Below are 56,871 nucleotides of genomic sequence, written 5' to 3'. Positions count from 1 at the left end.
CAAGGAAGAGCTCCGGCAATTGGCCCAGCGGGTCACCGCGCGCTATCACCTGCTGGCGTTCTCCGAGGACGACACGCGAGCTTATATCGTTCATCGAATCCAGATCGCCGGCCAGAAGAAAAAGATCTTCACCGATGCGGCGATGCGCTCAGTGCACGGGGCGGCGCGCGGCATCCCGCGGCTGATCAACGCCATCTGCGACCGCGCGCTGCTCGGGGCATACACGCAAGACCAACGTCGTGTCATGGCCGCCACGGTGCGCCGCGCGGCGAGCGAGGTGCTCGGTGAGACGCTCACGCCGCGGTCCGCGCGTCGATGGCAGTGGGTGGGCGCAGCGGTGCTCGTCGTAGTGCTCGTCACCGGCACTTGGGTGCTCGTCACTCAGGGGCAGGCTCGGTTGATCCGGCGTGCCGTGATCCCGAGTGCGATGAATCCGACCCCGACGTCCGCTATACTATCGGCGCTCCTCTCGGATCCCTCACTACGCGCAGACAGGCAGTCGGCCTTCGCCAGCCTCTATGCGAGCTGGCGCCTTGACGTCGACGGCTCCATGGACAACCTCGACTGCGAGCGCGGTCGCTCCGAAGGACTTCAGTGTCTCTTCAAGACGGGCTCGTGGGGCAAGCTCCGGCGATTTAACCTGCCGGCCATCATCGAGCTGTCGACGCCGGCGGGAGATCGTCGGTATGCCACGGTGGTGGCCCTAGACGAGCAGAACGCGACCCTCGACGTCGGGGGGCGGCGGCACGTGTTCCCGCTGAGCGAGATCGACCTCTACTGGGATGGTCCGTTCATTCTCCTCTGGAAGGCGCCCGTGTTGAGCTCGGTTCCCATCAGGCCGGGCACGCGCGGCAAGGACGTGGAGTGGGTGCGAGAGCAGTTCGCCGAGTTCGACGGCGTCCCCGGAGGAGGACGGAATCGCCAGGTCTTCGACAACGACCTCCGTGCCCGGGTGATCGCCTTCCAGCGTAGTCGGTCGCTCATGGCCGACGGGATCGTCGGAAAGGAGACGCTGACCCATTTGAGCGCCGCCCAGCGCGATCCAAAGATACCTCGCCTCCGGCGAGCAGGCTCATAGGCCGCACATGTCCTACATCCTCGACGCATTGAAGAAGGCCGACCGGGATCGACACCCGGTGGCCGTTCCCACACCGGCAACCGTCCACCGGACGCCGGCGCCTCCTTCACGGCACCGGCTCCTCTGGCCGTGGATCGCCGGTGTGGTGATCGTCGTGAACGTGGGCGTCTTGCTGTGGCTGCTGCGCCCGGCGCCCTCCGTCCCCGACGGAGCTCTGGTGAGCGTGACTCGGGCGCCCGCGACATCCCCGGCACCGGCGGCGCCGGAGCAAGTCCCACCCTCTGCAACGAGGAGCGCGCCCTCCGTGCCCCTGTCGCGGCTGGAGCAAAATCCTGACGCGGCCTCGCGGGCCGCGACGAAGCCGGCGCACGTGACATCCGCCGGAGCGGCTGCCCCGAGGTCCGCCGCGCCTCCGACGCCTGAGACCGCGCCGGAGAAGTCCCCGGCTCCTGCAGTGGCCTCGGCTCCCGTGAAGCCTCTGGAGCGAGACCCGGCAACACCGCCGGCGTCTCAAGAATTGCCGGTACCTCAGGAGGTCTTCGCGAATCTGCGCCTCCAGGTTCACGTCTATTCCGAGGTCCCCGCGGAGCGCCGGGTCTTCATCAACAACCAAAAGTACGTCGAAGGCCAGCGGATCGACGCCAACCTCGTGATCGAGAGCATCACGTCCGACGGAGTCTACGTGAGCTACCAGGGCAAGCGGGTATTGCTCCGGACCGATCAGTCCGCCTCTCGCTGACGAGCGCGAAGAGGTTTCGTCTCGACTAAGTTTTCGGAGACACGGCGCCGAGCTCTGCGTCCCACTCTCATTCCAAGAAAATAGGGACAGACGCTAGCGTACTGTCCCTGTGAAGTCTTTACAGTCCGTTCGTGGTGAGCAGTTCGACAGGCTCACCACAGGCTTGTCGAACCATGAACGGAACCTATTGAAATACTTGACCCTTCGACGAGCTCAGGGCAAACGGGATATGTAAAGAAGCGTTGGGGACACTACACTACTATCGTGACAATTCGTGGTGTTCGCTGCAATGATCATGCATGCCACGGATTACCCGAGCTGTTGTACCCGGCCACCCGTATCATGTGAGGCAACGAGGGAATGATCGCCAGGCGGTCTTTCGGGACGACAGCGATACGAATGCGCACGATGACAGAGCAGCCACTGCAAAGGTTCTTCCGGCATTAGCGTGGGTACGAGGGATCTCAATATCCCTTCCGGGGAAGAGGGTAGCTGTGTTCCTCCCCCTCGAGGGGGGAGGGGATGCTGGAAGGCCAGGGTACCCACGGAACACCCGAAAGAACCACTGCGAAGAGACGGGTTCATCTGGGAGGTACGCAGGAAGCTGGATGAGTAATACACGTGTAGCAGATGGGAAGACCAAGAAAGGATTTCAATAAATAGTGTCTGTCCCTATATCCCGAATTGCTCCAGAACACGGCCGATCCGACAGATTTTACGTTTGTGGAAGAGAAAAGGTGAGTCTCGCGGAGGTCCTACCACCTGCCTACGTACCTATTTGTCCAAAACGGCTGATGTGGCGCCTTCAGGGTTACCCTTGGGCGGATGCCGGATCGAAGGCGGGGACTCGGCAGGTCTTTGCGGCTTTGGCCAAAAGGGCGTCCTGTGTGGCGATTGGTAGTCCCAGCCTCATGGCGAGATCGAGATAGGATGCGTCATAGGTTGAAAGATGATGTGTCCGCGCCAGTGAGACGATTTCCGTTAGCATTCGATCAGGGGTCTCCTGTTCGACTGTAATTGGCAGATTACGAAGCAGGGCAAGAAAGCGAACCAGTGACGCCTCACTGAGACGTTTCTTGCGCTCCGCTACAAGCAGGACATTACCGACTTCAAGGGGCCAGATGGCATGAACGAGGGCCTCGCCGGTTTCGAGGCTCTCAAGGACAGCATCAGCGTAGCGGTTTCCGGCATCGCGAAAACACCACGCCATGACGACTGAGGTATCGACGACGAATCGCGTGGGCATCAACGTCTGCCTTCCTCGATCATGTCGCGAACCGATAGTCCGCCGAGGTGGTGGCCGCTGCGAAATCGCTTCATCTGGTCGATGATCTCCCGCACGGGGGTCTTCTTCGCGGCATCCGCAGGCTGCAATGTAGCGACCGGGACGCCGTATTTGGTGATCGTGATCTTCTCTCCTTTGGCGACACGCGCTAACAGCTCAGGCAGATGCGTTTTCGCCTCATACGCTCCGATACTTTTCATGAATGCCTCCAGTCATACTGGTCTTAGACTAGTCTATATTGAAAAGCATACAGATGGATTGTTGAGAAGACAAGGGAAAAACGGCGCGGATGGTAGGTCTGTTGGCAATATGTACTCACTCTTAAAATGGGGTAGGTGCGATGTCTATTGCCTCGCCGATCGACCGGAGGCGCGGTCCCGGTGAACCTTGACAAGTCATTGAAAAGGCGAGAGAATCGCCGCAGTTGCTGGAGGTTTCTAGGGCAGGATATGCTGATCTGCATCATCAATAAGATGGCGCGGCCGCTTCGTGCCGGCCATCACGCGGCTGCAGCGGACAGTCTTCCACGCGAGCACGCTCGCGCGTCCGCCTGCCCCTGACCAACAGCCCCGTTAGGCCGAAGACATGCGAAAATACTAATACGCGCGGAATATCCTATAAGAAGAGGGTGCGGCGTAAAAGTTTTGGGAAGGGGTGATACGATGACTAAGCTTCTTGAGCGTGCAGTAGAAAAGGTAAGAAAGTTACCTGACCTCGAGCAGGACGCTATTGCTGCCCTTATACTTGAAGAGCTTGAGGACGAGGCACGTTGGGAAAAAGCATTTGCTCGCTCTCAGGATGCACTCGCCAAGCTCGCACAAGAGGCAATGGCGGAAGATAGGGCAGGTAAAACCGAAGAACTCGATCCTGACGCCCCATGAGGTCCAAAAACAACAGCTAGCTTCCGCAAGGCATTCACGACATTACCAAAACAGATTCAGAATCAGGCGCGAGAGAGCTACCGGCAATTCAAGTAGGATCACTGGCATCCAAGCTTACGTTTCAAGCAGGTACACCCGAGTATTCCAATCAACTCGGCTCGTGTAAGCAAGGGCTATCGTGTTGTAGGCCAGAGAGCTGGGAACGAAGTCGTATGGTTTTGGATTGGCTCACACGGAGATTATGAAAAGTTGCTGTCCCAACTATACTTGTAGCAACCGGGAACATCAGGGACAGAATAGACCGGCAATGTAGGTGACATTGGTCGTCAGATAGAGCAGGCGTGAGGTCAGTTGAGGAAGGAGTGTTTGCAATGCTGGAACAAGCTGTGCAAGTGGTTGCGCGCATCGTGGCGCGTTCCGGAAAGGAAGACGAGCTTCGGACGTTGCTACGGGGCCTGATCGAGCCCACGCGCAGGGAGCCGGGGTGCGTGACCTACGAATTGCTCCAGAACACGACCGATCCGACAGATTTCACGTTTGTAGAAGAGTGGAGCAGCGGGGCAGATCTTGATGCGCACTTGCAGTCGGCACATCTAAGAAACGCTCGTTCCAGGTTGCCGGAGCTGACCGTTGCCGATCCAGACATCCGCCGGTATACGGTTGTCGGGTAGCGACCCAACGCACTGGTTGCTTGTCGCGCGCCATTTTTGTTAATATCCGACTCGACGATGAGGAGCGATCTGTAGTTCGACTGGTAGTGTAGTGCCCCCAATGCTTCTTTACAGTGATTTCGGGGCCGTCATTGCCCAGAAAGTCCCCCCCATCCTCACCTTCCCCCACCTGGGGGGAAGGGACAGCCTGCGTAGATTCCTCCCCCTTGAAGGGAAGGGACACCTCACGCGACCTCCTCCCCCCTTGAGGGGGAGGATACAGGTGGGGGGTGAGGGGTCCGGGCTTTCATGCGCATTGGCGTGCCGCAGGCGCATGGGGTATTCCCGCGAAGCCCGTCCCGGTACGTTGTAAGCCGGGAGCGGGAATCCAGCATGGAACGACTGGATTCCCCCGTATCAAGCACGGGGCAGGCTTATCAAGTCCGGAATGACAATCAGAGCAAAGAGATTTCTGGGACACTGCGCTGGAGTAAAACTTCCCGTTAAGGGGTGGAATTGATGACAGAACCTGAGATGCCACGCGTGAAGAAAGCCGGATACGATCCGCACGGGATTGAAGAGCACTGGGCTAAAGTCTGGGAGGAGGCTGGCTACAGCAAGGTCGATGAGTCCTTGCCGAAGCCGCCGTTTGCCATTGTAATGCCCCCGCCCAATATCACCGGCTTCTTACATATCGGCCACGCCATGAATAATACCCTCCAGGATATCCTGATACGATGGCGACGGATGCAAGGGTATAACGCCCTCTGGATACCTGGCACCGACCATGCGGGCATCGCGACCCAAAACGTCGTTGAGCGACAGCTCCAGGAAGAGGGGCGTGGGCGAGAGGATCTTGGCCGCACTGGGTTCGTGGACCGTGTTTGGCGGTGGAAGGCGGAATCCGGCGGGACCATCATCCGCCAGCTCAAGCGACTGGGTGTGTCCTGCGACTGGGAACGGGAATGTTTCACCATGGACGAAGATCGCCAGCAGGCGGTCCGTGAGGTGTTCGTGCGGTTGTACGACGAGGGGCTGATCTACCGAGGCGAGCGGCTGATCAACTGGTGTCCCCGCTGCCGGACCGCGCTCTCAGATATCGAGGTGGAGCACGAAGACACAAAAGGCTTTCTCTATCACATTGCCTATCCGCTAGTGGATGATCCTGCGACAACCCTCACCGTAGCAACCACTCGGCCTGAGACGATGCTGGGAGACACCGCCGTCGCCGTTCACCCGGACGACCCGCGGTACAATCGATTGATTGGCTGTCAGGTGAGGCTCCCGCTGACCGGGCGAACCATTCCCGTGGTGGGCGATCCGGTCCTTGTGGATCGGGAGTTTGGTACCGGTGCTGTGAAGATCACCCCGGCACACGACTTTAACGACTTCGAGGCAGGGGAGCGACACCAACTGCCGCGGATCGCGCTCCTCGATGAAACAGGAAGAATATCGGGCTGCGCGGATGAGGCACAGATAGATCCTGCCCTCTATCACGAAATCAAGGGCGTCGAGGTGGGGCGGGCTCGCGAGATCGTGGTGCGCTGGCTGCAGGAGCGGGGCTTGCTCGTGAAGGTCGAAGACCACCTGCATGCGGTTGGAAAGTGCTACCGGTGCAGGACGGTGGTGGAGCCATTCCTCTCGACGCAATGGTTCGTGAGCGTGAAACCGCTGGCAGAGCCGGCCATCCTGGCGGTGGAGGAGGGAAGGACCAGGTTTGTCCCGGAGCATTGGGAGAACACCTACTTTGCCTGGATGCGGAATCTCAAGGACTGGTGCATCTCGCGCCAACTGTGGTGGGGACACCAGATCCCGGTCTGGTACTGTCGGCGGTGCGACGGGGACAATATCCTGTTCGCAGGAAGAGCGGCTGGGACGGGCACGACCACCGAGGGGGAGGAGGTGCTCAGGATCCACCGCGACGCCCAACCGATTGTGGCCTCGCCGGAGCCGACGGCCTGCCCTCGATGCGGCGCGCACGCGCTGGTTAGAGATCCCGATGTGCTCGATACCTGGTTCTCGTCGGCCCTCTGGCCCTTCTCTACGATGGGATGGCCAAAGCAGAGCAATCTGCTCACACGCTTCTATCCCACCGCGACCCTGGTTACCAGCTTTGACATCATCTTCTTCTGGGTCGCCAGGATGATGATGATGGGACTCAAGTTCAGGGGGGATGTCCCGTTCAGGGAGGTCTATATTCATGCCCTGGTGCGCGATGCTGAAGGGCAGAAGATGTCAAAGTCGAAGGGGAATGTGATCGACCCCCTCGATATCATCGACAAATATGGCGCCGATGCGTTCCGATTCACCCTGGCCGCGCTTGCCGCACAAGGTCGTGACATCCGGCTCTCGGAGGAGCGGATCGAGGGGTATCGCCATTTTTGCAATAAGCTGTGGAACGCCAATCAGTTTCTCGCCCGGCACCTGCCGCTCCTGGAAGGTTCCCTTCCTCCCGTAAGCTCCCTCTCCCTCGATCTGGCCGACCGGTGGCTGCTGAGCCGCTTGCACGAACTCATCGGGTCGGTCACAAAAGCGTTGGAAGAGTACCGATTCAATGAGGCCGCTTCGGCGCTCTACCAGTTCGTCTGGCACGAGTACTGCGACTGGTATGTAGAGATCGTCAAGGCCCGCCTTTCCTCGAATGCAAGCCTGGAGCAGCAGCAGGCCTGTGGTGAGCCTTGTCGAACCACCGGGGTTGCCCTGCTGTGCCTGGGACTGGATACCGTATTACGCCTGCTGCATCCGTTTATGCCGTTTATTACCGAAGAGATTTGGCATCATCTGCCGCACCATGGGACCAGCTTGATGGTTGCCGAGTGGCCCACAGCGGACTCTGGATGGCAGGATGCGAATGCGGAAAGATCGATGGGTCTCTTGATGGATTTGACGCGGGCGACGCGCGACCTTCGCTCGGACCTGGAGATCCCTTCTCACAAGTCGATCCGGCTTGTGCTCCGAACCTCTTCTGACAATGACGACAGGGCGATAGACGCGGTAATGCCGTACCTCGCCGCGCTTACGCGTGCGGAGCACGTCACCTCCGGCCAGCACCTGGATCGACCTTCACCGGCTGCGGTGGCCTTGGTAGGCGGTATTGAGGTGCATCTGCCGGCGGACGATCTGTCGGTCTTTGCAGCCCGGCAGCAAAAGCTGCAGCGGGAGCTGGAAAAGGTGGAGCAGGAGCGTGCAAAGGTGGACAAGAAATTGAACAACCCCGACTTTCTATTGAAGGCGCCGGAGGAGGTGGTGACCAAGGAGCGGGAAGCGCATGCCCGGCTCATGGATACCAGGACCAAACTACTTCAGCACCTGGAACGAATCGAGCATCTTTTGCGACCTGCCTGACGGTAGGCAGATATTGAATCTGCTGGGGGGTATTCCCCGCAGCTTGCCGCGAGTTCGTCATACCGGCGGAAGCCGGTATCCAGAGGGCCCGACTGGATTCCCCCGTATCCAGTACGGGGCAGGCGTGTCAAGCACGGAATGACGGGTCAGAACAGAAGACGATGCCCCGCAGCTTGCTGCGGGGTAGTTCATTGAGGCTTGAGGTGGCTATGAGAAGCTCTTTGGAGGTTTTGGAGCCATTACAGCAGTCGGCGATTCGGGCCGGCCTGAGTACGCGGCGGATCGGGACCACCATCCACTTGTTCCAGGAGGTCGATTCGACGAACGACGAAGCAGCGGCGCTGGCCGGCAGTGGTGAGACGGATGGGGCGATCGTCATTGCGGAGGCGCAGCGGCTGGGGCGCGGTCGGATAGGCCGCCGGTGGCAGTCGCCTAAGGGGCTGGGTCTCTATCTCTCTGTCATCCTAAGGCCGACGATCCCGCCGCACGATGCCCCCGTGCTTACCCTCATGGGTGCGGTGGCGGGGACCGAGGCCATTGAGCGGACGACAGGGCTTGTCACAGCGATCAAGTGGCCGAACGATCTAATCGTGAATGGGCGAAAGGTGGGGGGAATGCTTGGCGAGATGGCTGTCGAGGGCTCCCGCCTCCTTCATGTCATCCTGGGGATCGGCATCAACGTGAATCAGACCGAGGCGGACTTCGATGGGGAGCTACGCCAGACTGCCAGTTCGCTCCGAGCTGAGGCCGGCCATCCCGTAGATCGAACAGCGATAGTGCGGGCATTTTGTGAGAGCCTCGACGGGTGGTACGAGCGGTTCTTGTGCGATGGACCCCTGCCTATTCTTGAGCATGCCCGGCGCCGTTGTCTGACCCTGGGTCGGCAGGTCACGGCCCGCTTCGGCGATCAGGAAATTTCCGGTCTCGCGGTAGAGCTTGACGACGATGGGCGACTGGTGATCCGCGACGCAATGGGCGCGTCACATCGCCTGCTTGCCGGTGATGTGACGCTTACGGGGTAGAGACTAATGTTGCTCGCGTTGGACGTGGGAAATACTAATACGGTGGTTGGGGTGTTCGAGGGCAAGGAGCTCCGGATGCACTGGCGTCTCAGCACTCGGCGTGATGGGACCGGAGACGAGTACGGGATGTTGATTAGAAATCTGTTACACCTCGCCGAGTTGGAGGTGGACCAGATCTCAGCCATCATTATCGCCTCGGTGGTCCCGCCGCTTCAGTCATCCTTGGAAGAGATGGCCCATCGCTATTTCCGGATCGTTCCCCTGATTGTCGGTCTGGGGATCAAGACCGGCATGCCGATCCTATACGACAGCCCGCGAGAGGTGGGTGCCGACCGGATTGTCAATGCGGTGGCTGCGTTCGAGGCCTACGGCGGCCCGGCGATTGTGGTAGATTTTGGCACTGCCACCACCTTTGATGCGGTCTCGGCTAAGGGGGAGTATCTTGGAGGCGTCATCGCCCCAGGTATCGGGATCGCCGCCGAGGCCCTCTTTGAGCGGACGGCCAAGTTGCCACGGATCGATATCGCCAAGCCGAACACTGTGGTGGGAAAAACGACAGTGGCCAGTATGCAATCCGGCCTGTTCTTCGGTTATCTAGGGCTGGTTGAAGGGATCGTGACGCGGATGCGCGAAGAGATGGGGGGTGATCCCATTGTGATCGGTACAGGAGGTCTTGCCCACCTGATCCTTGCCGAGTCGTCAATCGTTAAGCACGTGGACCCACTGCTAACGCTGACCGGCCTACGGATCATCTATGAGCGAAATCTCTAGACCCCCGATTTTCCCTCCTGTTTCATCCCGCAGTGAGGGCAGGTGATCCAGTCTTTCTGGAGCGGTTGGCGACATTGGCTGCAGACGATCTCATCGGGGGGCGCAGTCGGCTCCTCTTTGTGTGGTGCCTCGATCGACTTCTTAAACTCGCGAATCGCCCCGCCGAGGGATTTGCCGATCTGGGGCAATTTTGCAGCGCCAAAGACAACAAGCGCGATCAAGAAGATGATCAACAACTCCGGCATTCCCAGACCGAACATTATTCTCTCCCGTCACCACATATTAGAACTTGAATCCACTGGGGGGTTCATTCCCTGCGGCTTGCCGCGAGTTCGTCATACCGGCGGAAGCCGGTATCCAGAGGGCCCGACTGGATTCCCCCGTATCAAGTACGGGGCAGGCTCGTCAAGCACGGAATGACGGGCCAGAACAGAAGACGATACCCAACAGCTTGCTGCGGGGTGGAATTCAGAATAGCGTATTCGGTGATGGAATTCCATAAATAATGGTATCGTTGCCGACTGCCTGGCTCTTTTTTACTTGACATATTTTACTCTCGTCATTACTGTATAACGAATTTGAGATCGCAATCGTGAGAGGAGCGCTTGGCACATGACGAAGACCATTCATCAGCACGTAGAAGATATTGATAGGCGGTGGCTTCTAATCGACGCGGAGGGACTAGTGCTTGGGAGGCTGGCTACTGAGGTGGCTGTGCTCCTGCGAGGGAAGCACAAGCCGATCTTCAGTCCGCACATGGACACCGGTGACTTCGTGGTGATTGTGAATGCTGAGCGAGTAGTGTTAACGGGACATAAGCTGAAGGATAAGCTCTACTACCGCCATTCGGGCTTTCCTGGCGGGCTGAAGACGACCTCGGCTGCACAGATGATGAGAACTCACCCAACAAGGATCCTCGAGGCCGCTGTCCGCGGGATGTTGCCCAAAACGAAGTTGGGCGCTGCGCTCTTTCGCAAACTCAAGGTGTACGCCGGCCCCACTCATCCGCATGCGTCGCAGCAGCCGACACCATTTGTCAGCAAGACTATACAGGAGGTATAAATTTCAGCCATGCCAGAGGAAGCTGCGTTGTTATATGGGACTGGCCGGAGAAAGGCGTCTGTAGCGAGGGTATGGCTTTCGCCCGGTGAAGGGAAGATGATGGTCAACCGGCGACCCCTGCAGGAGTACTTTTGCCGTGCGACCAATCAAACCTTGGCCGTTCAGCCTCTGAAAACGGTAGGCGTGGAAGGGAAGTTCGACCTGCGTGTCAACGTATCCGGCGGGGGGTTGACTGGTCAGGCTGGTGCCATTCGGCTTGGCATCGCCCGCGCCCTCTTGGTAGTAGACGCCTCCTTGCGGCCGACGCTTCGGAAGGCCGGGCTCCTGACGAGGGATCCTCGATCGAAGGAGCGGAGGAAATATGGTCAGAAGGGAGCTCGCGCACGGTTCCAATTCTCAAAGCGCTAATCGTTAGAAGCGATCAGCGGCCAGCTTTCAGCAGGTAGCTTTTGCTGATGGCTGGCCGCTTATGTTTTGAGTGGGTAGTGTAGTGGCAGCTTGCCCTGCCCAATAGGGGCGCAGCAAGCAGCGCCCCTACATCGCTGATGGCTGTGTTTATGAACCCGCAGATGGATGATACAGGGCAGAAGATCCGGGTCGCAGTGGTCGGAGCCAGCGGTTATACTGGCATGGAGCTTCTCCGTCTCCTCATCAACCATCCGGCTGTAGAGATCACCGCGCTTACCTCGGAGAGTTATGCGGATTCGCCGATCGAAGAGGTGCTCCCCAGCCTCTTTGGCATGCTCAAGCTGACATGCAAAAAGTTCGATCCGCGTGAGGTGGCGAAGCATGCTGACGTGGTCTTCCTGGCCGTGCCACACAAGACCGCGATGGCCGCAGCAGTCGAGTTGCTGCCCTTAGGTGTAAAGGTCATTGATCTGAGCGCTGATTTTCGTCTACGCGATCCCGCCGTCTATCGCCAGTGGTATGGTGCAGATCATGCGGCGCCAGAGCTGCTGAAAGAAGCGGTCTATGCCCTTCCAGAGTTCTATCGCCAGCAGCTTACCACCGCGCGACTGGCGGCGGCGCCAGGCTGCTACCCCACGGCTGTCCTGCTTGGGCTGTTCCCCCTGTTGAAACGGGAGGTCGTCGACCCGTGCTCCCTGGTCATTGACGCGATCTCCGGCGCCTCAGGCGCAGGGCGGAAGCTAGACCTTCCGCTGCACTTCGCCGAGTTAGAGGGGAACGTGAAGGCGTACAAGGTCGCGTGCCACCGGCATATGCCGGAGATTGAGCAGGAACTGAGCCGCTGTATCGGCCGGGATGTGATGGTCACGTTTACGCCGCACCTGGTGGGAACGGTCCGAGGGATCCTGGCCACCATCACCGCCACCCTTGTGACCTCTAAAGATGTGAAGGAACTACGCACGCTCTACCAGAGCTGGTATCAGGACGAGCCATTCGTGAGGATCCTCCCTGATGGCCGGTTTCCTGAGACCAAGCAGGTGCGCGGTTCCAACTTCTGCGATATCGGCCTCGCCGTCGATGCCAGGACACGGCGCGTCATCGTCGTGGTAGCCATCGACAATCTTGTCAAGGGCGCTTCTGGACAGGCGATTCAGGCAATGAACGTGATGATGGGTCTCGACGAACGAACGGGGTTGCGACTCCCCCCGCTCTTCCCCTAACCTCTGCCTTTGGAGAGTTATCAGCGTTCAGCATTCAGCAATCGGCTTTTGCTGACGGCTGATAGCTGACCGCTGAAAGCTGCACTTCATTGAAACAGCCAACGATACGGGACATTGCAGGTGGGATCACGGCGGTCAAGGGTATCAGGGCCGCTGGAATCTGCTGCGGCATCAAAAAATCCGCGCTCGACCTCGCCCTCATCGTGTCGGATCGGCCCGCTACCGTGGCCGGGGTGACGACGACCAATCAGACCAAGGCTGCACCGGTGCTCCTCTGCGAGCGGCAACTGAAGGGCGGCAAATTCTCAGCGATCGTGGCCAATAGCGGTAATGCAAACGCCTGCACCGGCCGTCAGGGCGCACTGGACGCAGCGCAGACGCGCGATCGACTAGCACAGCTCCTGGGTCGTCCGACAGGTGAAGTCTTTGTTGCCTCCACCGGGGTGATCGGCAAACGGCTTCCAATCTCCAAGGTTCTCTCGGGAATTCGCGAGGCCCTCGGGCGTCTCTCGGTCACAGGTGGCGAGGCAGCAGCCAGGGCTATCATGACCACCGACACCCAGCAAAAGGAGGTAGCGGTCCGCTTTGAACTGGACGGCAAACCCATCGTCATCGGTGGAATGGCAAAGGGATCCGGAATGATCGCGCCCAATCTGGCCACGATGCTCTGTTTCGTCGGCACCGACGCCCGGGTCTCTGCCCCTCTTTTGCGCCGGGTTCTACGGCGAGCAGTCGGGGATACGTTCAATGCCATCACGGTGGACGGCTGCATGAGTACGAACGATATCGTCTTACTGTTTGCTAATGGAATGAGCGATGCGCCGCCTATAAAGGCCGGCACTCCGCAGTTAGACGTATTTGAAGAGGCGCTCTTTCAGATTCTCTCTCGCCTGGCCTACATGATTGTAAAAGATGGGGAAGGGGCGACTAAACTCATTCGGGTAGAGGTGAGGGGATCGCGAACGGCGCACGATGCCAGGGTTGCGGCGATGGCGGTCGCTAACTCCGCGCTTGTCAAGACGGCCTTCTTCGGGGAGGATTGTAATTGGGGGCGGATCATGGCCGCCCTCGGTGCCTCTGGGATCCGATTCGACCCCAACTGCGTGGAGATCGCGCTGGATAGAATTCCTGTGGTCCGGAAGGGTGTCGGTCTAGGGGCGGCGGCAGAGCGACGGGCAGCCGTACGAATGCGCCGCCCCGAGTTTGACCTGACCATTGATTTACACAAAGGCACAGGACAAGCGGCCGTCCTGACTACCGATCTGAGCGAAGCGTATGCCAGAATCAACGCCGGCTACCGGAGCTGACACCTCACGCCGCCCGTGAGGTGTCATTGCGAGTTCTGCGTAACCATTCAGTGAGAGGGGGGAGATCATTAAAATAAAATGTGGTATGTTTTTATAAAATCCCCCTTAATCCCCCTTTTTCAAAGGGGGAAACGGGTAGTCCCCCTCTTTGGAAAAGAGGGGCTAGGGGAGATTTTCCACCCACAACTGAATGGTTACAGTTCTGCCTTGTTTTCTCTTGTTCCTATCTGCTCTGACGTGGTATAAGTATTGGCTGTTAACGGACAAAGAGCTTGCACTAAATTCACACGTCCTCTGATTCCTGGAAGGGTGCCCCCACCAGTTGCGTAGGGGCCTTGTAGGGAGATGACGAGGGCGGAGGGTACAAAAACCTAGAGGGCTGCGCGAAAAGCCCAGCCGAACGGAGGAGCGACGTGGCGACGGTCACTATTAAGGAGCTGTTGGAAGCGGGGGTCCACTTCGGGCATCAGACCAAGCGTTGGAATCCGAAGATGAAGAAGTATATCTTTGGAGAACAGAACAGTATCTACATCATCGATCTGCAAAAAACCCTGAAGAAATTTCACGAAGCTGTTGAGTTTTTAAGCGGTGTGGCGGCCGACGGCCTGCCAATCGTATTTGTCGGAACAAAAAAACAGGCCGCCGATGTGATCGAGCAGGAGGCCACTCGCTGTGAGCAATTCTTTGTGAACCATCGCTGGTTGGGCGGGACCCTCACTAACTTCCAAACCGTCAGGAAGAGCGTGAAACGGCTGCGTCACATTGAAGAGATGGAGGCCAATGGCGAGTTCGAGCGCCTCACGAAGAAAGAGGTTGCAAAGCTACAGCGGGAGCTCGGGAAGCTCGAATATGCCTTGGGTGGGATTAAGGGGATGGAGCGACTGCCCGGTGCGATCTTTGTGATCGACACCAATAAGGAGCGGATCGCTGTGTGCGAGGCCAGGCGCCTCGGGATTCCGATCGTCGCTGTCGTAGACACTAACTGCGACCCCGATGAGGTGGACTACCCGATCCCTGGCAATGACGACGCGATTCGAGCCATTCGACTGATGGCGGCCCGCATGGCTGACGCTATCCAGGAGATCCGAGCCATACGGCTGAAGGCTACCGAGGACGTAGCTGTTGAGGAAGCCCAGCTAGCCCCTTCGTCAGAAGCAACGAGTTCGAGTGATGTACCACTGGAGGTCCTTCAACAGCTCTAAGATCGAGCGGAGCGATTAACTTTCAGCGATCAGGTGTCAGCTCCCCTGAGAAAGCGTTGCGTATCTGACCGAAGCTGAAAGCTAATTGCTGATGGCTGTTTTCCAAGAAAGAGGGTGAGGATGTCAGCGACAATTCCGGCGACGTTGGTGAGAGAGTTACGTGAAAGAACTGGTGTGGGGTTCATGGAGTGTAAGACCGCGTTGGCCGAGTCAGGCGGGGATCTAGGGAGAGCCACGACACTACTCCGCGAAAAGGGATTGGCCTCGGCCTCGAAGAAGATGGGGCGAACCGCCTCTGATGGCCTGGTGATGTCATATATTCACGGCGGCGGGAAGATCGGTGTGCTGTTGGAGCTGAATTGTGAAACTGACTTTGTAGCCAGGACTGACGAGTTCGTGTCGCTCGCCAGAGACGTGGCGATGCAGGTGGCAGCGACAAACCCATTGTATATCCGTCGGGAGGAGGTGCCGGCTGAACTCCTTGAGAAGGAGCGAGGGATCCTCTTGGCGCAGGTGAAATCATCCGGCAAACCCGAAAAGATCCTTGAACAGATCGTCCAAGGGCGACTGGAAAAATTCTTCAGCGAGATCTGCCTTCAGGAGCAGCCTTTCATTAAGGCCCCTGATGTCAAGGTCGAGGATCGGATTAAGGAAGTTATCGCAAAGGTCGGAGAGAATGTTGTCATCCGACGTTTCAGTAGGTATCAATTAGGCGAGAAGGTAGAGTGCGAAGCGTAACCGGATCGCACCTGGCATCAGTAGGCTGCCGCGAAGATGACGCCGTGGAGACGTTAAAGTATAAGCGGATCATGTTAAAGGTCAGCGGTGAGGCGCTTGCCGGTGATGAGAAGTTTGGGATTAGTCCCCGGGTGTTGAGCTTCCTGGCCGATGAAATCCAAGGAATCCACGTGCTTGGGGTGCAGGTTGCAGTCGTGGTGGGCGGTGGCAACATCTTTCGGGGGGTTGCCGCCAGTGCCGAGGGGATGGATCGTTCTTCCGGTGACTACATCGGGATGCTGGCAACGGTCATTAACGGCCTCGCGATGCAGGACGTGCTGGAGCGGAAGGGGATTCCTACCCGGGTGCAGACTGCCATCGAGATGCGGGAGCTGGCAGAGCCCTTTATTCGTCGCCGGGCCGTCCGGCATCTGGAAAAGGGGCGGATCGTGATCTTCGTTGGAGGGACCGGTAACCCGTATTTCAGTACTGATACCGCGGCGGCGTTGCGAGCGATGGAGGTGGGGGCCGAGGTGGTTTTCAAGGCCACGCGGGTGGACGGCGTCTACACTGCAGATCCTCTGCTTGACCCCAGCGCCAAGAAGTTCGATGAGCTCTCCTATAGCGAGGTGCTGAACCGCCAGTTAAAAGTGATGGACTCGACGGCGATCTCCTTGTGCATGGATAATCTCTTTCCGATTGTCGTGTTCAACCTTCGCCAGCCTGGGGTCCTCCGCCAGTTGGTCTTTGGTGAAAAGGTAGGGACGATCGTTCGTGGGAGTAAGCAGTGCTGAAGGAGATCCACGCGAAAGCCGAGAAGGAGATGCAGAAGGCGATCGAGTCCACACTGAAGGGCTTTAACGGTGTTCGAACCGGGCGGGCATCGATTGCATTGCTCGATGGTCTTACGGTCGAGGCCTACGGTTCTGCTGCTCCTCTCAATCAGGTCGCTACTATGGCGGTGCCTGAGATGAGGATGATCACCGTGCAACCGTGGGATCCGTCGCTGCTGACCGCTATCGAGCGGGCGATCCTCAAGTCGGACCTGGGGGTTACTCCGAGCAATGATGGCAAGATTATCAGGATCGCGATCCCATCCCTGACCGAGGAACGTCGCAAGGATCTGGTCAAGGTAGTCCGAAAAATAGCCGAGGAGGGTCGAGTATCGGTTCGCAGCGTTCGTCGTGAAGCTAACGAATCGTTGAAACGACAAGAGCGGGAGAAGGAGACCTCAGAGGATGAGATCAAACACGGTGTGGACATGATCCAGGAGCTGACCAATCGGGTGATCCATGAGGTTGACGGCTTACTGGCCAAGAAGGAAAAGGAGATAATGGAGTTCTAAGTGCTTGTCAGCTATCAGTTGATAGCTGACAACTGAAAGCTGATAGCTGCGTTATATGCATCTGAAAAGGATCCTCAGTGCTGTCGCCCTCCTCCCAGCCTTTCTCCTGCTGGTTCAGTTCGGAACCCCTTTCCATTTCTTCTTACTTGTTACTCTCGCGATCATGGTTGGACTGTACGAGTTCTACGGGATGGCAAGGGCCGGTGGCTGGCATCCGTTGACGCTCCTGGGGATGGGGAGCGGCCTGGCGCTGAGTTGCATGGAGTTTCTCGGAGCGCCGGCACCCTGGCTGATATCGGCCATGGCGGGGGTGGTCGTCCTCCTGCTTCTCAGTCTCCTGGTGGGGGGGACGGAGCCGAAAGAGGCTGCCTCGCGGGGGGCAATCACCCTGCTCGGCCTCATCTATGTCGTGGGACTGCTGAGCTTTCCATCGCTCCTGCGGGCCATGGTGTTGGGGCGCATCTATATCTTTTACCTTGTCTTCGTCACCTGGGCAGGAGACACCGGGGCGTTCTATGTCGGTTCGGCGATGGGGAAGAGGTCGCTCTGTCCCTCCATCAGTCCTGGCAAGACCGTGGAAGGGAGCGTGGGCGGACTTATCTGTTCTGTGTTAGCCTCCGGCCTGGCCAAGTTCTGGTTCTGGGAGGATCTCGGGACCGTCGAATGCCTCGCGCTTGGACTCGGGCTGGGCGTGCTGGGTCAGGCTGGGGATCTATGCGAATCTATGCTGAAACGAAGTTTCGGGGTGAAGGACTCCGGCAGGCTGATCCCGGGCCACGGCGGTGTGCTGGATCGAGTGGATAGCCTCCTCTTCACTGGGCCGGTCCTCTATGTGGCTGCGCTGGCGGGGTGGGTATGACGTCGATCTTGCTGGCTGCGCTTTCAGCAGGGCTCCTCATCCTCGCGTTTCCGTCACCAGACCTGGGATGGCTGGCGTTCGTGGCCCTTATCCCATTACTGTTGGCCATTCGCGGCATGGCTCCGGTTCGAGCCTTCTATCTCGGGACTCTTGCGGGATGGCTCTTTTACCTCATCAGCGTCTCATGGGTGACGCATTCGATGTCGGTATACGGCGGCGTGCCTGTCGCTCTTAGCGCGCTTGCGCTTGTCCTCCTGGCAGCATACCTCTCGCTCTACATTGGATTATTCGCTATGGGTACCTCGTGGATGGCGAGTGCGCCGTGGCCTCTCAACCTTCTTGTCCCATCGGCCTTGTGGGTCGGTTTGGAGTATCTACGAACCTATGCACTGACGGGATTTCCCTGGATCCTCCTGGGGTACACGCAATACCGGCATATCTCGCTTTTACCAATTGCGTCCGTCGCTGGGGTGTACGGTCTTTCGTTTCTGGTGGTGCTCATCAACATCGCACTGGCGCAGTGGGTTGGAGGCGCGCCCGCCCGTTTTCGGAGCATCGTCTTCGCCGGGGCTCTTACCCTGGCCCTCCTCGCCGCTCCGAGACTGCTGTCGCCGCCGGCTACGTCTGCTGGATCGGAACAGGCGATTCGGGTCGCTCTAGTGCAAGGCAACATCGACCAGGGGTCGAAGTGGGATACGGCGATGCAGGCAGCCACCATCGAGCGATATCGCAGTCTCAGCCTGGAGGCGGCAAAGTACGCCCCGGCCCTCATCGTGTGGCCTGAAACCGCCGTTCCTTTCTTCCTTCGGCATGAACCTGCGTTGCAAGGTCGCGTCTTGGACATCGCTGCTGAAACCGGTAGCTATCTGCTGGTGGGCAGTCCGGATGCCGAGCCACCCGCAGCCGCCAATGGCGGTACCCGCTACCATAATAGCGCATTCCTGATCTCTCCCAAGCGGGAACTCCTCAGCAGGTACGACAAAATTCACATGGTTCCCTTTGGAGAGTACGTTCCCCTCGGTTCGATCCTATCTTTCGTCCATAAGCTGGCGTACGGAATAGGCGACTTCGAAGGGGGCCGGACCTACACCATCTTTGATACTCCGGGCGGCCGCTTCGGAGCCACCATCTGTTATGAGGCGATCTTTCCGGATCAGGTTCGACGCCACGTGAAAGAAGGGGCAGAGTTCCTGGTCAATATCACAAACGATGCGTGGTTTGGCCGGTCGGCTGCCCCGGCCCAGCATCTGGCAATGGCTGCCCTTCGGGCCGCCGAGAACCGTCGCTATCTGATCCGAGCGGCCAATACCGGCATTTCCGCTATTGTGGATCCGAGTGGTCGGATTCTCCAGGCCTCCGATATCTTTGTACCCACCGTGATTACAGATCAGATTCGCGTAGAGCGAACGCAAACCTTTTACACTCGTCACGGTGATCTCTTCGCGTGGGTCTGTGTCATCTTCATCGTCGTAGTGTCCATGGCAACGTGGGCCCGGAGTGCCGTTCGAATCGCTTCGGTGTCTGCCGCCGCTTCACACAGGAGAACGCAATGATCATCCCGGAGTTCGCGCGCACACTCGATGAATTAAAGGAGAAGCTCCATACCCTATGGATCTACCTTTGACGTAGAGGCAAAGCAGTTACGTCTAATCGCGATTGAAGAGCTGCTCCATTCACAGGAATTCTGGGCCGACGCCTCCAGTGCTCGGGAAACCATGAAGGAACAACGCGCGCTGAAGGATGTGGTTGACCAACCGGAGGCCATCGGGCGCGAGCTAGAGGATCTGACGATCTTGCTCGGGCTGCTGCGGGAGGAAGAAGACCCACAGGCTCTGAAAGAGTTGGAGGGTTCGCTTAAGAGCCTGGAGAGCCAGATCGCCGCGCTCGAGATAACGACGGTCATGATTGGAGAATACGACCAGGGCAACGCGATCATTACCGTCAATCCAGGCGCCGGCGGTACCGAGTCGCAGGATTGGGCACAGATGCTGCTGCGGATGTACCTGCGTTGGGCGGAAGCCGGTCGCTATAAGACTGAGGTTATCGACCTGCTCCCTGCGGAGGAGGCAGGGATCAAGAGTGCCACGGTGACGGTGACGGGCAAGTATGCCTATGGCCGCCTGAAAGCCGAGATTGGGGTCCACCGTCTCGTTCGCATCTCTCCGTTCGATGCCAACCACCGCCGTCACACCTCCTTTGCTTCGATCTTCGTCTACCCTGAGATCGATGACACCATTGATGTATCTATCGACGAGAAGGATCTGCGCGTTGACACCTACCGCTCCAGCGGGGCAGGCGGGCAGCATGTGAACGTCACTGACTCGGCGGTGCGGCTCACCCATCTGCCGACGGGTATCGTTGTCTCCTGTCAGAATGAACGCTCGCAGCATAAGAATAAGGCCATGGCCATGAAGGTCCTGCGCTCCAGACTGTACGACTACTATCGTCGAGAGCAAGAGAAGGAAATGGCCAAGCTCGAAGGCGAAAAGAAGGACATTGCGTGGGGCAGCCAGATTCGTTCGTACGTGCTCGCGCCCTACCAGCTCGTTAAGGATCACCGGACCGGCCTGGAGACGGGTAATGTCGAGAAAGTTCTCGACGGAGAGATCGAGCCATTCATCGATGCCTTTTTGCTGAAAGGGCGAAGCGCGTCTGAGGCTGCGAAATGAGATGTGCTGCACCTTGATGCACGCCACAAGTATCCCAATATTACTCAGAGCATAAAATAGCTTGCCTCCCCCTTTAGCAAAGGGGGAAGTTACTGGAGATGTTGTGCAAGAGTGCAATCTAGTTAATGCTCCCCATAATAACGAGCGTTGGGAGTAACCATTCAGTTACGGGTGGAAAATCTCCCCTAGCCCCTCTTTTCCAAAGAGGGGGACTACCCGTTTCCCCCTTTGAGAAAGGGGGATTAAGGGGGATTTTATAAAAACCTACCACATTTTATTTAATGATTTCCCCCCTCTCACTGAATGGTTACCGGTGGGAAGCGAAAATACTTGACACCTTCCGGTCGTTCTTGATAGAAAGGACGAACGGCTACCTTTGCGCGCATCGGTAGTTTGCGGTTCGTGAGCGGAACAACACTGAAAAGGATGTGGCTCGATGGCGAAGAAGTTTTTCACGGTCCTTGTCCTTCCCGATGCCAGCTCCCATATCCGAAGATTCCATATCGCTAAACCCCTCCTCAGCGCGCTTGCTGTTACCTCAGGCTTCATTTTTATCGCCTTTCTCTTCCTCATCTATCAGGCGGTGGGCCATACCGGCCACATGCTGGAGCTCCGCCAGCTTCGAACAACATCAAACGAGCAGGCCAACCTGCTGCAGAAATTTGAAGGTCTCGAGAGTCAAATGGTCCAGCTCCGGGAGTTCGACGTTCGTTTGCGGACGGCAGCCGGTCTGGAGGTGAAGGACGCGGAGAGTTCGATCGTTGGCGTGGGAGGGGCGGATACCTTGAGTTCGAGTGCCCTGCTGGTGGCGGCCGTCGCTCACCAGACCTCACCCGCTAACCCTTCAACGGGGATTAGGGCTGATAACCTGGGCGGAGAGTTCGACCGATTAAGCCGCGAGATGAACGATCGCAACAAGAGCTTTCAGGGTCTGATCGGGTCGCTCGAGACGAAGCGGAGCCTTCTGGCCTCTACCCCGACCATCTGGCCAACCAAAGGGTGGCTCACGGCCGGGTTCGGGCAGCGTCGCTCACCCTTTACCGGGCAGCGACAGATGCATGAAGGAGTCGATATCGCGAACACCGTTGGGACGTCGGTCATCGCCCCTGCCGATGGGATCGTCACGTATACGGGTCCGCTCGGCGGTTTCGGCGACGTGGTCTCAATCGATCACGGCCACAAGATCTCCACCTTCTATGCCCACCTGCAACAGCACAAGGTATCGCAGGGTCAGCGGGTGAGAAGGGGGGACATTATTGGCTTGGTGGGGACAACGGGCCGCGTGACCGGGCCCCACCTTCATTACGAGATCCAGGTGAACGAGGTGTCGGTTGATCCAACCAAGTATGTCATCGATCAGGAAACGGTGAAATATCTCGGGAACGGTGACTCGGCCGAGTAGCGATCGGATCGCCTGGTTATAGGTTGTGGGCTAGGACCCCCGGAGGAGCAGGCTCTTCGGGGGTTTTTGTTTGTTGTTGCGTAGGGGCAGGGCTTGCCCTGCCCGTGATGGGCGCGGCAAGCAGCGCCCCTACGCCAGACTTCGTAGGCCTCGCAATACCCCTGGCGTACACGGTGCACCCATTTTTGGAGGCTCCTTTCGGATTGAAGGCTTCCCGCTTCTATGGTAGTATCCGCTCGAAATCGCTAGATATTAGGGAGGAGAGGGCTCAACGATGTTCATGAAGTTGGTGTCCAGGATTGTTGGAACAAAAAATGAGCGGGAGCTCAAGCGAATCCAGCCGATGGTGGCGGCGATCAATGAGCTGGAGCCAAAACTGAAGGCGCTCTCCGATGACGACCTTCGCGGCAAGACGACCGAGTTCAGGGAGCGGATTGTACAGGGGGCAACCGTCAACGATCTCCTCGTTGAGGCCTTTGCGGTCGTGCGGGAGGCAGGGCGCCGCGTACTCAATATGCGCCACTTCGATGTCCAGATGCTTGGTGGCATCGTCCTGCACGAGGGCAAGATCGCCGAGATGGCGACCGGCGAAGGCAAAACCCTGGCGGCCACGCTCCCTGTCTACCTGAATGCCCTGGAGGGAAAGGGTGTCCACGTGGTGACCGTGAACGACTATCTTGCCAAGCGAGATAGCCAGTGGATGGGCGGGATCTACCGGTTCCTGGGACTCTCCGTGGGCCTGATCCAGCACGACCTGGCCGACACGCCTCGAAAACTGTCCTATGACGCCGATGTCACCTACGGGACCAACAACGAATACGGTTTTGATTACCTGCGCGATAATATGAAGTTTTCCGCCGCGGACTTCGTGCAGCGTGATCTGCACTATGCCATAGTGGATGAGGTAGACTCAATCCTGATCGATGAGGCCCGAACCCCGCTCATCATCTCCGGGCCGGCGGAGGAATCGACCGAGAAGTACTACCAGATCGATCAGATCATCCCGCGGCTGAAGCGGGGGGCCACCATTGTGGGCGGCAAGATGTACGAGGCGGAGGCTCAAGTGTCCGGGGATTATATGGTTGACGAAAAGGCGAAGTCGGTCGCCCTGACCGATAGTGGCATGGCCAAGGTGGAGGGCCTCCTGGGGGTGAAGAACCTCTACGATCCAGCCCACATAGAGTTCGTCCATCACGTCCAGCAGGCGCTGAAGGCCCATGTCCTCTTCAAGCTGGACGTAGACTATGTGGTTAAGGATGGTGAGGTGATAATCGTCGATGAGTTCACCGGCCGTCTGATGCCCGGGAGGCGGTGGAGCGATGGGCTCCATCAGGCGGTAGAGGCCAAAGAGCGGGTCAAGATCGAACGGGAGAACCAGACCCTGGCCACTATTACCTTCCAGAACTACTTCCGGATGTACAAAAAGCTTGCGGGGATGACCGGGACGGCCGATACGGAGGCTGCGGAATTCGCCCAGATCTACAATCTGGACGTGATGGTGATGCCGACGAACCAGCCGATGGTCAGGACCAACTACCCGGATGTCATTTATAAGAGCGTACGAGAAAAGTACGACGCTGTCGTGGAAGAGATCGCAGAGCTACACAAGACCGGACGGCCGATCCTGGTCGGGACCACCTCGATCGAAAAGAACGAAAAGCTCTCGGCTCTTCTGAAACGAAAGGGAATACCTCATCAGGTGCTGAACGCCAAGCAGCACGAGCGGGAGGCCGAGATCGTGGCTCAGGCCGGCCGCTTTAAGGCGGTTACCATCGCCACCAATATGGCCGGCCGCGGGACCGATATCCTCCTGGGTGGTAGTCCGAAGTTCCTGGCGGCGGAGCTGCTCGGACGGGGTGAGGCGCCGGAGGATGGGGTCGATCCTCATGAGCTGGCCAATACGATCGAGGAGGTCCGTCAGATGCAGCACTATGGCCTGCTGGATCTGTCGGTGAACGCCGAGGAGTATGCCGCGGCGCTGGCCGTAGTTCGCAAGCAGACCGAGGCCGAACACCGACAGGTGGTCGACCAGGACGGCATGCACATCATCGGGACCGAGCGCCATGAGGCCCGACGCATCGATAATCAGCTTCGGGGGCGCGCCGGTCGTCAGGGCGACCCTGGCTCATCCCGCTTCTACCTCTCGCTGGAAGACGATCTTCTTCGCCTGTTCGGATCCGACCGTATCAGCACCATCATGGAGAAGCTGGGGATTGAGGAGGGGGAGCCGATTGAGCACAGCATGGTCACCCGCGCGATCGAGACGGCTCAAAAGCGAGTAGAGGCCCATAACTTCGAGATTCGCAAGCACCTCATCGAATACGATGACGTGATGAATAAGCAGCGGCAGATCATCTACGCTGAGCGCCGCAAGATCCTTGATGGCGAGAGCCTACAGGACACCCTGGCTGAGATGCGGGGCGAGGTGATCGACGAGATGCTCTCGCTCTACGTCAACGCAGAGAGCTATCCCGAGGAGTGGGATCTGGCGGGCCTCACCGAGGCGGTGAAAAGACAGTTCGATCTGGAGATCTCGTGGCCTGCAGAGGAAGTGGGGTCGCTCACTGTGGCGTTGCTACGCGATAGTATTGAGGATCGAGCGCTCAAGTTCCACGAGGAGCGGGAGGCGAGACTCGGCACGGAGGTGATACGATACCTGGAGCGGATGGTCATGTTGCAGGTAGTGGACTCGCAGTGGAAAGACCACCTCCTGGCCATGGATCACCTGAAAGAAGGGATCGGCCTTCGAGGGTACGGTCAAAAAGATCCGCTCATCGAGTACAAACGCGAAGGCTTCGCGATGTTCGAGGCGATGGTCGAGCGGCTTAAGCAGCAGACGATCGAGTATCTCTACAGGGTCCAAGTGGCGCCCGACGAGGCCCTCGCGTTTGCGGAGGCACGGGACGCGCCACCTGGCGGGGGCGGGGATAGCGACCATGTCCTTCGTCCTCCATCCGCTCCGCAACCGAGGGCTGCGGAGCGCTCCCTCCGGCCGCTATCCGCGACCGCTCCCATCAAAGTGGTTGGAAAGAAGATTGGGCGGAACGACGACTGTCCCTGCGGCAGCGGCCGAAAATATAAGAAGTGCTGCGGCGCTTGAGCTGATAGCTGAACGCTGACGGCTGACGGTAACATGATGCGTGGGGTGTCGGTCATTGGCGTCGGATGTACGCCGTTCGGGAAACAGACCGGCGTCGGCATCACTGACCTGGCGCTGCAAGCATGCCGGGAAGCCCTTCACGATGCACAGGTCCCCACGAGCCTGGTGCAGTCATTCTACCTCGGCAACTTCGCCTCAGAGGCTCTGGTCCATCAAGGGTCGCTGGCCCCGATCGTCGCGTATCGGCTCGGCCTCGGGCCGATTCCCTGTACGAGGGTGGAAGGGGCGTGCGCCTCATCAGGTATCGCCTTCCGTCATGGGGTGCTGCTGATCGCATCGGGGCTGTGCGATATCGTGCTCGCCGCCGGTGTCGAAAAGATGACCTCGGCGGAGACAGGGGCGGTGACGGAGGCGCTGGCCTCAGCCGGCGACGCAGAGAGCGAGATGCGACTGGGTCTCACCTTCCCGGGGACCTTCGGGATCATCATGCGGCGGCATATGCACCAGTACGGGACGACGCGCGAGCAGGTGGGGATGGTCTCGGTCAAGAACCGGCAGAATGGCAGCGCCAATCCAAAAGCCCACTTTCAGAAGCCAGTAGCCTTGGAGGAGGTCATGGGCTCAAGGCTAATTTGCGATCCGCTTCGACTGTATGATTGCACGCCGATCAGCGATGGCGCTGCGGCTGCCGTCCTATGTGCGGCCGATCTGGCGAGCGAGTTCACCCAGCGGCCAATTGATGTCATCGGTTCCGGTCACGCCATTGGTCCCGCGACGCTGTTCGAGATGGCGGACCTGACCACCTTTGAGGCCTCGGTGGCCGCCGCGCAGCAGGCCTACCGAGAGGCCGGTATCGCCCCGCGCGATATCGATGTGGCCGAGGTGCACGATTGCTTCACCATCGCTGAGATTACGGCCATCGAAGACCTGGGATTCGTAGAGAAAGGGAAGGGGGGACCGGCCGTCGCCGATGGGCTCACGGCGCTTGACGGGAAGCTTCCGATCAATCCGAGCGGAGGCCTGCTGAGTAAGGGTCACCCGGTCGGCGCCACAGGTCTCGCCCAGATCTATGAGATCGTCGGGCAGTTGAGGGGTGAAGCGATCAACCAGGTAAAGGGCGCCCAAATCGGCCTGGCTCACAACCTTGGTGGGACCGGTGCGGTCAGTACGGTCCACATCCTGAAGCGGCGATGAGGATGGCCTCATTCGAGGCGTTTGCGTGCGACGCCTGCAAAGGCCTGTTTGCCAGGCCTCAACACTCCTGCCGGCGCTGTGGGGCGATAACCATCCTGCCAGTGAACCTGTCGGGTAGAGGCACGCTCACCTCCTTCACGACTATTCGAGTGCCGCCGACCGTCTTCCTGGGGCAGGAGCCGTACGACATCGCGGTCATCGATCTGGAAGAGGGGCTGCGGGTCACGGCTCGACTCACCGTCCCGGCTGGGAGAGCAGCGGAGATCGGCGATCCGGCGGTTTTTGAAGAGGTCCTCCCGTATGGGCCGGTCTTTCGGCTGATCTAAGAGTGGGAGTAACTACTCAGGTAGATAGGCTGAAGGCTGAAGACCGTTAGGGGTAAAGCAGTAATCACGCAACACTTCGGGCATGTGAGCTGGCTGATGACGTCGCAATTTGTCGGAGCGTTTGGACTTCTTGCCCAATGAGGAGTCCTCTCTGATAGAACTAAAGGTCGTGGAAACCGAGAAGGTCTTGAATCCACTGGGGGTTCATTCCCCGCCGCTTGCCGCGAGTTCGTCATACCGGCGGAAGCCGGTATCCAGCGGGCCCGACTGGATTCCGTGTCAAGCACGGAATGACGGGCCAGAACAGAAGACGATACCCCGTAGCTTGCTGCGGGGTAGTTCATTCGTGCCTTGCGAGATACTGTAGAGCCTTCAGCCTTCAGCCTAAACGCCTAAGTAGTTACGAGTGGGAATGGACAACAGTATGCTGACGATTGCAGGGATCCAGATGGGGTGTGTGGCTGACCCTCGGGCCAATCTGGAGAGAGCGCTGGAGCTCGGCCGGGTTGCGGTTGAACGGGGGGCGAAGGTTATCTGCTTTGCGGAGTGTTTTGCCTGGCCCTGGTTTCCCAGTCAGGTCGATCAGTCGCAGTTTGCCGTCGCCGAGCCGGTTCCTGGGCCGCTCAGTGAGACGATTGCCGCATTTGCACGGGATCACCAAGTCGTTGTGATCGCGCCGATCTTCGAGCGTGGGGACGATGCCGCCTATTACAATACGGCCCTGGTGTTTGACGCTGATGGGATCCTGCTGGGTCGCTACCGAAAAAATCATATCCCGCAGATCCAGAACTATCAGGAACGGTTCTATTTCCAGCCCGGGAATCAGGGATTCCCCGTGTTCCATACCCGATACGCCACGATCGGCATCCAAATCTCGTGGGATATGTTCTTCCCGGAAGGGTCGCGCCTGCTCGCCCTTCAGGGGGCCGACGTGATCTATGCGCCGATGTCCGCTTCGGTGGTCGCATCTTCCGCCAAGTGGGAGCGGGCGATTGTCGGGAGCGCGGTCTACAACGGAGTTTTTGTATTTCGGGTCAATCGCATCGAGGGCGAGGACGGGCTGCCCTTTTACGGCAGGAGCTTTTGTGTTGATCCGAACGGCGACTTCGTGGTGGAACCAAGCGGTGCCAGCGAAGGCGTGATCCTGGCCGAGGTCGACCTGGGATGGGTTAAGACGATCAGGGACATCTGGCCCTTCCTCCAAGACCGTCGCCCCGAGATCTACGCCGGGTTGACCTAGAGTCAATACTGTTCACTTTAGCCGTTCGTGGTGAGCCTGTCGAACCACAATTACCCTTCGACTTCTGTTCTGGCTCGTCATTCCGTGCTTGACACGCCTGCCCCGTACTGGATACGGGGGAATCCAGTCGGGCCCTCTGGATACCGGCTTCCGCCGGTATGACGAACTCGCGGCAAGCTGCGGGGAATGAATCTTCAGTACATTCAGCCGAAAGGGCACTATGGCTATAATCGCACCTTTCAGAGGATTACGGTACAATCCGGACCTCGTAAAAGAGCTGAGCCTGGTCATGGCTCCGCCCTATGACGTTATTTCACCGGAGGGGCAGCGAACCTTCCACGCCCGCCATGAGCAGAATGTGATTCGCCTGATCCTCGGCGAGGCGCTGGAGGGAGACGACGCGGTACGGAATCAATACAGTCGCGCGGGAGATTACTTCCGCCGATGGCAAACCGAACAGGTGCTGGTTCGTGACCCTGCGCCCGCCGTGTACCTCTACCAGCAGACCTTTCAGCTCCCTGGCGCCGGGACGCTCACGCGATACGGTCTGATCGGGCTGGTTCGTCTGGAGGAGTTCGGTAGTCGTACGGTCTTCCCTCATGAGCGAACAATGGGGGCAGCCAAGGCCGACCGACTTCGTCTGATACAGGCCTGTCACGCGAACTTGAGTTCTGTCTTCGGCATCTATCCCGGTCGCTTTCTTGAACTGGATCGGCTGACGGCTGCCGCCGAGGAGTCCAAGCCGACCATTGACCTCATCGATTGGGACGGCATCCACCATCGGGTCTGGACCTGTCAGGATCGTGCAGCGATCAAGAGACTTCAGGCGGAGTGTGCGTCAACGCCGCTCTTCATCGCGGATGGTCATCATCGGTATGAGACTGCGCTGACCTTCCGAGATCTCATGCGGGAGAAAGAGAAGGGTGACCCCGCCCAGACGCAGAGACGGCCTTACAACTACATCATGATGACGCTGGTCAGCGCCGAGGACCCCGGCCTGGTCATCCTTCCGATTCATCGGCTGCTCAGACACCTGCCGGGCGGTAGCCTGGATGGATATCTGGCCCAGCTTGCCCGGCAATTCACCGTCGAGAGGCTGCCTGTCCCCCGCGACCCTGCGGCCGCCGCCTCGGCCCTGCTCAGCCGGCTGCGACAGACCAAAGAGGGGACGCACTGTTTCGGCCTGTACGGTGGAGAGGAGCGTGCATACCTCCTGACGCTCGCCGATGAACAGGCCCTGGAGGCTAAGGCGGATGAGGACAAGCCACCCGTCTACAGGCAACTGGATGTCACCATCGTTCATGCGCTTCTGATCGAGGGGCCGTGGTCCCGGCAAGGGCTGTGCGATCTTCCGGAGGATGCGCTGAGTTATCACCATGATGCCGCAGAGGCCATCCGACTGGTCCAGCAAGGGGGGTGGGCAGCGGCCATTTTGCTCAATCCAACGAAAATCGCCGAGGTCCAGGCGGTGGCCGAGGCCGGCTTACGGATGCCGCCAAAGTCAACCTTCTTCTACCCCAAGCTCCTTACCGGCCTGGCGATCCATCCCCTCATGCCCGACGAGGTGGTCGAGGTATAGGCTGCTGAGAAGCGTCCAGCCGCCGGCACTCAGCCAATTCCCACCGCCCCATCCCTCGCCAAGGTTGAGGACCGCCTGCTTTGGCTCCAAGCGCACTACGAAATGATAGCCACCCCTCAAGCTCCTGGCTCTTGGCAGGACAGTGCGGGGAGATCCCTTTCTATCGGCAGCATTCGGACCGCTTGGCTTGAGAGCGTCGGGTATCGAGTAGTTCGGTTCTGGGATTACCCCCCACCTTCATCCTCCCCCTCAAGGGGGGAGGAAATCCATAAGGGGAGGAGAGGAATCCACAAAAGGTGTCCCTTCCCCCCATGAGGGGGAAGGTGAGGATGGGGGGGTGGAGGACCGAAGCGTAGCCATGCTTTCGTGCCATGAGCCAAATTCCTTGACTTCATTAGATCGAGCGCGTAACTTTATGCTAACCTGACTTCTACTGCGCGAACGTGTGCCATTCAATGCCGATATCAGCACCTGCGAAGCCGGAACATGGAGCCCTATGATCCCAGGATCCCTGGAAAACGATTATCCCATCCTCCTTACCGGTGGGGCCGGATTCCTTGGCTCTGCAGTGGTCAAGGCCTTGAGGGAACACGGCTTCACGAGGCTGTTCATCCCTCGAAAGGCCGAGTATGACTTAACTCGCGAGTCTGAGGTTATTCGGCTCTACCGCGACACGCAACCTCGCGTGGTCATTCACCTGGCCGCCGTGGTCGGAGGTATCGGCGCCAATCAGCAAAATCCCGGCAGGTTCTTCTACGAGAACCTACTCATGGGCACCTTTGTCATGGAGCACGCCCGCCTATCCGGCGTCGACAAGTTCGTAGCGATCGGAACGATCTGCGCCTATCCGAAGTTCGCCCCAATTCCTTTTCAGGAAGAGCACCTCTGGAACGGCTATCCCGAAGAAACCAATGCGCCGTATGGGCTGGCCAAAAAGATGCTGCTAGTACAGTCCCAGGCCTACCGAAATCAGTACGGTTTCAATGCCATCTATCTGCTGCCGGTCAATCTGTACGGTCCACGCGACAACTTCGACCCCGCCTCGTCGCACGTCATCCCGGCCCTCATCAAGAAGTGCTGTGACGCCATCACCGCCGGTCAGCGAGAGATCATCGTCTGGGGGACAGGTAAGGCTACGCGAGAGTTCCTCTATGTCGAGGATGCCGCCGAAGGAATCGTCCTGGCCACCGAGCTGTACGACAAGCCCGATCCGGTAAACCTGGGGGCCGGCTTCGAGGTCTCGATCCACGACCTGGTCCACCTCATCGCGCGACTGACCGGCTTTACCGGGACCATCACCTGGGACGCGACGAAGCCTGACGGGCAGCCGCGTCGGTGCCTGGACACTTCCAGGGCCGAACGAGAGCTCGGGTTCAAGGCCAGGATGCCTCTAGAGGAGGGGCTGCGCAGGACGATCGAATGGTATCAGCAGGCTCATCGCTAGAGCCGAAGCAGCTTTCGTGGACGGGCCATGTCTAATGGCGTAAACCCGCTCCCGCTGGTCTCGATCATCACCCCTTCTCTCAACCAGGGACGGTTCATCCGGGATACCATCGAGAGCGTTCTCTCGCAGGACTATCCCAGATTGGAATACCTCGTCATGGACGGGGGCTCCACGGACGAGACCCTGGACATACTGCGGAGCTATGGGGGGGGACCGGCTCACGTGGAGGTCGGGCCCTGATGGAGGTACTCATACGAACAATACTGGCTTCCCCTATCAGAGTGGTGAATCAACCCCCTTACCGGTCGCTTTGAGGTGACAGCTCGGCACAACGATTGGCTGACCAAGTTCTTCGTCATACGCTCTCCCATCGCATAGCCCACGATTTCACCGTTGGAAAGATCCTTGTGACCCGCAAGAGAGAGCCATCCTTCATCGGTCGGCGTATAGGTCATATCGCTCACCCGCACGCTATTGGGTGGTGCTGACTTAAATTGCTGATCCAGCACATTCTCGGTTACCGGGAGGGTATGCCGTGAATCGGTAGTCACTGTGAATTTCTTCGTCTGTTTACAGCGCATCCCAAGCTTTTTGCGGAGGCGTTTGATTCGGCAAACGTCGGCATGGACGCCCCGTGTTCCGCCAAATCGTGCTGTAAGGGTTCAGGACCGCATGTCTGGCGTGTACGCGTAGGTGCGGCCTTGATCTCAACCTCCAGACGCGCATTCTTCTGCGTCCGATCAGAGGGGGACCGCTCAAGCCAAGCGTAATATCCACTTGCCGATACCTCCAATACCCGGCTCATCAGCGATACAGGATATTGTCGTCGCATCTCTTGCATCACCGCGTACCGGGCAGCGACTCTTTCGCAAAGTACGCGGCGGATTTTTTTAAGATGTCCCGCTCCATCTTTACTTCAACCAGTTCCTGCTTTGTCCTGGCCAACTCCATCTCGATCCCGGTCAGCGGCTTCTGGCTCTTGCCTATCTCAGATAGCTTTCCCGATTTACTCGTTCGCAGCCGGTTCCCCAACGTTGACGGCGGCAATGACACCCTCCGGGTTGCTGCCGGTATCGTCATGTTCCCTTCAGTGCCCAGTTTTACCGCTTCTTCTCGAAACTCCTTCGTGTACCTTCCCTGTGGAATCCCCTTCATCTTGACACCTCCGTCGTTATATTTTACACGACCCTGGTTTCCATTGATTCCATCCTACCTCAAGTGACCGCCTGCGTTTCATCTAGTCATGGAGGCCTTGAACGTGATAGCATTCAGGCTGTTTTGAGGCGTTGTTGTTGGTGGAGTGGTGGCAGTGCGTAGCGTCGTTGCGCTCGGCGTGTAGCGACGGGCGCTAGTAACCAAGCGAGAGCAGGGGACATCAGGATGACGGGAAAGGCGCAAGAAGCTCATTATAGCATGCTGGAGGTTGCGCTCGCCCAGTTGGACGCGGTGGCAGAGCGACTCGCGCTTGATCCGGGCATTCACAAGCGGCTACGGCAGCCCCAGCGTTCCCTCATCGTGTCGGTCCCGACCCTGATGGACGATGGGCGGCTCGAAGTCTTTACTGGCTTCCGGGTGCAGCATGACCTGACCTTGGGCCCGACAAAGGGCGGGATCCGCTACCATCCGGGCGTGAACCTGGGTGAAGTGACGGCCCTGGCGATGCTGATGAGCTGGAAGTGTGCGCTGATCGGCCTTCCGTATGGAGGCGCGAAAGGGGGGATTTGCTGCGATGCCACTCGGATGTCGCAGGGTGAACTTGAACGGATGACGCGCCGCTATACCTCTGAGATTCTTCTCGTTATCGGCCCGGACCAGGATATCCCGGCCCCCGATCTCTATACCAACGAGCAGACCATGGCCTGGATGATGGATACCTACAGTATGCACCGGGGTATCACGACGCCGGGCGTGGTCACTGGCAAGCCGCTGTTGCTGGGGGGGTCGCTGGGCCGCGCCGAGGCCACTGGCCGTGGTGTCTACTATGTTGTGAAGGCGGCGGCCCGGGACCATGACGTGCCAATGAAGGGGGCGAGGGTGGTGGTCCAGGGATTTGGTAACGTCGGTGCTGTGGCTGCCAAGCTGTTCTATGAAGAAGACTGCCGCGTGATTGCGGTGAGCGATAGCAAGGGCGGGATCTATAATGCAAACGGGCTCAATATTGCTCAGGTGTTGGCTGAGGACGCTGAGGGAGGCTCCGTCACCCAGCACCGTGATGGCGATCGGATTTCCAACGAGGAGATCCTTGAGCTCGAGTGCGATATCCTGATTCCTGCTGCGACCGAAGGCCAAATTACGCGCAAGAACGCCGATCGGATACGGGCCAGGATCGTGGCCGAAGGGGCGAACGGGCCGACGACGCCAGAGGCCGATCAGATACTGGCGGCGAAGGGGACGACCGTCATCCCCGATATCCTCGCCAACGCAGGCGGCGTGGCGGTCTCGTACTTTGAATGGGTGCAAGATTTGCAGCAGTATTTCTGGCACGAGCATCAGATCAACGAACGGCTGTCCGAGGTGATGATCTCCGCGTACCAGCGGGTCGTGGCGCTGTCTCGCAAAGAGCAGGTTGATCTTCGGACCGCCGCGCTGATGCTGGCCGTCAAAAGGGTGGCTGACGGCAAGCGACTTAGGGGGTTGTATCCATGACGCAGATCGCGAGGCTCATCGCCAGGGAGATCCTGGATTCCCGTGGCTATCCGACCGTCGAGGTGGACGCTGTGTTGGAGGACGGCTCCATCGGGCGGGCATCCGTTCCGTCCGGTGCTTCAACCGGCCGCCACGAGGCGCTGGAGCTGAGGGACGGGGATCCGTCCCGCTATGCGGGGAAAGGGGTACAAAAGGCGATCCGCCATATCCACGACCTCATTGCCCCAGTCCTCCTAGGCAAACAGGCTGATGAGCAGGCAGCGATCGATCAGATGCTCATCACACTTGACGGGACCGAGAATAAGGCCAGACTGGGCGCCAACGCGGTATTGGGCGTCTCGCTTGCCGTCGCGAAGGCCGCCGCAGTCGCACGGGGTCTTCCGTTTTACCGGTATCTGGGTGGCCCATCGGCTACGACCCTTCCGGTTCCCCTTATGAACATCATCAATGGCGGGGCGCACGCCGACACCAACGTCGATTTTCAGGAGTTCATGATCGTACCTGTTGGGGCACCAACCTTTGCTGAGGCTGTCCGGTTCGGGGCGGAGACCTTTCGCGCGCTGGGTAGTGTTCTGACTGGGAGAGGCTACAGCACCACGGTTGGCGATGAAGGCGGTTTTGCGCCACGCCTACGCTCAAATGTTGAAGCGATCGAGTTGATCCTGGAGGCGATCGCAAAAGCCGGTTATCGGCCAGGCAGCGACATCGCGCTGGCGCTCGACCCGGCGGCGAGTGAGTTCTTCGATGAGGGCAAGTACGTCTTCAAGAAATCTGACGGCTCGGCCCGGGACGCTGAAGGGATGATTCGCTTTTACGGCGACTGGATCCGCCAGTACCCGATTGTCTCGATCGAGGATGGCTTGGCCGAGGATGACTGGAGGGGATGGAAGGAACTTACCGCCGAGATCGGGAAGAAGACGCAACTGGTGGGCGATGACCTCTTCGTCACGAGTAGCCGCCGGCTGGCCCGCGGGATCGATGAGGGCGTTGCCAACGCCATTCTCATTAAGCTTAACCAGGTCGGGACGCTGACTGAAACACTTCAGGCAATGGAGTTGGCGCGCTCTGTCGGGTACCGGACCGTGATCTCGCATCGGTCGGGTGAGACAGAGGACACGACAATAGCCGACTTGGCGGTAGCCACGGGTGCCGGCCAGATCAAGACCGGCTCGCTCAGCAGGGCCGAACGGACCTGCAAGTATAATCAACTGCTCCGAATCGAGGAAGCGTTAGGGCCGGATGCGGTCCTGGCGGCCCCGTTTGCCAAGGCGCAGTAGGGTGTTGGTCACGGTCGACGGTTCTTTGAGTGTCTGCGTCCGCTAGCGGGTTCGGGGTCGCTTGCCTGGAGATCGGACGCGACGCCGAGACCGGCAACCTGCCGCACGCTCTCTTCGAACTCCTTTAGCTTGTCCATTTCCAGCTTGAGTTTGCTCAGTTGCTCGGCCTGCCCTTGCAGGAGCGAGGTCATCGCGAGATTTTCTCGCTCCAAATATTGCATACGGGTCAGGTAGTACTGGCCCCGAACCAGGTTGAGCAGCGTCACGGTTGAACCAACGGTCAGGACCGTCAGCATAATGCAGGAGATGACGACGATCCGCCTTGAAAGGCAAAACTGCCGCATTCGGCCGCCTTCGGTAAAGGCCATGATCGTGATGACCCCCCTGAGGGCGGCGCCGATAAACGACCCCAGCGACAACAGGCCGTGAAATATCTCTCTCAGTGCTCGCATATTCTTCCCTCCTTGCCAAAGCTGACAGCTAATAGCTTATAGCTAACAGCTATTGTTGCCAGAAATGATCGTAACCACCGGCAAGCGCAACCGCTCTGCCATCTTGCCGTTCGAGGCGGCATCCGTGACCTGCTTCCCAGACCTTCCCAATCGCTGTCACAGTTACCGCATCAGGGAACATGGCGACAATATCGGCAGGATCCCACGAAGAGGTAAAGAGCAGCTCGAAGTCTTCTCCACCCTGCAGTGCCAGGGCAAGTGGTTCTTGAGCGAAGCGCTGCGCGACGGCTGATGCCGCCTGATCGATCGGGATCTGATCCTCTCTGATCGTCGCCGAGACCCCGCTTTCGCGGCAGAGATGTGTCAGGTCAGAAGCCAGCCCATCACTCAGATCAATCATTGCTGACGCGACTCCAGCCTGCGCAAGGGCCCTTCCCTCCCGGATCCTTGGGATAGGGCAGAGATGTCGTTCGATGGCCTGTCTGATATCCTCCTGGAGCGAGCCGGAGACTTCATATGGGGTCTCGACATGATCGTCCAGGAGACGGAAACCGGCCTTAAGCGCTATGAGACCTGCCGCCGCCGCACCCAATCGGCCCGTAACCCAAATCCGTTCCCCCGGTTTCGCCCCGGAACGTGTGACAGCTTTACCCACCTCAACTTCTCCTACCAGGGTCACGCCAATCATGAGTGTTGCAGAGGCGGAAAGATCGCCGCCGATGACCTCGACTGCGAATTGCGCACCTTCCTCCCGGAGGCCACGATAGAGTTCATCGACAAACTCGATCTCTTCTTCGGGAGGGATTGCCAGAGTGACAAGCGCGGCGCGCGGCAGACCCCCCATGGCGGCAATGTCACTCAGATTGACTCCCATCGCCTTACGTCCGAGACGAAAAGGCGTGATGGTCTGTCGCGTAAAATCGACCTCATCAACGAGCAGATCAGTCGTGAGTAGAAGATCTCTGCCTGCTGTGGGCCGCAACGCGGCGCAGTCGTCACCGATTCCAAGAAGGGCATCGTGCGGCTTGGGCAGAATCCTTCTGATCCGTTCGATCAGGGCAAACTCCCCGATAGCCGAAATTCTCATCTGTCGTCGTCAGTCCCCTCACCTTGATCCTCTCCCACAGTGGGGGAGAGGGGGGAGTGAGGGGGGGTGGGCAGGAACATTCCCATCGCATGCAGGCGATCGGCTAGCTTGGCGAATTCATCGAGGCTCAGGGTCTCGCCGCGGCGCTTCGGATCGATGTCCGCATCCACCAGGGTCCGCTCTAGGGCTGTGGGCTCCGCCATGATGTCGGCATGGAGTAACGCATTGCGGAGCATCTTCCTGCGCTGTCCGAAAGCAGCTCGCACAATGCGAAACAGCAGATCAGGGGATTGCACTGACACCCTGGGTCCATGGAGTAGATCGAGACGAACGATGGTAGAATCAACGGCAGGCTTCGGATAGAAGGCTGTCCTTGAGACCTGCGCCACCACTGAGACGTCTGCCTCGTAGTGACAACGGAGTGTCAAGGCACTATACCCCTCTTCGTTGGGGGCCGCCAGGAGCCGCTGCGCCACTTCTCGTTGCACCATAACCAGGAGGAAGGAAAAGTGCTGCCGCAACGGGATCAACTGAAGGATCAGAGGAGTGGCCACCGAATAGGGAAGGTTTGAAACCAGCTTGGCCGGTTTATGTCCTGGGAACATTTCATCGAGAACACTCACGAAATCGAAGCTGAGGGCGTCATCGCAGATCAATGAAACCCTGGGATGATCTTTGAGGCGATCCACCAGCAGACGATGGAGCCCAGGATCCCGCTCAATAGCCATCAGCCAGCCCGCCCGTTCAGCGAGACCCTCGGTCAGAACACCCGTACCGGGACCGATCTCTACCACGAGGTCGTGCGGTTCCACCTCTGCCGCGCGAAGGATCAGATCGCGGACCGTAGGGGCGATGAGAAAACTTTGCCCGAGGCCTCGTTTCGGCAGCAGATGATATTGGCGAAGTAGCGCACGGGTCTCGTGCCCAAGAGATGGCGGCCGATTTGAGTGGCTAGTCCCGCTAGTAAGGTAGGGGCGGGGTTTATTTCCGCCTGAAAAACGGGAGGGCATAAAGCTCTCCCCTACGAACGCGTCGTCATTGCTGTGGTAACGCGGGCGCCCAGATCGAACTGTCCAAGATAGCGTCCTTCAATTCTGACATAGCATCGGACATCGCGGCGAGCGCGGTGTTCAGGAAGCTCGTGCGGGGCTTACGGTTACCCGGATCCTGGACGAAGGTCATGCCGATCCGTTTCGCGGCCAGCGGAGTCACGTCAGAACCCGGAAAATCCGCGATGAGGCGCTGAAAAGCAGCCTTGGCCAGCTCCTTCTGCTCGAGTTCCCAGAGCGACTCTCCAAGATAGTAAAGTGCCTGGTCGTTGTACTCGGATCCCGGGTACTCCTTCAGGACAGACTCGAACCGCGAGATGGCGGCGCCATATGCCGCGCGGTGAAAGTAAAACTTGCCGACGAATAGCTCCCTATGGGCCAGTCGCCGCTGGCTCTCTGCCAACATGGCCTGCGCGTCTGGTGCGAACTGGGAGCTACGGAATTCGCTGATCAGGGTCCGAAACTCTCTCACCGCCTTTCTGGTCATCGTCTGATCACGGTCTACCTTCTCTATCTGGCGGAAGTAAGAAAGTGCCGTGTAATACTGGGCTTCATCAAGCTGCTCATGTTGTGGGAACAGTTCAATGAACCGTTGGTACTCGGCGCGTGCCTCATCGTACCTATTCTCATCGAAGTAGGCACGACCAACGCTCAGACGAGCCGTAGGAACCAATTCGCTTTCAGGAAATTGGTTGATCAGGCGTTGTAGGTGTTTGCGCCCATCAGCATACTCCTTCAGGGCGATGGCCGCCTCGGCCTGGCTCATCAACTCCCGATCCGATCCGGCTGGTGTCTCGGCCTGCTTCGGTGAAAAGAGGTCGAGAGCAGCGCACCCCGAGACCGATAGTAGGAGAATAAGGCAACCTGCCACGAGTAGCTGGCGCCGCAAATAGGACCTCATATCGAGCATCTCCGAGCAGTTGGAGAAAAACTCGCTTCTCGCGACATGAAGCGAACAAAAGACTGTCGAGCAGCGATCGAATTGCAGATGTCGGATTACCAAACGGCAAAACAAAGGCAGAAAGAGGCGTCGTCAATCCGCAATGGGTTTGGCGATCAGGCTGATTCGGCCTTTTTCTTATAGAGGATGATGGGCGGTTTCCGCTCGACCACGGTCTCACGGTTGACGATACACTCCGCAATTCCCGACTGTGAGGGGACCTCATACATGATGTCGAGCATGATCTCTTCAAGGATCGCCCGGAGGCCACGGGCACCGGTCTGCCGTCTGGCCGCCTCCTGAGCCACAGCGCTGATCGCCTCGTCGGTAAGGGTCAATTTCACGTGTTCGAAATCGAAGAACCTCTGATACTGTCGCAAGAGGGCGTTCTTTGGCTCTACGAGGATCCGCACCAGCGCCTTCTCGTCAAGCTCGTGTACGACCGCAACTACCGGCAGTCGTCCCACTAACTCGGGAATGAGGCCATACCGAAGCAGGTCTTCCGGTTGGGAATTGGACAGTAACTCACTGATCCGCCTTCCTCGCTTTTCCTGGATCTTGGCGCCGAATCCCATCGACTTCTGACCAGTCCGACGTTCAATAATCTTCTCTAGCCCAACGAATGCCCCGCCGCAGATAAACAGGATGTTAGTGGTGTCAACCTGCAGGTACTCCTGTTGGGGATGCTTGCGCCCGCCTTGCGGAGGGACATTGGCTACGGTTCCCTCAAGGATCTTCAGGAGGGCTTGCTGGACGCCCTCCCCGGAGACGTCCCGCGTGATGGAAGGATTTTCGGACTTGCGCGCGATCTTGTCGATCTCGTCGATGTAGATGATTCCGCGCTCTGCCCGCTCTACATCGTAGTCTGCCACCTGCAAGAGTCGAAGGATAATGTTCTCTACGTCCTCCCCGACATATCCTGCTTCAGTGAGGGTGGTGGCATCGGCGATGGTGAACGGCACGTCCAGGATCTTAGCAAGGGTTTGCGCCAGCAGGGTCTTGCCGCATCCGGTTGGACCAATGAGGAGAATATTTGACTTGGTCAGTTCGACGTCGTCAAAGGTCATCCGAGCGTTGATACGCTTATAGTGGTTGTGGACGGCGACCGCCAGGCTCTTCTTGGCCCGGTCCTGGCCAATGACATACTGGTCCAGGACCGCCTTAATCTCGGCCGGCTTGGGGAGCTCGCTGCAACCCTTGCCCTTTTCCTCTTCCCATTCCTCAGCGATGATGTCGTTGCAGAGCTCGATGCACTCATCGCAGATGTAGACTGTGGGACCGGCGATCAGCTTTCGCACGTCGTCCTGACTTTTTCCGCAAAAGGAGCAGGTGAGCTTTCCCCCGCCTTTCACCGCTTTGGCCATCTACCCCTCCCCATAGCGTAGCGTATCCAACGCTTCTTTACACAATCCGTTCGCCCTGAGCTTGTCGAAGGGTGAAGTACTTCAATGGGTTCCGTTCATGGGTTCGACAAGCCTGTCCTGAGCCCAGTCGAAGGGCTCACCACGAACGGACTGTAAAGGCATTTGTGAGGCGCAACTCTGGACAAGTTGGTTCAACATCTGGATCATCCATGGTGCTGGGGCTGTAGCGTTAATGGAAGGCCCTCGCGCGAGTGGATCACCTCGTCAATCAGGCCGTATTCCTTGGCCTCCTCAGGTGACATGAAAAAGTCACGGTCGCTGTCTTTCTCAATCCGCTCCAGCGGCTGGCCGGTGTGACTGGCGATGATCCGATCCAGTTCCTGTCGCATCCGAAGGATCTCTTTCGCCTGGATCTGGATGTCGGATGCCTGCCCCTGGGCTCCCCCATGGGGCTGGTGGATCATGATCCGCGCGTGGGGGAGGGCATAGCGCTTCCCCTTGGCGCCGGCCGTCAAAAGGAGCGCGGCGCCACTGGCCGCTTGGCCCATGCAGATTGTCTCGATGGCAGGCTTGATATACTGCATGGTGTCATAGATAGCGAGTGAGGCAGTCACCGACCCGCCTGGTGAGTTGATATAGATATGGATGTCTTTGTCAGGGTCTTCGGCTTCCAGAAAGAGGAGCTGGGCGATCACCAGATTTGCATCAGCGTCATCTATCGGGGTACCGATGAACAGGATCCGGTCCTTCAAGAGACGAGAGAAAATATCGTAGGCTCGCTCACCCCGGCTGGTCTGTTCCACTACCATTGGAATCAGTTGCATTGCGTGATACTCCCTTTGCGTGACGCTCAGGCGAGGGTCACAAGATTGACCCCTTCTACCACTTTGGCCCGCTCGTACAGAAGATCAAGCGCCTTGCGCTCCAGCACTTGCATTCGAATGGTCTCAATTCGCCCCTCCCGCTCTAGCAACTTGCGGAAGGCCTCCGGCTTCTGGTTCAAGGCGGCGGCGGTCAATTCGATCTCGCTCTGCAATTCCTCCTCCGACACGGCAAGCGCTTCCTGCTTCGCCACCGCCTCCAGCAAGAGGGAGTTTCGTACCCGTTTTAAGGCAAGATCTTTCGCCCTGGTCCGCGTCGCCTCGTCTTCGCTCCGAATAGGGGTTGCCCTATGCCCGCCGCCGTCACGTCTCAGATCAGCGAGGATTGCCTCGACCTCCGCATCAACCAGCGACTCCGGAGAATCGAAGGGGTGGGCAGCACGCAACTTTTCAAGGATCTGACTCTTCAGACGCCCCACATGCTCCAGCTCCTTGTGCGCCAGCAGATCCTGCCTCACCTTCTCCCTGAGCTCACTAACATCCTCGCAAGCACTCGCCGACCTGGCGAAATCATTATCCAGAGGCGGCACCTGTTTCTTCTTAACCTCTTTGACGGTGACTCTGAAGAGTACCCGCTTCCCAGCCAGCTCCCGTCGCCCATAATCGTTTGGGAATTCCAAGGAGAACTCCTTGGTCTCCCCTTTCTTGAGACCATGGAGTTGGGCCTCAAACTCAGGGAGGAACTGGTGGGCGCCGAGAAGGATAGAGGCATTTTGGCCACTCACGCCCTTGAGCGGTTTACCGCCGGCAAAGCCTTCGTAGTCGACCACCAGGAGGTCTTCCTGCAGGGCGGGCCAGCCATCCATCGGTACATACTCTGCCGCTCGATCCCGAAGGTACTCCAGTGCCCGATCCACCTCCGCGTCCGTTGCCTCGACCTTCTCCTTGTGGACCTCAACCCCCGTGTACCCCGAAAGCTGCAGTTCAGGCTTTACGTCGAAAGTAGCCCGGTAGCTGAAAGGCTCCCCCTCCTCGCAGACCACCTCGTCCAGGCTGGGCTCGCATACAGGATTCAGATTGGCCTCCTTGAGCGCTTGACTATAGCTTTCCGGGACGAGTTCCTGAAGGGCCTCCCGCTTCGCCTCCTCCTTGAAGCGCGAACGCAAGACGTCCCGCGGAATCTTGCCGGGGCGGAAGCCTGGCAGGCGAGCCTTTTTAGCGAGGTGCAGGTATACCACCTCCAGCTTCTCCAGGAGGCTTTGAGGGGGCAATTCAATTCGAAGCGCGCGTTTGGTACTGCTGATCTCTTCGATATCTACTTTCATGGGCACCTTGGAATTACAGGCCAGTTTCATGGTGCGAGAGGGGGGACTTGAACCCCCATCCGCCAAAGGCGGACTGGATCCTAAGTCCAGCGCGTCTGCCATTCCGCCACTCTCGCTTGAGCCTCCGAGCAGGAACCAGTAAAACTATACCATACGGTCAAGCCTCTGTCCACAAAACTGCCCTCCGGGTGAGAGTGGTCCGACTGGCCGCCAGTGTTTCTCGCAATATTTCTTGCACTAGTCAATCTCAACAATTCGGTTCTTCCGGCATGAGCGTGGATACGAGAGATCTCAACATCACGTCTGGAGAAGAGGGTAGCTATGTTCCTTCCTCCCACCCAGAGGCTACCGGGGGGAGGTCCACAAGGGGTGTCCCTTCCCCTCCCCATGAGAGTCTGCCCCGGACTCGATCCGGGGGGGAAGATGCCTTTTCGTTTGCCGTGGTGCGGCAGCGCCTCATGGAGTGTCCCTTGCGAAGAGATAGAGATAGCGGGCCACATCCTTCCAGGTAGTCCCTGTACGCAAACGCCTATTCGCCGAAAGCGGCGAACGGTCTGTTCATCACAACCTCAGGTCTGTGAGCCAACATACGTAACACAGTTTTGACGTGTTCATTAACCAGTGTTTCGCCCGAGAGGGGCTTCGATGCGAAGGCCCCGGCAAGGGCCAGCCATTTCTGCAGGCCGATCAGGTAGTCGCGGGTTACGGTCTGGCCGGATTTAAATTCGATAGGCCACAGCGGCACACTCAAGCCGCCTCGCGGGGCTTTACTTGGCGCTCAATAGTATCACCGGATGCTAACTCTGAAACCCGCAAATCATATGCGGTTTGCAGGTTCAACCAGGATTGGGCGTCCGTCCCGAAATAGCGGGCGAGGCGCAAGGCTGTGTCCCCCGTGATACCACGTTTTTGCCTGACGATCTCGTTGATGCGGGCAGGAGTAACGCCCAGTGCCCGCGCCAGTCCATTCGCAGAGATTCCAAGCGGCACCATATACTCTTCATGCAGAATCTCTCCTGGGTGGATTGGCCGCATACGGTTCTTTGTCATACCAACGCCTCCTTAGTGATAGTCCACAATCTCAACATCACACGCATCTCCTTCAGCCCAGCGGAAACATACTCGCCATTGATCGTTGATGCGGATGCTCCACTGACCAATGCGGTCGCCTTTCAGGGCCTTCAGCCGGTTGCCTGGGGGCGAGCGCAAAAAATCCAGCGTGGCTGCGGCATGCAACATCGCGAGTTTGCGCTCAGCCACTTGCCGGATGGCCTGCCAGCGGCGTGGGCAACGACCCTCGAACAACGCTTGCGCGTCTTGATTGCGGAAGGTCTTTATCATGGACTTTACTGTATATCGATCCACGATATAGTGCAAGCTCAAACTTGGGCTGGATGGGCGCGTGAGTGTCACCTGCGGACATCGTGCATGGCATATGGCCCCCCTCCCCCCCACCTGTATCCTCCCCCTCGGAGGGGGGAGGAGTCCACAAGAGGCGTCACTTCCGCTGGCAGGCCATGGTACCCATGGAAAACCCGGAAGAACCAAAAATTCGATATTGGTGGGCCGGTGATATCAGTCCTGGGAGAAAATCCTCGGCAGGCGAGGGGAGAGGACCGTGAGGATCTCATACGGGATAGTCCCCAGGCGCTCTGCCCACTCCGCGACCGAGATACGCTCGTCCCCGTCCTGCCCAAGCAGCGTGGTGATCTCTCCCTCGAACGTATCCGGCATATCGGTGACATCGATCAGACATTGGTCCATCGTGATCGTTCCCACCTGCCGAGCCCGCCGACCGCGAACCAGGAAGTCGATCCTGTTTGAGAGGGCGCGGGGGATACCATCGCCATAGCCGATGGACACGGTGGCCAGTCGCGTCGGGCGTCCCGTTCGAAAGGTGTGACCGTAACTGACCCCGGTCCCTGGTGGAACCGTCTTGATGAAGACGATCCTTGCTTTGACAGAGAGGGCGGGGTGAAGGACCACAACTTCCTGAAGGTGAGAGGCTGGGTACAGGCCATACTGAGCCAACCCGATTCGGACCAGATCGAAGTGGGTCTCTGGGAGCGCTAATGTAGCGGCAGAGTTGGCCAGGTGCGCCAATGGAGGCCTGGTCCCCTGCTTCTCCAGCATGGCTACCAGCCTGGCAAATCGCTCGAATTGCTGGGCGGTCGTGACGGGATCTGCTGCATCCGCCGTGGCCAGATGACTGTAGAGACTGGCGACAGTGACATTGGGCAAGAGTCTGATGGTGTTGAGGAGATCCTGAGCCTCCTGCCAGGCTACTCCCAGACGGGACATGCCGGTATCGACCTTCAGGTGAATCTGGATCGGCCCCAGACCCGCCTCGGAGAACCGACGGGCATGATCGAGGCTACAGACGGTAGGCTGCAGCCGATGCTCGGCAACTGCCTCGATTTCCTTTTTACAGATCGTGGGACCGAAGAGGAGAATCGGCGCCTCAATCCCAGCCTGCCTCAACTGGATCCCCTCTTCAAGCGTGGCCACCGCAAGCCACGAGGCACCGGCCGAGAGCGCCGTCCGGGCGACCGCAACGGCGCCATGGCCGTAGCCATCAGCCTTGACGACCGACATGAACTGCGTCGACGGTCTCAGCAGCCGTCGGATCGCCTGCACATTTCGTCGGATCGCCCCGAGATCGACCTCTACCCAGGCGCGGCGGGTAGAGGGAACCCGATCGGCTGCCCAGCCGAGACCCTGATGGTTGCTCATTGATTCCTATTCTCAGCTCTGAAGGTCAAACTACCTCAATCATGCATTCCCGCTATCATGCATGACCAGGAGGTTAAGCCTGTCATCGAGCGGTAGTCAGGCAGCGTCCGGTACGCCATCGAAGAATTCGACCAGACCAGTCTCGAGCGAGTACTCAGCGCCAACGACAAGCAGGCCATCATTGAGGATCAGTTTCTCGAGAAGTTCAGAGCCGTGTCGCAGGTGGTTAGCAGAGGCGAGGACGTTAGCGCGAACTGCATCTCGAATAAGGTCGTTCGCATCGCGCTGGGGTTCAGCACTGAGGAGGCCCTCGACTGACGGGCGGATATGATCGATGATGGAGTGCAGATTGCGGGACTGGACCGTCATAGGTTGCCTCAGTGCCTCTAATGTGGCCAGAATAGCGCCGCACTGGGAATGGCCAAGTACAACCACTAGACGTGTTCCGCAGTAGGCAGCGGCATACTCAACGCTCCCGACTAGGCACGGAGCGACAATGTTACCAGCAACCCGGATGACGAAGAGATCGCCGAGCCCCTGGTCGAACACGATTTCTGCTGGAACACGTGAATCTGAACAGCCAAGAATGATTGCGACAGGCTGCTGGCCTGTGAGGAGCTCACCGCGTCTGGTCTGGCTCAGAAGCGTGTCGAAGCTCTGCACGTTCGAGGTGAAACGGCGGTTTCCTTCACGAAGACGTTTGAGTGCTTCCCGTGCGGAGATCATCTGATCTTAAGGCCAGCTCTTGTAGCTTAGAATATCTATCGGAGTATTCAGCCCAGAAACTTTCGAATCCAGGCTGCCCGGAGGATGAGATCGCCGAGGTCCTTGACACTCCCCTCTCCAACCCGCTTGATAATCGTCGTAGTGACCTCACGGTGGGCATGATTCGGGGAGAGGGGGAGGCCGAGGAGTCGGATGGTCCTTTGTATCTCCCCTGCTTCAGCGGGAGGGAGGAGGGTGAGCGCCTCCTCGTTCAGATACTGAAGGGCATCTCCGAGGTCGGCCTCGAACCCCGGGTCGACCTCCCGAAGAAGGGCCAGATCCTCCTGACCAAGACAGGAGAGGCCGAGGATCTCGGGGGGAAGGCCTAAGGAGTAAAGGGCGGCACAGAAGGAGATGGCCCGGGGGAGCGAGACCCCGCCGATGCTCCGGCTGTAGCCGAAAAGACCGATATGGAGTTTCCGCATCCGCCGCCTGGGAACGGCGGGGGCTACGTTATTCATAAGGGGCGCTATCGCTCTTACTTGACGCTGGTAGCAAGCGGAGATCCGCTCAATCAGATCGATGACCTTCCCCTCCGGCTCCACCGGCCGGGCACTCTTTCTAGGTGCGTTCTTGAGAGTCTCGATGGCCTGGATGATCGCAGGAGCCGGATGGTCGTATTTAAAGGCCGACTGGATTGTGAACGTCTGCACGCTTGGGTGCTCAGCAAGGTGTCGTTCCACTGTATCGGGTCGGAAATTGCCACGAAACGGGGCGCTTCCGGCCCCAAGGATCGGATAGATGGGGATCCCCCGCTCCTGCTCCAGCCTTTCCAGACGGCTCAAGGCTACCTTTACCAGGAGGCTAGCCGCCAGGCTTCCATAGTTCAAGGCGGGATCGGAACGAGCTAAGAAGACGCGCTGGTACGAGAGGTCTTTGTCTTGAAGGTACGTGCGGACGATGGCATCGGCTCGAAGCAGCGACTCCTTATCCTCGATCAAAGGGATGATCTGGATCGTGGTGGGGTGGAACTCTCCAATCCATTCTTTGAGAGAGATATCACCGGGGGTAAGAACCGCCGACCCCTTCCCCGTGACGAAGACCTGATAGTACCGGAGTACACGGTTCAGCTCCTCCGCCGAGGTGGTCATGGGAAGGATGACCTCGAAGATGGGGGCTACATCCTCCCCGTAGAAGAGGCGGGCCACATCGTAAGCTCTGGGGATTCCGTGGAGGACTTCGAGGAGGATCTTCCCCTGTGCCTTTTCCACGGCAGGGTTCGGAACTCGTAAGGTCAGGAACATCTCCCGTCCTAAGGGAAACTCCCGGAAGAACCCCTCGTAGGTCGTCAAGAGCTTCTCGACGACGAACTCATCGACCTCCTTCCCCTCGAAGTCCCACATCTGCTCATCACAGCCTAAATGGGAGAAGGCGTAGTAGGCCTCCCGGATCTCGTCCATCCCCTCCATCACAGGCCCTTGGGCGAAGAAGGGGACGGTTACGTTGTCCGGATGCTGGGTGCTCATACAGCGGGGGATACGGCGATGGGTCTCGATATCGATCATCGCTCTACTTTCGATCTGTTTTCTGATCGGATTCCGGCTGAACATCCATGAATACGCGGCTGGCAAGGATATCTTCAGCCTCGATGGTCACCAGATCTTTTTTCGTGAGTGTGTTTCTATGTTGTGCGAACAAGCGGTTGGCCTGGCGCAGGCGAGCCCGATCAAGGGCATTCCGCACACTACGGGCATTAGCGAAGTTGGGCATTTGCATGCGCTTGAGAAGATACGCATGAAAGACCTTTTCAGCTTCTGGGCTGAAACGGTATTGCTGTTCTTCCAACATCAGTTTGGCAATCGCTATGAGTTCTTCCGCTGAGTAATCCGGAAAATCCAAGTGATGTGCGACACGGGAGGACATCCCTGGATTGCCTTGGAAGAATGTTTGCATGCGGTCCCTGTAACCGGCCAGGATGACGACGAGATCCTCCCGCTGATTTTCCATGACCTGGAGTAAGATCTCGATGGACTCCTGGCCGTAGTCACGCTCGTTCTCCGAACGGTAGAGATAATAGGCTTCGTCGATAAACAGTACGCCGCCCATGGCTCTCTTCAAGACCTCTTTGGTCTTCGGCGCGGTATGCCCGATGTATTGGCCGACGAGATCATCGCGTGTCACCGCCGCCAAATGGCCCTTACGGACGTAACCGAGGCGGTGCAGAATCTCGGCCATCCGCATCGCTACGGTGGTCTTCCCCGTACCGGGATTACCGGTAAAGCACATATGGAGGCTGGGCGGTCCTGACATGAGCCCCAAGCCTTTCCGCACCCTGTCAATCAGCAACAAGGCCGCTATTTCTCTAATCCGCGTCTTGATCGGCGTCAGGCCTATCAGTTCCCGGTCGAGCTTATCAAGGACCTCCTGAACCTGGGAATCGCGAACGATACCTTCAAGATCCACCGGCGTATCGTCGGGAATTCTTGACAAGGCCTTCTCTTCAGGGGTTTGTTCAACTTCCGTTTCACTCATTGACTTCCTCACTCCACCTGGCGGTCCTCACAACTATTGCTCGGAACCGCATAGCGTGGGGAGGGAGAGGGGGGGTGAACCCCCCTCTCCCTCCCATAATGTCCGATAACGTGCTCAGTCCGTATACCGCTTGCCCTCCGGCTTGTCGGTGGCATAGCTGTGTAGGGTGTAGCTGATGGTTCGGCCCTTCACCTCCTGGCGCACAAGGCTAAAGCCGGGCTCATTAGTCGGCCGGTGAACGATGAAAGACATACGGATAGTTTCCCAGCCTTTTGTATGGTCGAAGGCGTTCACCTTGATGTAGTGGTTGGGATAGGCCTTGCGGCAAGCATTGATCTCGTACACAATCCCAGCCGGGTCTTCCAGGTCGAACATCGGCAAGCCCCACATCTCCCAGAAGGTATTGCGGGGATGCGGGTCATCCGTAAACTCGACACTGACGGCCCATTTATTTTTCAACGCATACTCCACCTGCTTTCTGATCTGTTCATCGGTCAGATCAGCCAGGAACGAGAAGGCACCCTGAGTGATTCGCATAATGCTTCCTCCCTTTTCACCTACGTGGCCGTTGTTGTCGGAACAAAGTCTGCGGTATCGGTCGAGGCATAGTTGAAGGTAATATCCTTCCACACTTCCAGCGCCGTCCGCAATGGCGAACACCACCGTGCGGCATTCGCCAGGATCTCCTCACCTTCATTCAAATAATCGCGGCCTTCGTTGCGCGCCTGAACCATCGCTTCCAAGGCCACCCGGTTGGCCGTCGCGCCCGCCGCGATGCCGGTCGGATGGCCGATGGTCCCGCCGCCGAACTGGAGCACCACGTCTTCCCCAAAGTAGTGGAGCAACTGGTGCATCTGCCCGGCGTGGATGCCGCCTGAGGCGACCGGCATGACCTTGCGTAGCGCCGCCCAGTCCTGATCAAAGAACAGACCATTTTGCAGATTCAGCGGGGTATGGGTTTCCCGCAGGGTATCGTAAAATCCTTTGACCATAAACGGGTCGCCTTCGAGCTTGCCGATGACGGTTCCGGCGTGAATATGATCTACCCCCGCCATACGCATCCATTTACAGATTACGCGGAAGTTGACACCGTGATTCTTCTGACGGGTATAGGTCGAATGGCCTGCCCGGTGCAGGTGCAGCATCATATCGTTTTTCCGCGCCCACTTGGATATCGACTGGATCGCAGTGTAACCGATTACCAGATCGATCATAATGATGACGCTGCCCAAATCCTTGGCGAATTCGGCGCGCTCATACATGTCCTCCATGGTGGCGGCTGAGATATTGAGGTAATGCCCCTTCACCTCGCCGCTGGCGGCCGAGGCGCGGTTCACCCCTTCCATTGCAAAGAGGAAGCGATCGCGCCAGTGCATAAACGCCTGCGAGTTGATGTTTTCGTCGTCCTTGGTGAAGTCGAGGCCGCCTTTGAGCGCCTCATACACGACGCGGCCGTAGTTTTTACCGGAGAGCCCCAGCTTCGGTTTGATGGTGGCGCCCAGCAGCGGGCGACCGAACTTATCCAGGCGCTCGCGCTCCACGACGATCCCGGTGGGCGGACCCTGAAAGGTCTTGAGGTAGGCCACAGGGAACCGCATGTCTTCCAGGCGCAGCGCCTTGAGCGGCTTGAAGCCGAACACATTGCCGATAATAGACGCGCTCACGTTGACGATCGAGCCATCTTCAAACAGGTCCAAATCGTAGGCGATGTAGGCGAAATACTGACCTGGACTCCCCGGTACAGGATCGAGCCTGTACGCCTTACCGCGATAGGCATCGTGATCCGTGAGACGGTCGGTCCACACCACTGTCCAGGTGGCAGTCGACGATTCGCCCGCCACAGCCGCGGCCGCCTCATCCGCATCTACCCCTTCCTGGGGGGTGATACGGAACACCGCAATGATGTCGGTATCCTTCGGCACATATTCCGGCCGCCAATACCCCATCTGCTTGTAAGGGACCACACCCCCCGCTTTGTACCGGTCTTTTGGATCCTTACTGGTTCCTGCCTTAGCTGCTCCTGCCATGGTTCCCTCCCTTCAGTCTGCGTGTTTACTCTGTTCTACTGTCCCGTTGTTTTATTCTCGTCGAGGGTCGATACCCCGCGGCTTGCCGCGAGTTCGTCATACCGGCGGAAGCCGGTATCCAGAGGGCCCGACTGGATTCCGTGTCAAGCACGGAATGACGGGCCAGAACAGAAGACGATACCCCGCGGCTTGCTGCGGGGTAGTTCATTCCCCTGGAGATCTCGGATGATTCACCTCTTGCCTTCACTCTTCGGTGAGTCTGATCGGATCCTGTCTCATTCCTATTCGTGGCCTTAAGTTATCAGTTCTTAGCATAAGGTCAAATAGAAAATTATGGAACTTATCATAAGGTTTCCTTTATGGCGCACTATGACGCTTCACGAGCGGCACATCTTCTCCGCTGTCGTGAACACCCGGCGTCTGAAGCGCTTCTTGACATCCGGATATCCGACATAGTAATAATATCTGCGATAAATAGACCTGTAACCTTTAAGAGGGGACTGGGGGGTCTTTCATCATTCTATGAATCAAGAATCGCATACTCACAATCAACAGCTACATTCTAATGCCCCTGGCGCGCTGGGGGCTCAGCCGTCCATGGCTAGCATGGCTCTAGATTTCATCAGGGACGGCGATATAGTCGGTCTGGGGACCGGGCGGGCTGCGACCGCATTTGTCCGCGCCCTGGGCCAAGCGGTGAAGGCAGGTCTTCGGGTTACGGCGGTTTCGACTTCGCAGGTCACGGCTGCGTTGGCTACGCAGCTTGGGATACCGCTGGCTACGCTCGATGAGGTGTCACATATCGACGTCACATTTGATGGCGCGGATGAGGTCGATCCTCGGCTCGACCTTATCAAGGGCTACGGCGGCGCGCTGGTTCGCGAGAAGATTGTGGCCGCCTCGTCACGACGGCTGATCATCCTGGTTGGGGCCGAAAAGCTGGTGCCGGTCCTGGGGAGCCGTGGCATCCTTCCCGTAGAGATCGTGCCGTTCGGGCTGCCCCTCTGCCGCCGCCGTCTCACAGAACTCGGATGCCGGCCGGCGGTGCGCGAGCATGACGGACAGCCGTTCGTGACCGATAACGGCAATTACATTCTTGACTGCAGCATCTCGCCTCTCTCTGATCCGGCCGCCTTCGAGCAGGCGATCCTTGGGGTCCCTGGGGTGGTCGGAACGGGGCTCTTCATCGGTATGGCTGACACGGTCCTGGTGCAGGACGGCGATACGGTCACAGTACAACAACGCAGAGACCCATGATGGGGGATCCGATGATCAGCAAAGGCATCACCCTTACCCGTCATCTTCTGGACGACCGGACACCGATAGAGGGCGACCTGGGCGCGCTTCTCATTAAGATAGGCACTGTCTCTAAACTGATTTCGCGGGAGGTGAATAGAGCGGCGCTGCACGGCAAATTGGGATATACCGGGGAGATAAACGTTCAGGGAGAGCAGATCGCCCAGCTTGATCTCTGGTCGAACGATGTGCTCGTGGATGCGCTAAAGGAGACCGGCCTCGTCTGTACGATGGTCTCAGAGGAGATGGAAGCGCCGTTACATGTCGACCGCAACTGCCTCCCCGGGAGTTATGTGGTCTGTTTCGATCCGGTCGATGGCTCGTCGAATATCGACATCAATGGGACAGTGGGAACGATCTTTTCGGTGCGGCACCGGCGTGGCCATGGGCGGGAACATATGGCGGCGGATATCTTGCGGAAAGGGACAGAGCAGGTGGCGGCCGGCTATGTGATGTATGGCCCCAGTACCATGTTCGTTTACGCCGCTGGTCATGCAGTGCATGGCTTTACATGGGATCATACGCTGGACGATTACGTCCTGACACACCCCGACATTCGGATTCCGCGACAGGGCAAGACGTACAGTGTGAACCATGGGAACTACCATCGCTGGTCCGAACCGACTCGCCGGGTGGTCGATTATCTGAGTACGCCGGACAAAGCGACAGGCCGCCCTTATTCGCTCCGCTACGTCGGGTCGATGGTGGCGGATCTGCACCGCACGCTGCTTGAAGGCGGGCTCTTTATGTACCCGGGCGAGGCCGGCGAGGGAAAGAATGCCAAAGGAAAGCTCCGACTTCTCTATGAGGTAGCACCAATGGCCTATATCGTGGAGCAGGCTGGGGGACGGGCCAGCACCGGCGATGAGCGGATCCTGGACATCGAGCCGTCGGAATATCACCAGCGCGTGCCAATAATCATCGGCAGCCCCGATGACGTGATCCTCGCCGAGGAGTTCTACCAAGGGAAGCGGTAACGCGCTCACCCTGCGCGCGGCCCGGGCCGGAACTTGACCTGCGGGCCGATTCGAAGAAGGCGATGCGCCTGAATACACGTACCCGTGAGATTCTCGGATGGTACAGTGGTGACAATCCGGGAAAGCTGACGAACTTGGCGCGCCTGTTGAACCATGGCTACCTTGGCGGCACAGGCCGACTGGTGATCTTGCCGGTGGATCAAGGTTTTGAACACGGTCCGGCGCGTAGCTTCGCGATCAATCCGCCTGCCTACCACCCGCACTACCACTTTGAGCTGGCGATTGAGGCGCGCTTGAGCGCCTACGCGGCGCCGCTTGGCTTCATCGAGGCAGGCGCGGCGGACTTCGCCGGCCAGATCCCTATGATCCTGAAGCTCAATAGCCACGACGTGCTGTACGACGATAAGGACCCGCTTTCGGCGGTGACGGCCAGCGTGAAAGATGCGCTGCGCCTGGGGTGTGTCGGCGTGGGCTTCACGATCTACCCCGGCTCGGCTCATTGCGCTACGATGTACCAGCAGTTCCGCGAGATCGCGGCTGAGGCCAAGGCGTCCGGCCTGATCGCCGTCTGCTGGTCGTACCCGCGCGGCACCGGTCTAAGCAAGGAGGGCGAGACGGCGATCGACGTGGTGGCCTACGCGGCACAGATCGCCGCGCAGCTTGGCGCCCACCTCATCAAGGTGAAGCTACCCACCGCCCACATCGAGCAGCCGGAGGCCAAGAAGGTCTACGAGAAGACCAAGGTACCGATCGGGACCTTGGCGGATCGCGTCCGGCATGTGGTCCAGAGCGCTTTCGATGGGCGACGGATGGTGATCTTCTCCGGCGGGGCGGCAAAGGAGGACGATAATGCCGTCCTGGATGAGATCCGGGCTATCCGCGATGGCGGTAGGTTCGGCACGATCATCGGCCGCAACTCGTTCCAGCGCCGCCGCTCCGACGCCATCGACCTGCTCACGAAGATCATGACGATCTACTCCGGGGAGATGCAGTAGGCACGTTGCGGGCACCCGCGTGCAGGGTCTGCATCGCTCATCTTATCGTCCTACCTTAGCCTGACGCGCTGAGCATCAGTGGCACCGGTCGCGGCGATCGAGCTTCCACAACCCAAGTATTCCAGAATCTACTGAATGCCCTTGTTCGGCCATAATGCCCGAATTCTTTTTTGTTCAAGGCTTCCCATATCTCGTCCACATATACCAACCGGGCAATGTGCACTACGCCTCGAGCAATCGCCGCTGCAGCAGCGACTGCATGTCACGACGACCATCAACAATCAGCAGAACGTACACGTTATTACCCATAACTCGGTAAATGATGCGGTAGGGTTTGAAGAAAACCTCGCGGTATTCCCGAATGCCCAGCGATAGCAGCTCTTTCGGATAGGCACCCCGCTCTGGGGATTCGGACAGTCTGGAGAAAGCTTTCTCAATCTGTTCCAATACGTAATCTGCTTTTTGAGGTACATCGTGCAGAGCGATATAGTCATAAATTTCGTCGAGATCACGCGCTGCGTCACTGGTCAGCAGAACCGCGAACGGCATCAGTGGGTACCGCGTCGCTCGCGCAGGCGTTTGAGTACATTCTCAGCGGGCTGGACCTTGCCTTCCTCGATCTGACGGGTTCCGAGTGCCAGGATTTTCAGGAGAGCCAACGTGTCTTGAGTTTGCTCGTAGCTTTTGATGCCCTGCATGACTACTTTGGCTTCGCCGTTCTGCGTGATGACCAGTGGCTCGCGCTGCTCGTCCAGACACCTTACGATTTCGGCGGCATGGGCTTTCAGATAACTGATAGGCTTGATCTGGCTGGACAGTTTCATAATGGTACCTCCATTACTTGAGTATGACTGAATATAGTCCATAAACAGGTCAACTGTCAAGATTGATGGTGGTTTGCGCGACGACTTCGTCGATTATGGCTCTTAGTTCGTCATCTGTCAGTTGGACAACTTTGGTAGCCATTGCATTCTCCTCGGCACGGGGGATCGCTTCTGAGCATTATACTCTTCTGCTGACAGTGGTGGAACTGCTTGCAGGTACTAACCGTCGGCGCTCCGACGCCATCGACCTGCTTACGAAGATCATGAAGATCTACTCCGGGGAAATGCAGTGGGCGCGCTGAGGGTACCCGCACGCGGGGTCAAGCTGAGGTCATCTTATCGGCCTACCTTAGCCTAATGACAAAGCTCATCCGCGCCGTTCTAACGGCGTCGACTGGAGCGACCTGTTGGACGATCTCATTTCTTGAAAAGGTCGCGGTGCGTGCCGGTCCGTTCAAGCCGAAGCGAGTCTTTATCTGCAGTGTAAATCAAGATCCAGTCGGCTTCAATGTGGCAGTCGCGCGACGGCTGCCACGGTCCGATGAGTGGATGGTCTCTGTGGTTTGCTGGAAGCGGAGTGCCCTCGGCCAGAAGCTCGACAACCTCCTGCAGCTTGTGCAGGTCTTCCCCTCGTTTCCGCATGCGCTTGATATCCCGGGAAAACTGCCTGGTCTGCGAGACCTTCTTCATTTCTCCCAATTCTTGAACATTGCTTCTAAAGACTCGTATTCCTGAACGTGTTCGCCGCGACGGCTCTTCTCCAGGGTAGACGCCGTCAGCTCGTTCGGAATCGCGACCGGGAAAGGCAATCCGCCACGGAGGGATATCTGCCGGTAGAAGATACGGATCGCCTCCGTGGGAGTAAGGCCAAGCTTGCGAAGGACCCCTTCGGCCTTTTGCTTTGTTTGCGGTTCAATACGCGCGTGGACGACTGCTGTTTTCATAATCCTATTGTGTCACATTCGCAACACAGATGCAAGATGTTTTGATCTCATCTCTATTTTCTCATTTTCGTCCAACGTTGAAGTCACCGGCCTGCGCGGCTTTTCGCGCAGGTCCGGTGGACTGCCGGGTTAGCCCTTTTGCTGTAGGCAGGCACGGATATGTTTCCGAAGACCTTCTTCAAACAACCGCTTGCCTCCAATTGAGTTCTCGTAGAAGAGCGTACGGAACGGAGAAACATCAAACGGTAGCTTGGTACCTTTTTCGGCGAGAAGAATCGTTGGCTTATTTAAGGCGTGTGCAAACCCAACCTCGTAAAACACATTCGCGTTGATTGGACTTATGTCGGCAATAATGATCTTTGACTCACGGATCGTTCGATTGATGTCCTGAATGATTAAGCCGGGGCCAGCTTCTTCATCGATTCGGGTTACGTCTACCTCCTCTTCGTCGCATACCTGCTTGATGACTTCGGAGTAGACATCGTTGTATGGCGCACTGAACTGCATTACTACAAAGGCACGAGGCTTGACCGGGCTCACCAGGAAGTTCTTGAACTCGATATTGGTTCGATCAACGCCGAACACGCCTACCTGACTTTGTGGAAGCACAAAAGGCAGCACAACTCGAAGAACCTCTACCCCGTCGCACTTCAAGGCAACAGTGGAACCACGCAATGATGCCTCAAGGCGATATGTTCGCTTTGCTTCGATTGCGTTTGCCGCGCCGGCTGTGGCATGAATAGTCCATCGTGTGTCGAAGTGGCGTATGGCGAATAGGTTTTGATACGTAAGACCCGCGTTTAGTGTGTATCGGTTTTGAGGATCGTAGAAGAGCACGACATCGGCACAACTGGTTGGCGAAACGTCATCAAATCGGACATCAACTGCAATTGACCCTTCTGAGAAGGTTCGGTTGCACAGGAAAAGACCGATTTCAGATCCTTCCTGTTCCTGCCCAGGAATGTCGATCTTTCCGCCTTTGAAGATGATGCTGTCTTTTCGCTGATCCATTCGGCCCATCACTGGCATCCATGCAATTGGCGTTTTCATCGAGTGACTCCCATAGGTCTGGAGGTGAAAGGGCTAACAGAGTCTTATGCCTCAAAAATAGCATCCCGCCGGCACGCCGCGCTGGGATGATATGCGTCTAAAAACCGCTTGACAACCAGTATGTTCCATGAAATCGCGACGCATAGCATTCTGGTGGGGGAGGGATGATATGCCTCAAACGACTCGACGGGGGGTGGCGCCGCTGAACCCGCAGCCGCGGTGGCCGGGGGGGGTACATCGCCGTGCTGCGGGAGGCCGGGGCACAGGAGAAAACCATCCCGTACTGCATGGCGTGGGTGCGAAGGTTTTTCGCGCGGCATCCGGGACGCAGGCGCAGGGACCTAGGACGGACGGAGATCGAGGTATTTCTTGCGGACATCGCACAACGCGGGGGTGTGTCCAACTGGCAGGTCCAGCAGGCTCGCGACGCCATGGAACTGTACTACGAGCAGTTGCGGGGCATCGCGCTGGCGCCGCGACTTGATGCAAGTGAGCTGAAAAGCGCTTCAGAGCCACCCTCCCCTCCAACCCCCACGCCTGTCGCTGAGTTGCGTAGTCGCAAGGATGCGCACAAAACATATGCGGCAGGCCGTAGGGATGTCAAGCGGAAACATGTTCTCCTGGCCATGGAGCCCGGCGCCGCGGTTGGCCCTGCCCCTCCGGCGCTTCGGACTGCCGAGGCTCCACCCTCGACAGGGGCGCCGACGGTGAAGACACACACGGCCGTCAATTGGCGGGCGTTGGATGCACGGGTGCGGGAATGCTTGCGGCTCGAACACTACGCCTACCGCACGGAACAGGCCTATGTGGCATGGATTCGCCGGTTCGTTGCTTTTCACCAGTGGCGGAAGCCTTCTCGTTTTGACAACGCAAAAGGGACCCACCGTGATAAAGCAAAAGGAACCCACCTCTGTTCAGTGATAGTCGGGCCTGTGGGAAGCATGGGAAAGCCGGAGGCTTTTCCATGCTGCGGTCGAAATCC

The 56,871-nt window shown here is 58.3% G+C and carries 57 protein-coding genes, 1 tRNA gene and 2 pseudogenes (1 of these 60 only partly in view); 33 read left to right on the top strand and 27 right to left on the bottom strand.

The genetic code is table 11. From position 1 onward, the window contains the following. Positions 1–1,078, top strand: partial view of an ExeA family protein gene (locus CLG94_RS12285; RefSeq protein ID WP_239993246.1) — the 3' portion only. 449 nt of this gene lie to the left of the window's left edge; the window shows 1,078 of its 1,527 coding nt (coding positions 450–1,527); its start codon lies off the left edge, out of view; its stop codon occupies positions 1,076–1,078. A gap of 217 nt (positions 1,079–1,295) precedes the next feature. Beyond that, positions 1,296–1,817, top strand: a complete 522-nt coding sequence (locus CLG94_RS12280; RefSeq protein ID WP_161954174.1) for a general secretion pathway protein GspB — start codon at positions 1,296–1,298, stop codon at positions 1,815–1,817. A gap of 811 nt (positions 1,818–2,628) precedes the next feature. On the opposite strand, the gene CLG94_RS12275 is transcribed toward CLG94_RS12280, so the two are convergent. Together CLG94_RS12275 and CLG94_RS12270 are read right to left on the bottom strand one after the other, a co-directional pair. Further along, positions 2,629–3,063, bottom strand: coding sequence for a type II toxin-antitoxin system VapC family toxin (locus CLG94_RS12275; protein WP_107563933.1), 435 nt, complete (start codon positions 3,061–3,063; stop codon positions 2,629–2,631). Next, on the bottom strand, positions 3,063–3,302 hold the full coding sequence (locus tag CLG94_RS12270) for a type II toxin-antitoxin system Phd/YefM family antitoxin (protein ID WP_107563931.1): 240 nt from the start codon (positions 3,300–3,302) through the stop codon (positions 3,063–3,065). Before CLG94_RS12270 ends, CLG94_RS12275 begins: the two co-directional genes overlap by 1 nt. A gap of 462 nt (positions 3,303–3,764) precedes the next feature. On the opposite strand from CLG94_RS12270, the gene CLG94_RS12265 reads away from it, so the two are divergent. From CLG94_RS12265 to CLG94_RS12240, 6 genes and pseudogenes are all read left to right on the top strand, one after another. Beyond that, positions 3,765–3,983 carry a hypothetical protein gene (locus CLG94_RS12265; protein WP_107563930.1) on the top strand — a complete coding sequence of 73 codons (219 nt, stop codon included), beginning with the start codon at positions 3,765–3,767 and terminating at the stop codon, positions 3,981–3,983. 54 nt (positions 3,984–4,037) lie between these two features. After that, positions 4,038–4,256, top strand: a pseudogene (locus CLG94_RS13715) (ParE family toxin-like protein). Between the two features lie 98 nt (positions 4,257–4,354). Continuing rightward, positions 4,355–4,654: a putative quinol monooxygenase gene (locus CLG94_RS12255; protein WP_193450662.1), complete on the top strand. Its 300-nt coding sequence runs from the start codon at positions 4,355–4,357 to the stop codon at positions 4,652–4,654. Between the two features lie 498 nt (positions 4,655–5,152). Beyond that, complete coding sequence (locus tag CLG94_RS12250) at positions 5,153–7,978, top strand: valine--tRNA ligase (RefSeq protein WP_107563928.1); 2,826 nt, start codon at positions 5,153–5,155, stop codon at positions 7,976–7,978. Between the two features lie 209 nt (positions 7,979–8,187). Next, entirely contained in the window at positions 8,188–9,000 is an 813-nt protein-coding gene (locus tag CLG94_RS12245; RefSeq protein ID WP_161954173.1) for a biotin--[acetyl-CoA-carboxylase] ligase, read from the top strand. Positions 9,001–9,006: 6 nt separating this feature from the next. Further along, positions 9,007–9,771 (top strand): type III pantothenate kinase, encoded by a 765-nt coding sequence (locus CLG94_RS12240; RefSeq protein ID WP_107563924.1) that lies wholly within the window; start codon positions 9,007–9,009, stop codon positions 9,769–9,771. Here CLG94_RS12240 and tatA read toward each other — a convergent pair. Beyond that, the gene (gene tatA, locus CLG94_RS14080) at positions 9,768–10,031 is read right to left on the bottom strand and encodes a twin-arginine translocase TatA/TatE family subunit (protein WP_107563922.1); all 264 of its coding nucleotides are present in this window, start codon (positions 10,029–10,031) and stop codon (positions 9,768–9,770) included. The two genes, CLG94_RS12240 and tatA, sit on opposite strands and share 4 nt — an antisense overlap. Positions 10,032–10,383: 352 nt before the next feature. Here tatA and rplM point away from each other — a divergent pair, with 352 nt between their 5' ends. From rplM to CLG94_RS12140, 19 genes are all read left to right on the top strand, one after another. Then, entirely contained in the window at positions 10,384–10,833 is a 450-nt protein-coding gene (gene rplM, locus CLG94_RS12230) for a 50S ribosomal protein L13 (protein ID WP_107563921.1), read from the top strand. Between the two features lie 9 nt (positions 10,834–10,842). After that, the gene (gene rpsI, locus CLG94_RS12225) at positions 10,843–11,241 is read left to right on the top strand and encodes a 30S ribosomal protein S9 (protein WP_107563919.1); all 399 of its coding nucleotides are present in this window, start codon (positions 10,843–10,845) and stop codon (positions 11,239–11,241) included. 161 nt (positions 11,242–11,402) lie between these two features. Then, positions 11,403–12,461 carry an N-acetyl-gamma-glutamyl-phosphate reductase gene (gene argC, locus CLG94_RS12220; protein WP_239993244.1) on the top strand — a complete coding sequence of 353 codons (1,059 nt, stop codon included), beginning with the start codon at positions 11,403–11,405 and terminating at the stop codon, positions 12,459–12,461. An 89-nt stretch (positions 12,462–12,550) separates the two neighbouring features. Then, positions 12,551–13,768 (top strand): bifunctional glutamate N-acetyltransferase/amino-acid acetyltransferase ArgJ, encoded by a 1,218-nt coding sequence (argJ, locus tag CLG94_RS12215; protein WP_239993243.1) that lies wholly within the window; start codon positions 12,551–12,553, stop codon positions 13,766–13,768. Positions 13,769–14,181: 413 nt separating this feature from the next. Next, positions 14,182–14,970, top strand: coding sequence for a 30S ribosomal protein S2 (rpsB, locus tag CLG94_RS12210; RefSeq protein ID WP_107563917.1), 789 nt, complete (start codon positions 14,182–14,184; stop codon positions 14,968–14,970). A 120-nt stretch (positions 14,971–15,090) separates the two neighbouring features. Further along, positions 15,091–15,708, top strand: coding sequence for a translation elongation factor Ts (gene tsf, locus CLG94_RS12205; protein WP_107563915.1), 618 nt, complete (start codon positions 15,091–15,093; stop codon positions 15,706–15,708). 44 nt (positions 15,709–15,752) lie between these two features. Next, the gene (gene pyrH / locus CLG94_RS12200) at positions 15,753–16,481 is read left to right on the top strand and encodes a UMP kinase (RefSeq protein ID WP_107563994.1); all 729 of its coding nucleotides are present in this window, start codon (positions 15,753–15,755) and stop codon (positions 16,479–16,481) included. Continuing rightward, on the top strand, positions 16,475–17,032 hold the full coding sequence (frr, locus tag CLG94_RS12195) for a ribosome recycling factor (RefSeq protein ID WP_107563914.1): 558 nt from the start codon (positions 16,475–16,477) through the stop codon (positions 17,030–17,032). The genes pyrH and frr overlap by 7 nt, the downstream gene beginning before the upstream one ends. Positions 17,033–17,087: 55 nt before the next feature. Beyond that, positions 17,088–17,891, top strand: a complete 804-nt coding sequence (locus CLG94_RS12190; protein ID WP_107563912.1) for a phosphatidate cytidylyltransferase — start codon at positions 17,088–17,090, stop codon at positions 17,889–17,891. Further along, positions 17,888–19,444 carry an apolipoprotein N-acyltransferase gene (gene lnt, locus CLG94_RS12185; RefSeq protein WP_107563910.1) on the top strand — a complete coding sequence of 519 codons (1,557 nt, stop codon included), beginning with the start codon at positions 17,888–17,890 and terminating at the stop codon, positions 19,442–19,444. Before CLG94_RS12190 ends, lnt begins: the two co-directional genes overlap by 4 nt. Next, positions 19,441–20,560, top strand: a protein-coding gene (prfB, locus tag CLG94_RS12180; RefSeq protein ID WP_107563908.1) for a peptide chain release factor 2 whose coding sequence is annotated in 2 segments (ribosomal slippage) — positions 19,441–19,512 and positions 19,514–20,560 — 1,119 coding nt in all. Because the reading frame shifts where the segments join, the coding sequence is not laid out codon by codon here. The genes lnt and prfB overlap by 4 nt, the downstream gene beginning before the upstream one ends. 436 nt (positions 20,561–20,996) lie before the next feature. Next, positions 20,997–21,962: a M23 family metallopeptidase gene (locus CLG94_RS12175; protein WP_107563906.1), complete on the top strand. Its 966-nt coding sequence runs from the start codon at positions 20,997–20,999 to the stop codon at positions 21,960–21,962. Positions 21,963–22,236: 274 nt separating this feature from the next. Then, entirely contained in the window at positions 22,237–25,062 is a 2,826-nt protein-coding gene (gene secA / locus CLG94_RS12170) for a preprotein translocase subunit SecA (protein ID WP_107563904.1), read from the top strand. Between the two features lie 33 nt (positions 25,063–25,095). Further along, positions 25,096–26,256, top strand: coding sequence for a thiolase domain-containing protein (locus tag CLG94_RS12165; RefSeq protein WP_432264770.1), 1,161 nt, complete (start codon positions 25,096–25,098; stop codon positions 26,254–26,256). Next, complete coding sequence (locus tag CLG94_RS12160; protein WP_107563902.1) at positions 26,253–26,582, top strand: Zn-ribbon domain-containing OB-fold protein; 330 nt, start codon at positions 26,253–26,255, stop codon at positions 26,580–26,582. Before CLG94_RS12165 ends, CLG94_RS12160 begins: the two co-directional genes overlap by 4 nt. Positions 26,583–26,994: 412 nt before the next feature. Continuing rightward, positions 26,995–27,822 (top strand): nitrilase-related carbon-nitrogen hydrolase, encoded by an 828-nt coding sequence (locus CLG94_RS12155; protein WP_107563900.1) that lies wholly within the window; start codon positions 26,995–26,997, stop codon positions 27,820–27,822. A 220-nt stretch (positions 27,823–28,042) separates the two neighbouring features. After that, positions 28,043–29,401, top strand: a complete 1,359-nt coding sequence (locus CLG94_RS12150; RefSeq protein WP_107563898.1) for a DUF1015 domain-containing protein — start codon at positions 28,043–28,045, stop codon at positions 29,399–29,401. A 496-nt stretch (positions 29,402–29,897) separates the two neighbouring features. Further along, on the top strand, positions 29,898–30,845 hold the full coding sequence (locus tag CLG94_RS12145; protein WP_107563896.1) for a GDP-L-fucose synthase family protein: 948 nt from the start codon (positions 29,898–29,900) through the stop codon (positions 30,843–30,845). A 27-nt stretch (positions 30,846–30,872) separates the two neighbouring features. Then, the gene (locus CLG94_RS12140) at positions 30,873–31,085 is read left to right on the top strand and encodes a glycosyltransferase (protein WP_239993241.1); all 213 of its coding nucleotides are present in this window, start codon (positions 30,873–30,875) and stop codon (positions 31,083–31,085) included. A gap of 5 nt (positions 31,086–31,090) precedes the next feature. Here the strand turns inward: CLG94_RS12140 and CLG94_RS14075 are convergent. Together CLG94_RS14075 and CLG94_RS12130 are read right to left on the bottom strand one after the other, a co-directional pair. Next, positions 31,091–31,330 (bottom strand): annotated as a pseudogene (locus CLG94_RS14075) (DDE-type integrase/transposase/recombinase); the annotation flags it as partial. Positions 31,331–31,685: 355 nt separating this feature from the next. Beyond that, positions 31,686–32,000 (bottom strand): transposase, encoded by a 315-nt coding sequence (locus CLG94_RS12130; protein WP_107563892.1) that lies wholly within the window; start codon positions 31,998–32,000, stop codon positions 31,686–31,688. Positions 32,001–32,225: 225 nt separating this feature from the next. Between CLG94_RS12130 and CLG94_RS12125 the strand changes: the two genes are divergently transcribed. Then, positions 32,226–33,491: a Glu/Leu/Phe/Val family dehydrogenase gene (locus CLG94_RS12125; protein WP_239993240.1), complete on the top strand. Its 1,266-nt coding sequence runs from the start codon at positions 32,226–32,228 to the stop codon at positions 33,489–33,491. Then, a complete protein-coding gene (eno, locus tag CLG94_RS12120) occupies positions 33,488–34,768 on the top strand; it encodes a phosphopyruvate hydratase (RefSeq protein ID WP_107563890.1) in 1,281 nt (426 codons plus the stop codon). The genes CLG94_RS12125 and eno overlap by 4 nt, the downstream gene beginning before the upstream one ends. An 8-nt stretch (positions 34,769–34,776) precedes the next feature. On the opposite strand, the gene CLG94_RS12115 is transcribed toward eno, so the two are convergent. The 17 genes from CLG94_RS12115 to CLG94_RS12035 all read right to left on the bottom strand — a co-directional run bounded on the left by CLG94_RS12115 (position 34,777) and on the right by CLG94_RS12035 (position 49,803). Beyond that, positions 34,777–35,220: a hypothetical protein gene (locus CLG94_RS12115; protein ID WP_107563888.1), complete on the bottom strand. Its 444-nt coding sequence runs from the start codon at positions 35,218–35,220 to the stop codon at positions 34,777–34,779. Between the two features lie 49 nt (positions 35,221–35,269). After that, positions 35,270–36,307 carry a thiamine-phosphate kinase gene (thiL, locus tag CLG94_RS12110; RefSeq protein ID WP_107563886.1) on the bottom strand — a complete coding sequence of 346 codons (1,038 nt, stop codon included), beginning with the start codon at positions 36,305–36,307 and terminating at the stop codon, positions 35,270–35,272. Continuing rightward, complete coding sequence (gene rsmA / locus CLG94_RS12105; RefSeq protein WP_239993239.1) at positions 36,304–37,317, bottom strand: 16S rRNA (adenine(1518)-N(6)/adenine(1519)-N(6))-dimethyltransferase RsmA; 1,014 nt, start codon at positions 37,315–37,317, stop codon at positions 36,304–36,306. The genes thiL and rsmA overlap by 4 nt, the downstream gene beginning before the upstream one ends. Positions 37,318–37,342: 25 nt before the next feature. After that, positions 37,343–38,257, bottom strand: a complete 915-nt coding sequence (locus CLG94_RS12100) for an outer membrane protein assembly factor BamD (protein WP_107563884.1) — start codon at positions 38,255–38,257, stop codon at positions 37,343–37,345. Between the two features lie 155 nt (positions 38,258–38,412). Further along, the gene (gene clpX / locus CLG94_RS12095; RefSeq protein WP_107563882.1) at positions 38,413–39,660 is read right to left on the bottom strand and encodes an ATP-dependent Clp protease ATP-binding subunit ClpX; all 1,248 of its coding nucleotides are present in this window, start codon (positions 39,658–39,660) and stop codon (positions 38,413–38,415) included. Between the two features lie 203 nt (positions 39,661–39,863). After that, a complete protein-coding gene (gene clpP, locus CLG94_RS12090; protein ID WP_107563881.1) occupies positions 39,864–40,484 on the bottom strand; it encodes an ATP-dependent Clp endopeptidase proteolytic subunit ClpP in 621 nt (206 codons plus the stop codon). Between the two features lie 26 nt (positions 40,485–40,510). Next, on the bottom strand, positions 40,511–41,806 hold the full coding sequence (tig, locus tag CLG94_RS12085) for a trigger factor (protein ID WP_107563989.1): 1,296 nt from the start codon (positions 41,804–41,806) through the stop codon (positions 40,511–40,513). Between the two features lie 29 nt (positions 41,807–41,835). After that, positions 41,836–41,922 (bottom strand) — tRNA-Leu (locus CLG94_RS12080). A 413-nt stretch (positions 41,923–42,335) separates the two neighbouring features. After that, entirely contained in the window at positions 42,336–42,557 is a 222-nt protein-coding gene (locus tag CLG94_RS12075) for a hypothetical protein (RefSeq protein ID WP_133174718.1), read from the bottom strand. Beyond that, complete coding sequence (locus tag CLG94_RS12070; protein WP_107563877.1) at positions 42,554–42,856, bottom strand: HigA family addiction module antitoxin; 303 nt, start codon at positions 42,854–42,856, stop codon at positions 42,554–42,556. Before CLG94_RS12070 ends, CLG94_RS12075 begins: the two co-directional genes overlap by 4 nt. A gap of 12 nt (positions 42,857–42,868) precedes the next feature. Further along, entirely contained in the window at positions 42,869–43,147 is a 279-nt protein-coding gene (locus tag CLG94_RS12065) for a type II toxin-antitoxin system RelE/ParE family toxin (RefSeq protein WP_107563988.1), read from the bottom strand. Positions 43,148–43,381: 234 nt separating this feature from the next. Beyond that, entirely contained in the window at positions 43,382–44,539 is a 1,158-nt protein-coding gene (gene alr / locus CLG94_RS12060; protein ID WP_107563875.1) for an alanine racemase, read from the bottom strand. 96 nt (positions 44,540–44,635) lie between these two features. Further along, positions 44,636–45,265: a carbonic anhydrase gene (locus CLG94_RS12055; protein ID WP_107563873.1), complete on the bottom strand. Its 630-nt coding sequence runs from the start codon at positions 45,263–45,265 to the stop codon at positions 44,636–44,638. Positions 45,266–45,312: 47 nt separating this feature from the next. After that, the gene (gene ppcA / locus CLG94_RS12050; RefSeq protein WP_107563872.1) at positions 45,313–46,809 is read right to left on the bottom strand and encodes a phosphoenolpyruvate carboxylase; all 1,497 of its coding nucleotides are present in this window, start codon (positions 46,807–46,809) and stop codon (positions 45,313–45,315) included. A 4-nt stretch (positions 46,810–46,813) separates the two neighbouring features. Beyond that, entirely contained in the window at positions 46,814–47,776 is a 963-nt protein-coding gene (gene cbbX, locus CLG94_RS12045) for a CbbX protein (RefSeq protein ID WP_107563870.1), read from the bottom strand. A 114-nt stretch (positions 47,777–47,890) separates the two neighbouring features. Then, positions 47,891–48,313 (bottom strand): ribulose bisphosphate carboxylase small subunit, encoded by a 423-nt coding sequence (locus CLG94_RS12040; RefSeq protein WP_107563868.1) that lies wholly within the window; start codon positions 48,311–48,313, stop codon positions 47,891–47,893. Positions 48,314–48,333: 20 nt separating this feature from the next. Further along, positions 48,334–49,803 (bottom strand): form I ribulose bisphosphate carboxylase large subunit, encoded by a 1,470-nt coding sequence (locus CLG94_RS12035; protein ID WP_107563867.1) that lies wholly within the window; start codon positions 49,801–49,803, stop codon positions 48,334–48,336. A 597-nt stretch (positions 49,804–50,400) separates the two neighbouring features. Between CLG94_RS12035 and rpiA the strand changes: the two genes are divergently transcribed. The 3 genes from rpiA (at position 50,401) to CLG94_RS12020 (ending at position 53,071) form a co-directional block, all read left to right on the top strand. Further along, complete coding sequence (gene rpiA / locus CLG94_RS12030; protein WP_107563986.1) at positions 50,401–51,060, top strand: ribose-5-phosphate isomerase RpiA; 660 nt, start codon at positions 50,401–50,403, stop codon at positions 51,058–51,060. An 11-nt stretch (positions 51,061–51,071) separates the two neighbouring features. Beyond that, the gene (fbp, locus tag CLG94_RS12025; protein ID WP_239993238.1) at positions 51,072–52,076 is read left to right on the top strand and encodes a class 1 fructose-bisphosphatase; all 1,005 of its coding nucleotides are present in this window, start codon (positions 51,072–51,074) and stop codon (positions 52,074–52,076) included. 62 nt (positions 52,077–52,138) lie between these two features. Then, complete coding sequence (locus CLG94_RS12020) at positions 52,139–53,071, top strand: class I fructose-bisphosphate aldolase (protein ID WP_107563863.1); 933 nt, start codon at positions 52,139–52,141, stop codon at positions 53,069–53,071. Between the two features lie 222 nt (positions 53,072–53,293). Here the strand turns inward: CLG94_RS12020 and CLG94_RS12015 are convergent, their stop codons facing one another. The 5 genes from CLG94_RS12015 to CLG94_RS11995 all read right to left on the bottom strand — a co-directional run bounded on the left by CLG94_RS12015 (position 53,294) and on the right by CLG94_RS11995 (position 55,889). Beyond that, the gene (locus CLG94_RS12015) at positions 53,294–53,620 is read right to left on the bottom strand and encodes a type II toxin-antitoxin system RelE/ParE family toxin (protein WP_107563861.1); all 327 of its coding nucleotides are present in this window, start codon (positions 53,618–53,620) and stop codon (positions 53,294–53,296) included. Beyond that, the gene (locus tag CLG94_RS12010) at positions 53,620–53,895 is read right to left on the bottom strand and encodes a type II toxin-antitoxin system Phd/YefM family antitoxin (RefSeq protein ID WP_107563859.1); all 276 of its coding nucleotides are present in this window, start codon (positions 53,893–53,895) and stop codon (positions 53,620–53,622) included. Before CLG94_RS12010 ends, CLG94_RS12015 begins: the two co-directional genes overlap by 1 nt. Positions 53,896–54,312: 417 nt before the next feature. Further along, on the bottom strand, positions 54,313–54,585 hold the full coding sequence (locus CLG94_RS12005) for a type II toxin-antitoxin system YafQ family toxin (protein ID WP_107563857.1): 273 nt from the start codon (positions 54,583–54,585) through the stop codon (positions 54,313–54,315). Next, the gene (locus CLG94_RS12000; RefSeq protein WP_107563855.1) at positions 54,582–54,839 is read right to left on the bottom strand and encodes a type II toxin-antitoxin system RelB/DinJ family antitoxin; all 258 of its coding nucleotides are present in this window, start codon (positions 54,837–54,839) and stop codon (positions 54,582–54,584) included. Before CLG94_RS12000 ends, CLG94_RS12005 begins: the two co-directional genes overlap by 4 nt. A 129-nt stretch (positions 54,840–54,968) precedes the next feature. Beyond that, positions 54,969–55,889 carry a hypothetical protein gene (locus CLG94_RS11995; RefSeq protein WP_133174716.1) on the bottom strand — a complete coding sequence of 307 codons (921 nt, stop codon included), beginning with the start codon at positions 55,887–55,889 and terminating at the stop codon, positions 54,969–54,971. Positions 55,890–56,131: 242 nt separating this feature from the next. Between CLG94_RS11995 and CLG94_RS11990 the strand changes: the two genes are divergently transcribed. Further along, the coding region (locus CLG94_RS11990; protein WP_193450661.1) for a phage integrase N-terminal SAM-like domain-containing protein at positions 56,132–56,871 on the top strand (740 nt) is incomplete at its 3' end.

Origin of the sequence: Candidatus Methylomirabilis limnetica, assembly GCF_003044035.1 — a bacterium.
In the GTDB taxonomy this organism is placed as follows: domain Bacteria; phylum Methylomirabilota; class Methylomirabilia; order Methylomirabilales; family Methylomirabilaceae; genus Methylomirabilis; species Methylomirabilis limnetica.
The sequence above is the reverse complement of the archived record's forward strand: the minus strand, read 5'-3'. Positions and strand labels throughout refer to the sequence as shown.

Coding starts and splice junctions, on each gene's coding strand:
- CLG94_RS12100 (WP_107563884.1), bottom strand. CDS start 38,257: ATGAGGTCCTATTTGCGGCGCCAGCTACTCGTGGCAGGTTGCCTTATT.
- CLG94_RS12245 (WP_161954173.1), top strand. CDS start 8,188: ATGAGAAGCTCTTTGGAGGTTTTGGAGCCATTACAGCAGTCGGCGATT.
- CLG94_RS12165 (WP_432264770.1), top strand. CDS start 25,096: ATGATGCGTGGGGTGTCGGTCATTGGCGTCGGATGTACGCCGTTCGGG.
- CLG94_RS12160 (WP_107563902.1), top strand. CDS start 26,253: ATGAGGATGGCCTCATTCGAGGCGTTTGCGTGCGACGCCTGCAAAGGC.
- CLG94_RS12035 (WP_107563867.1), bottom strand. CDS start 49,803: ATGGCAGGAGCAGCTAAGGCAGGAACCAGTAAGGATCCAAAAGACCGG.
- CLG94_RS12125 (WP_239993240.1), top strand. CDS start 32,226: ATGACGGGAAAGGCGCAAGAAGCTCATTATAGCATGCTGGAGGTTGCG.
- CLG94_RS12000 (WP_107563855.1), bottom strand. CDS start 54,839: ATGAAAACAGCAGTCGTCCACGCGCGTATTGAACCGCAAACAAAGCAA.
- lnt (WP_107563910.1), top strand. CDS start 17,888: ATGACGTCGATCTTGCTGGCTGCGCTTTCAGCAGGGCTCCTCATCCTC.
- CLG94_RS12240 (WP_107563924.1), top strand. CDS start 9,007: ATGTTGCTCGCGTTGGACGTGGGAAATACTAATACGGTGGTTGGGGTG.
- eno (WP_107563890.1), top strand. CDS start 33,488: ATGACGCAGATCGCGAGGCTCATCGCCAGGGAGATCCTGGATTCCCGT.
- tatA (WP_107563922.1), bottom strand. CDS start 10,031: ATGTTCGGTCTGGGAATGCCGGAGTTGTTGATCATCTTCTTGATCGCG.
- CLG94_RS12115 (WP_107563888.1), bottom strand. CDS start 35,220: ATGCGAGCACTGAGAGAGATATTTCACGGCCTGTTGTCGCTGGGGTCG.
- CLG94_RS12250 (WP_107563928.1), top strand. CDS start 5,153: ATGACAGAACCTGAGATGCCACGCGTGAAGAAAGCCGGATACGATCCG.
- rsmA (WP_239993239.1), bottom strand. CDS start 37,317: ATGCCCTCCCGTTTTTCAGGCGGAAATAAACCCCGCCCCTACCTTACT.
- CLG94_RS12150 (WP_107563898.1), top strand. CDS start 28,043: ATGGCTATAATCGCACCTTTCAGAGGATTACGGTACAATCCGGACCTC.
- cbbX (WP_107563870.1), bottom strand. CDS start 47,776: ATGAGTGAAACGGAAGTTGAACAAACCCCTGAAGAGAAGGCCTTGTCA.
- tig (WP_107563989.1), bottom strand. CDS start 41,806: ATGAAAGTAGATATCGAAGAGATCAGCAGTACCAAACGCGCGCTTCGA.
- CLG94_RS12055 (WP_107563873.1), bottom strand. CDS start 45,265: ATGATCTCCGCACGGGAAGCACTCAAACGTCTTCGTGAAGGAAACCGC.
- rplM (WP_107563921.1), top strand. CDS start 10,384: ATGACGAAGACCATTCATCAGCACGTAGAAGATATTGATAGGCGGTGG.
- fbp (WP_239993238.1), top strand. CDS start 51,072: ATGATCAGCAAAGGCATCACCCTTACCCGTCATCTTCTGGACGACCGG.
- clpP (WP_107563881.1), bottom strand. CDS start 40,484: ATGCAACTGATTCCAATGGTAGTGGAACAGACCAGCCGGGGTGAGCGA.
- alr (WP_107563875.1), bottom strand. CDS start 44,539: ATGAGCAACCATCAGGGTCTCGGCTGGGCAGCCGATCGGGTTCCCTCT.
- CLG94_RS12020 (WP_107563863.1), top strand. CDS start 52,139: ATGCGCCTGAATACACGTACCCGTGAGATTCTCGGATGGTACAGTGGT.
- CLG94_RS12065 (WP_107563988.1), bottom strand. CDS start 43,147: ATGATAAAGACCTTCCGCAATCAAGACGCGCAAGCGTTGTTCGAGGGT.
- CLG94_RS11995 (WP_133174716.1), bottom strand. CDS start 55,889: ATGAAAACGCCAATTGCATGGATGCCAGTGATGGGCCGAATGGATCAG.
- secA (WP_107563904.1), top strand. CDS start 22,237: ATGTTCATGAAGTTGGTGTCCAGGATTGTTGGAACAAAAAATGAGCGG.
- CLG94_RS12265 (WP_107563930.1), top strand. CDS start 3,765: ATGACTAAGCTTCTTGAGCGTGCAGTAGAAAAGGTAAGAAAGTTACCT.
- CLG94_RS12070 (WP_107563877.1), bottom strand. CDS start 42,856: ATGACAAAGAACCGTATGCGGCCAATCCACCCAGGAGAGATTCTGCAT.
- CLG94_RS12140 (WP_239993241.1), top strand. CDS start 30,873: ATGTCTAATGGCGTAAACCCGCTCCCGCTGGTCTCGATCATCACCCCT.
- CLG94_RS12155 (WP_107563900.1), top strand. CDS start 26,995: ATGGACAACAGTATGCTGACGATTGCAGGGATCCAGATGGGGTGTGTG.
- CLG94_RS12175 (WP_107563906.1), top strand. CDS start 20,997: ATGGCGAAGAAGTTTTTCACGGTCCTTGTCCTTCCCGATGCCAGCTCC.
- CLG94_RS12270 (WP_107563931.1), bottom strand. CDS start 3,302: ATGAAAAGTATCGGAGCGTATGAGGCGAAAACGCATCTGCCTGAGCTG.
- CLG94_RS12015 (WP_107563861.1), bottom strand. CDS start 53,620: ATGCCGTTCGCGGTTCTGCTGACCAGTGACGCAGCGCGTGATCTCGAC.
- clpX (WP_107563882.1), bottom strand. CDS start 39,660: ATGGCCAAAGCGGTGAAAGGCGGGGGAAAGCTCACCTGCTCCTTTTGC.
- thiL (WP_107563886.1), bottom strand. CDS start 36,307: ATGAGAATTTCGGCTATCGGGGAGTTTGCCCTGATCGAACGGATCAGA.
- ppcA (WP_107563872.1), bottom strand. CDS start 46,809: ATGATCGATATCGAGACCCATCGCCGTATCCCCCGCTGTATGAGCACC.
- rpiA (WP_107563986.1), top strand. CDS start 50,401: ATGGCTAGCATGGCTCTAGATTTCATCAGGGACGGCGATATAGTCGGT.
- CLG94_RS12130 (WP_107563892.1), bottom strand. CDS start 32,000: ATGAAGGGGATTCCACAGGGAAGGTACACGAAGGAGTTTCGAGAAGAA.
- CLG94_RS12190 (WP_107563912.1), top strand. CDS start 17,088: ATGCATCTGAAAAGGATCCTCAGTGCTGTCGCCCTCCTCCCAGCCTTT.
- argC (WP_239993244.1), top strand. CDS start 11,403: ATGGATGATACAGGGCAGAAGATCCGGGTCGCAGTGGTCGGAGCCAGC.
- CLG94_RS12010 (WP_107563859.1), bottom strand. CDS start 53,895: ATGAAACTGTCCAGCCAGATCAAGCCTATCAGTTATCTGAAAGCCCAT.
- CLG94_RS12255 (WP_193450662.1), top strand. CDS start 4,355: ATGCTGGAACAAGCTGTGCAAGTGGTTGCGCGCATCGTGGCGCGTTCC.
- CLG94_RS12275 (WP_107563933.1), bottom strand. CDS start 3,063: ATGCCCACGCGATTCGTCGTCGATACCTCAGTCGTCATGGCGTGGTGT.
- CLG94_RS12005 (WP_107563857.1), bottom strand. CDS start 54,585: ATGAAGAAGGTCTCGCAGACCAGGCAGTTTTCCCGGGATATCAAGCGC.
- CLG94_RS12145 (WP_107563896.1), top strand. CDS start 29,898: ATGATCCCAGGATCCCTGGAAAACGATTATCCCATCCTCCTTACCGGT.
- rpsI (WP_107563919.1), top strand. CDS start 10,843: ATGCCAGAGGAAGCTGCGTTGTTATATGGGACTGGCCGGAGAAAGGCG.
- tsf (WP_107563915.1), top strand. CDS start 15,091: ATGTCAGCGACAATTCCGGCGACGTTGGTGAGAGAGTTACGTGAAAGA.
- CLG94_RS12040 (WP_107563868.1), bottom strand. CDS start 48,313: ATGCGAATCACTCAGGGTGCCTTCTCGTTCCTGGCTGATCTGACCGAT.